Source organism: Streptomyces sp. 3-6 (assembly GCF_056323165.1).
On record NZ_JBWHZP010000017.1, the window covers coordinates 57,672 to 114,754 of the forward strand.

The 57,083-nt window shown below is 74.0% G+C and carries 47 protein-coding genes and 1 pseudogene (2 of these 48 cut by a window edge); 27 read left to right on the top strand and 21 right to left on the bottom strand.

Features of this window, described 5'->3' with window-relative positions:
* Positions 1-655, bottom strand: the start of a protein-coding gene (locus tag AC02VZ_RS21110) for a glycoside hydrolase family 16 protein (protein ID WP_432055340.1). The gene continues 758 nt to the left of window position 1, outside the view; only the first 655 of its 1,413 coding nucleotides appear in the window; the start codon lies at positions 653-655; its stop codon lies off the left edge, out of view.
* 453 nt (positions 656-1,108) lie between these two features.
* On the opposite strand from AC02VZ_RS21110, the gene AC02VZ_RS21115 reads away from it, so the two are divergent.
* From AC02VZ_RS21115 to AC02VZ_RS21125, 3 genes are all read left to right on the top strand, one after another.
* Positions 1,109-2,443 (top strand): 6-phospho-beta-glucosidase, encoded by a 1,335-nt coding sequence (locus AC02VZ_RS21115; protein WP_476476115.1) that lies wholly within the window; start codon positions 1,109-1,111, stop codon positions 2,441-2,443.
* A gap of 132 nt (positions 2,444-2,575) precedes the next feature.
* A complete protein-coding gene (locus AC02VZ_RS21120; protein ID WP_476476116.1) occupies positions 2,576-2,866 on the top strand; it encodes a hypothetical protein in 291 nt (96 codons plus the stop codon).
* Between the two features lie 207 nt (positions 2,867-3,073).
* Positions 3,074-3,637 carry a DinB family protein gene (locus AC02VZ_RS21125; protein WP_476476147.1) on the top strand — a complete coding sequence of 188 codons (564 nt, stop codon included), beginning with the start codon at positions 3,074-3,076 and terminating at the stop codon, positions 3,635-3,637.
* Positions 3,638-3,734: 97 nt separating this feature from the next.
* Here the strand turns inward: AC02VZ_RS21125 and AC02VZ_RS21130 are convergent, their stop codons facing one another.
* Complete coding sequence (locus AC02VZ_RS21130; RefSeq protein WP_432055344.1) at positions 3,735-4,901, bottom strand: ATP-grasp domain-containing protein; 1,167 nt, start codon at positions 4,899-4,901, stop codon at positions 3,735-3,737.
* 331 nt (positions 4,902-5,232) lie between these two features.
* Between AC02VZ_RS21130 and AC02VZ_RS21135 the strand changes: the two genes are divergently transcribed.
* Both AC02VZ_RS21135 and AC02VZ_RS21140 read left to right on the top strand, forming a co-directional pair.
* Positions 5,233-6,093 (top strand): metallophosphoesterase family protein, encoded by an 861-nt coding sequence (locus tag AC02VZ_RS21135; RefSeq protein WP_476476117.1) that lies wholly within the window; start codon positions 5,233-5,235, stop codon positions 6,091-6,093.
* Positions 6,094-6,098: 5 nt separating this feature from the next.
* The gene (locus AC02VZ_RS21140) at positions 6,099-6,776 is read left to right on the top strand and encodes a 4'-phosphopantetheinyl transferase family protein (RefSeq protein ID WP_476476148.1); all 678 of its coding nucleotides are present in this window, start codon (positions 6,099-6,101) and stop codon (positions 6,774-6,776) included.
* 306 nt (positions 6,777-7,082) lie between these two features.
* On the opposite strand, the gene AC02VZ_RS21145 is transcribed toward AC02VZ_RS21140, so the two are convergent.
* The 3 genes from AC02VZ_RS21145 to AC02VZ_RS21155 all read right to left on the bottom strand — a co-directional run bounded on the left by AC02VZ_RS21145 (position 7,083) and on the right by AC02VZ_RS21155 (position 9,063).
* Positions 7,083-7,319, bottom strand: a complete 237-nt coding sequence (locus AC02VZ_RS21145) for a hypothetical protein (RefSeq protein ID WP_476476118.1) — start codon at positions 7,317-7,319, stop codon at positions 7,083-7,085.
* Positions 7,320-7,835: 516 nt separating this feature from the next.
* Positions 7,836-8,375 carry a toxin-antitoxin system, toxin component gene (locus AC02VZ_RS21150; protein WP_432055347.1) on the bottom strand — a complete coding sequence of 180 codons (540 nt, stop codon included), beginning with the start codon at positions 8,373-8,375 and terminating at the stop codon, positions 7,836-7,838.
* Between the two features lie 31 nt (positions 8,376-8,406).
* Positions 8,407-9,063, bottom strand: a complete 657-nt coding sequence (locus AC02VZ_RS21155; RefSeq protein WP_476476119.1) for a helix-turn-helix domain-containing protein — start codon at positions 9,061-9,063, stop codon at positions 8,407-8,409.
* A 223-nt stretch (positions 9,064-9,286) separates the two neighbouring features.
* Here AC02VZ_RS21155 and AC02VZ_RS21160 point away from each other — a divergent pair, with 223 nt between their 5' ends.
* From AC02VZ_RS21160 to AC02VZ_RS21180, 5 genes are all read left to right on the top strand, one after another.
* Positions 9,287-9,955, top strand: coding sequence for an MmyB family transcriptional regulator (locus tag AC02VZ_RS21160; protein WP_476476120.1), 669 nt, complete (start codon positions 9,287-9,289; stop codon positions 9,953-9,955).
* Positions 9,956-10,181: 226 nt separating this feature from the next.
* Positions 10,182-10,508, top strand: a complete 327-nt coding sequence (gene fdxA, locus AC02VZ_RS21165; RefSeq protein WP_432055350.1) for a ferredoxin — start codon at positions 10,182-10,184, stop codon at positions 10,506-10,508.
* Positions 10,509-10,514: 6 nt separating this feature from the next.
* On the top strand, positions 10,515-11,231 hold the full coding sequence (locus tag AC02VZ_RS21170; RefSeq protein ID WP_432055351.1) for a helix-turn-helix transcriptional regulator: 717 nt from the start codon (positions 10,515-10,517) through the stop codon (positions 11,229-11,231).
* Between the two features lie 167 nt (positions 11,232-11,398).
* Positions 11,399-11,827: a hypothetical protein gene (locus tag AC02VZ_RS21175; protein ID WP_432055352.1), complete on the top strand. Its 429-nt coding sequence runs from the start codon at positions 11,399-11,401 to the stop codon at positions 11,825-11,827.
* Positions 11,828-12,331: 504 nt separating this feature from the next.
* A complete protein-coding gene (locus AC02VZ_RS21180; RefSeq protein ID WP_432055353.1) occupies positions 12,332-12,964 on the top strand; it encodes a TetR/AcrR family transcriptional regulator in 633 nt (210 codons plus the stop codon).
* A 192-nt stretch (positions 12,965-13,156) separates the two neighbouring features.
* Here AC02VZ_RS21180 and AC02VZ_RS21185 read toward each other — a convergent pair whose 3' ends face one another.
* A complete protein-coding gene (locus tag AC02VZ_RS21185) occupies positions 13,157-14,200 on the bottom strand; it encodes a DUF2510 domain-containing protein (RefSeq protein WP_432055354.1) in 1,044 nt (347 codons plus the stop codon).
* A gap of 667 nt (positions 14,201-14,867) precedes the next feature.
* Here AC02VZ_RS21185 and AC02VZ_RS21190 point away from each other — a divergent pair.
* Positions 14,868-16,310, top strand: a complete 1,443-nt coding sequence (locus AC02VZ_RS21190; protein WP_476476121.1) for an RNA polymerase subunit sigma-70 — start codon at positions 14,868-14,870, stop codon at positions 16,308-16,310.
* Between the two features lie 155 nt (positions 16,311-16,465).
* On the top strand, positions 16,466-19,159 hold the full coding sequence (locus AC02VZ_RS21195; RefSeq protein ID WP_476476122.1) for an ATP-binding protein: 2,694 nt from the start codon (positions 16,466-16,468) through the stop codon (positions 19,157-19,159).
* Between the two features lie 308 nt (positions 19,160-19,467).
* Here the strand turns inward: AC02VZ_RS21195 and pcaDC are convergent, their stop codons facing one another.
* The 4 genes from pcaDC to pcaH are packed head-to-tail and all read right to left on the bottom strand — an operon-like array spanning position 19,468 to position 23,340.
* A complete protein-coding gene (pcaDC, locus tag AC02VZ_RS21200) occupies positions 19,468-20,592 on the bottom strand; it encodes a bifunctional 3-oxoadipate enol-lactonase/4-carboxymuconolactone decarboxylase PcaDC (RefSeq protein ID WP_476476123.1) in 1,125 nt (374 codons plus the stop codon).
* A complete protein-coding gene (gene pcaB, locus AC02VZ_RS21205; RefSeq protein ID WP_476476124.1) occupies positions 20,589-21,935 on the bottom strand; it encodes a 3-carboxy-cis,cis-muconate cycloisomerase in 1,347 nt (448 codons plus the stop codon). The genes pcaDC and pcaB overlap by 4 nt, the downstream gene beginning before the upstream one ends.
* Positions 21,932-22,558: a protocatechuate 3,4-dioxygenase subunit alpha gene (gene pcaG, locus AC02VZ_RS21210; protein ID WP_476476125.1), complete on the bottom strand. Its 627-nt coding sequence runs from the start codon at positions 22,556-22,558 to the stop codon at positions 21,932-21,934. Before pcaG ends, pcaB begins: the two co-directional genes overlap by 4 nt.
* Positions 22,555-23,340 carry a protocatechuate 3,4-dioxygenase subunit beta gene (pcaH, locus tag AC02VZ_RS21215; RefSeq protein WP_432055360.1) on the bottom strand — a complete coding sequence of 262 codons (786 nt, stop codon included), beginning with the start codon at positions 23,338-23,340 and terminating at the stop codon, positions 22,555-22,557. The genes pcaG and pcaH overlap by 4 nt, the downstream gene beginning before the upstream one ends.
* 343 nt (positions 23,341-23,683) lie before the next feature.
* On the opposite strand from pcaH, the gene AC02VZ_RS21220 reads away from it, so the two are divergent.
* On the top strand, positions 23,684-24,181 hold the full coding sequence (locus tag AC02VZ_RS21220; protein WP_476476126.1) for a MarR family winged helix-turn-helix transcriptional regulator: 498 nt from the start codon (positions 23,684-23,686) through the stop codon (positions 24,179-24,181).
* A 121-nt stretch (positions 24,182-24,302) separates the two neighbouring features.
* On the opposite strand, the gene AC02VZ_RS21225 is transcribed toward AC02VZ_RS21220, so the two are convergent.
* The gene (locus AC02VZ_RS21225; RefSeq protein ID WP_476476127.1) at positions 24,303-25,244 is read right to left on the bottom strand and encodes a DUF3048 domain-containing protein; all 942 of its coding nucleotides are present in this window, start codon (positions 25,242-25,244) and stop codon (positions 24,303-24,305) included.
* Positions 25,245-25,580: 336 nt separating this feature from the next.
* Between AC02VZ_RS21225 and AC02VZ_RS21230 the strand changes: the two genes are divergently transcribed.
* Positions 25,581-26,771: a zinc-dependent alcohol dehydrogenase gene (locus tag AC02VZ_RS21230; protein WP_476476128.1), complete on the top strand. Its 1,191-nt coding sequence runs from the start codon at positions 25,581-25,583 to the stop codon at positions 26,769-26,771.
* A 180-nt stretch (positions 26,772-26,951) separates the two neighbouring features.
* On the opposite strand, the gene AC02VZ_RS21235 is transcribed toward AC02VZ_RS21230, so the two are convergent.
* Positions 26,952-28,019, bottom strand: coding sequence for an ATP-dependent DNA ligase (locus AC02VZ_RS21235; RefSeq protein WP_476476129.1), 1,068 nt, complete (start codon positions 28,017-28,019; stop codon positions 26,952-26,954).
* A gap of 74 nt (positions 28,020-28,093) precedes the next feature.
* On the opposite strand from AC02VZ_RS21235, the gene ligD reads away from it, so the two are divergent.
* Positions 28,094-29,116: a non-homologous end-joining DNA ligase gene (gene ligD / locus AC02VZ_RS21240; RefSeq protein ID WP_476476130.1), complete on the top strand. Its 1,023-nt coding sequence runs from the start codon at positions 28,094-28,096 to the stop codon at positions 29,114-29,116.
* A gap of 24 nt (positions 29,117-29,140) precedes the next feature.
* Here the strand turns inward: ligD and AC02VZ_RS21245 are convergent, their stop codons facing one another.
* Both AC02VZ_RS21245 and AC02VZ_RS21250 read right to left on the bottom strand, forming a co-directional pair.
* Positions 29,141-31,357: an OmpL47-type beta-barrel domain-containing protein gene (locus tag AC02VZ_RS21245; RefSeq protein WP_476476131.1), complete on the bottom strand. Its 2,217-nt coding sequence runs from the start codon at positions 31,355-31,357 to the stop codon at positions 29,141-29,143.
* The gene (locus AC02VZ_RS21250; protein WP_476476149.1) at positions 31,354-33,888 is read right to left on the bottom strand and encodes a ThuA domain-containing protein; all 2,535 of its coding nucleotides are present in this window, start codon (positions 33,886-33,888) and stop codon (positions 31,354-31,356) included. The genes AC02VZ_RS21245 and AC02VZ_RS21250 overlap by 4 nt, the downstream gene beginning before the upstream one ends.
* A gap of 196 nt (positions 33,889-34,084) precedes the next feature.
* Here AC02VZ_RS21250 and AC02VZ_RS21255 point away from each other — a divergent pair, with 196 nt between their 5' ends.
* The 4 genes from AC02VZ_RS21255 (at position 34,085) to AC02VZ_RS21270 (ending at position 37,929) form a co-directional block, all read left to right on the top strand.
* Positions 34,085-35,203 (top strand): multicopper oxidase domain-containing protein, encoded by a 1,119-nt coding sequence (locus AC02VZ_RS21255; protein WP_476476132.1) that lies wholly within the window; start codon positions 34,085-34,087, stop codon positions 35,201-35,203.
* A gap of 329 nt (positions 35,204-35,532) precedes the next feature.
* Complete coding sequence (locus AC02VZ_RS21260; RefSeq protein WP_432055368.1) at positions 35,533-36,582, top strand: LacI family DNA-binding transcriptional regulator; 1,050 nt, start codon at positions 35,533-35,535, stop codon at positions 36,580-36,582.
* A gap of 214 nt (positions 36,583-36,796) precedes the next feature.
* Positions 36,797-37,594 carry a VOC family protein gene (locus AC02VZ_RS21265; protein WP_432055369.1) on the top strand — a complete coding sequence of 266 codons (798 nt, stop codon included), beginning with the start codon at positions 36,797-36,799 and terminating at the stop codon, positions 37,592-37,594.
* Positions 37,595-37,683: 89 nt separating this feature from the next.
* Positions 37,684-37,929 carry a WhiB family transcriptional regulator gene (locus AC02VZ_RS21270; protein WP_432055370.1) on the top strand — a complete coding sequence of 82 codons (246 nt, stop codon included), beginning with the start codon at positions 37,684-37,686 and terminating at the stop codon, positions 37,927-37,929.
* Between the two features lie 127 nt (positions 37,930-38,056).
* Here AC02VZ_RS21270 and AC02VZ_RS21275 read toward each other — a convergent pair whose 3' ends face one another.
* The 4 genes from AC02VZ_RS21275 to AC02VZ_RS21290 all read right to left on the bottom strand — a co-directional run bounded on the left by AC02VZ_RS21275 (position 38,057) and on the right by AC02VZ_RS21290 (position 44,193).
* Positions 38,057-39,031, bottom strand: coding sequence for an acyl-ACP desaturase (locus tag AC02VZ_RS21275; protein WP_432055371.1), 975 nt, complete (start codon positions 39,029-39,031; stop codon positions 38,057-38,059).
* A gap of 249 nt (positions 39,032-39,280) precedes the next feature.
* Positions 39,281-40,057 (bottom strand): dimethylargininase, encoded by a 777-nt coding sequence (gene ddaH / locus AC02VZ_RS21280; protein ID WP_432055372.1) that lies wholly within the window; start codon positions 40,055-40,057, stop codon positions 39,281-39,283.
* A 193-nt stretch (positions 40,058-40,250) separates the two neighbouring features.
* Entirely contained in the window at positions 40,251-42,557 is a 2,307-nt protein-coding gene (locus AC02VZ_RS21285) for an ATP-binding cassette domain-containing protein (protein WP_476476133.1), read from the bottom strand.
* Between the two features lie 10 nt (positions 42,558-42,567).
* Positions 42,568-44,193 (bottom strand): ABC-F family ATP-binding cassette domain-containing protein, encoded by a 1,626-nt coding sequence (locus tag AC02VZ_RS21290; RefSeq protein WP_476476134.1) that lies wholly within the window; start codon positions 44,191-44,193, stop codon positions 42,568-42,570.
* Between the two features lie 382 nt (positions 44,194-44,575).
* Here AC02VZ_RS21290 and AC02VZ_RS21295 point away from each other — a divergent pair, with 382 nt between their 5' ends.
* On the top strand, positions 44,576-45,271 hold the full coding sequence (locus AC02VZ_RS21295) for a GOLPH3/VPS74 family protein (RefSeq protein ID WP_432055375.1): 696 nt from the start codon (positions 44,576-44,578) through the stop codon (positions 45,269-45,271).
* Between the two features lie 631 nt (positions 45,272-45,902).
* Here AC02VZ_RS21295 and ssgD read toward each other — a convergent pair.
* Positions 45,903-46,319 (bottom strand): spore wall synthesis regulator SsgD, encoded by a 417-nt coding sequence (gene ssgD / locus AC02VZ_RS21300; RefSeq protein ID WP_432055376.1) that lies wholly within the window; start codon positions 46,317-46,319, stop codon positions 45,903-45,905.
* Between the two features lie 481 nt (positions 46,320-46,800).
* On the opposite strand from ssgD, the gene AC02VZ_RS21305 reads away from it, so the two are divergent.
* Together AC02VZ_RS21305 and AC02VZ_RS21310 are read left to right on the top strand one after the other, a co-directional pair.
* Complete coding sequence (locus tag AC02VZ_RS21305) at positions 46,801-47,124, top strand: plasmid stabilization protein (RefSeq protein WP_432055377.1); 324 nt, start codon at positions 46,801-46,803, stop codon at positions 47,122-47,124.
* Between the two features lie 202 nt (positions 47,125-47,326).
* A complete protein-coding gene (locus AC02VZ_RS21310; protein WP_476476135.1) occupies positions 47,327-48,028 on the top strand; it encodes an endonuclease V in 702 nt (233 codons plus the stop codon).
* 174 nt (positions 48,029-48,202) lie between these two features.
* On the opposite strand, the gene AC02VZ_RS21315 is transcribed toward AC02VZ_RS21310, so the two are convergent.
* On the bottom strand, positions 48,203-49,381 hold the full coding sequence (locus tag AC02VZ_RS21315) for a saccharopine dehydrogenase family protein (protein ID WP_432055379.1): 1,179 nt from the start codon (positions 49,379-49,381) through the stop codon (positions 48,203-48,205).
* Between the two features lie 110 nt (positions 49,382-49,491).
* On the opposite strand from AC02VZ_RS21315, the pseudogene AC02VZ_RS21320 reads away from it, so the two are divergent.
* From AC02VZ_RS21320 to AC02VZ_RS21335, 4 genes and pseudogenes are all read left to right on the top strand, one after another.
* Positions 49,492-49,901: pseudogene (locus AC02VZ_RS21320) on the top strand (MmcQ/YjbR family DNA-binding protein).
* A gap of 99 nt (positions 49,902-50,000) precedes the next feature.
* A complete protein-coding gene (locus tag AC02VZ_RS21325; RefSeq protein WP_432055381.1) occupies positions 50,001-51,161 on the top strand; it encodes a CaiB/BaiF CoA transferase family protein in 1,161 nt (386 codons plus the stop codon).
* Positions 51,158-52,372 carry an acetyl-CoA C-acetyltransferase gene (locus tag AC02VZ_RS21330; protein WP_476476136.1) on the top strand — a complete coding sequence of 405 codons (1,215 nt, stop codon included), beginning with the start codon at positions 51,158-51,160 and terminating at the stop codon, positions 52,370-52,372. Before AC02VZ_RS21325 ends, AC02VZ_RS21330 begins: the two co-directional genes overlap by 4 nt.
* 57 nt (positions 52,373-52,429) lie before the next feature.
* Entirely contained in the window at positions 52,430-54,607 is a 2,178-nt protein-coding gene (locus AC02VZ_RS21335) for a 3-hydroxyacyl-CoA dehydrogenase NAD-binding domain-containing protein (protein ID WP_476476137.1), read from the top strand.
* A gap of 99 nt (positions 54,608-54,706) precedes the next feature.
* Here the strand turns inward: AC02VZ_RS21335 and AC02VZ_RS21340 are convergent, their stop codons facing one another.
* Entirely contained in the window at positions 54,707-55,447 is a 741-nt protein-coding gene (locus AC02VZ_RS21340; RefSeq protein WP_476476138.1) for a MerR family transcriptional regulator, read from the bottom strand.
* A 200-nt stretch (positions 55,448-55,647) separates the two neighbouring features.
* On the opposite strand from AC02VZ_RS21340, the gene AC02VZ_RS21345 reads away from it, so the two are divergent.
* Positions 55,648-57,083, top strand: the 5' portion of a protein-coding gene (locus AC02VZ_RS21345) for a BCCT family transporter (protein WP_362095801.1). It continues 289 nt past the right edge of the window; only the first 1,436 of its 1,725 coding nucleotides appear in the window; the start codon lies at positions 55,648-55,650; its stop codon lies off the right edge, out of view.

Below are 57,083 nucleotides of genomic sequence, written 5' to 3' on the forward strand. Positions count from 1 at the left end.
TGTGCTCGTTGCAGGGGCCGCCCGGGGCGGTGCCGCAGTGCATGGTGGCGAACACCGTGTTCTGGCCCTGCGTGTTCTCCATGATGTCCAGCTCACCGACCGAGGGCCAGTTCCACCAGTTGCCGCGGTAGGGGGCGCCCAGCATCCAGAACGCCGGCCAGTAGCCCTTCGCGGCGGCGCCGGTGACGTTCGGCACCTGGATGCGGGCCTCGACGCGGAGCTTGCCGCCCGCCGGGGGCTGGAAGTCGGAGCGGTTGGTCTCGATGCGGCCGGACGTCCAGTTGCCGGCGGCGTCGCGGCGGGGGGTGATGCGGAGGTTGCCGCTGCCGTCGAGCGAGACGTTCTGGGTGCTGGAGGTCATCGTCTCGATCTCACCGGTGCCCCAGTTGGCGGGACCACCGGGGTAGCCCGTGCCGGTCGCGTAGCGCCAGTGGGTGGTGTTGACGCCGCTGCCGGCGGGCCCGTCGAAGTCGTCGAGGAACACCTGGTTCCAGCCGGACGGAGGCGGTGGGGCGGACGCGCTCGCGGACGGGGTGGCGGCTGTCGCGGCAGCCGCCGCGAGACCGAGCGTGCTGACGACGGCGACCAGCGCCCGCCGCACGCGCCGGGTCCGGGGTCTGCGGGGGGTGGGGAGGATGCCGGAGGTGGCACTCATGTGGGGAGCCCTCTCGGGTACGGATGCGGGTGGGGATGGGGGGGACTGCGGAGGTGGGGAGGAGACGGGTGGGATGTGCGGGTCGGGGGAGGGTCGCCGACAGCGGTCCCGGGACCGGTCGGGGCGCGGAGTGTGGGTCTGTGGGGGTGTGGGGTGGTACCGGGGCACGGGCGGCCGACCCAGACTGAGAGCGCTCTCAGGCTGACGACAATGTGCTCTGCGGCCCCTCTGCCGTCAAGAGGTCGCACCGAGAAAGTCCGCGCGCCCGGGCCGAGTTGCCGAACTGCCGAGTTGCCGAGTTGCCGAGTTCGGTTCGTGGAGACGCGCGCCGCACCGGCCCGCCCGTCCGCGTCCAGGGTCGTCCGGGTCCGCAGCCGGTCCCGTCCCCGTGCGCGTGAGCCGGGACCCCGGGGCCCGTCCCGGTTAGGTTGGCCCGGTGGGAAGGGTGCGGACGTGAAGCTGACGATTCTGGGCGGCGGTGGATTCCGGGTGCCGCTGGTGTACGGGGCGCTCCTCGGGGACCGGGGGGAGGGCCGGGTGACGCGGGTGGTGCTGCACGACGTGGACGACCGTCGGCTGCACGCGATCGGCCGGGTGCTGGCCGCGCAGGCGTCCGGCGTCCCCGACGCGCCGGAGGTGACCGGCACCACCGACCTCGACGAGGCCCTGCGCGGCGCCGACTTCGTCTTCTCCGCGATCCGCGTCGGCGGACTGGAGGGCAGGGCGCACGACGAGCGGATCGCCTTCGCCGAGGGGGTCCTCGGACAGGAGACGGTTGGTGCCGGCGGCATCGCCTACGGCCTGCGCACGGTCCCGGTCGCCGTCGACATCGCCCGGCGCACGGCCCGTCTCGCCCCCGACGCGTGGGTCATCAACTTCACCAACCCGGCCGGCCTGGTCACCGAGGCCATGTCCCACCACCTCGGCGACCGCGTGATCGGCATCTGCGACTCGCCCGTGGGCCTGGGCCGCCGTATCGCCCGGGTGCTGGACGCCGCCCCGGAGGAGGCCCGGATCGACTACGCGGGCCTCAACCACCTCGGCTGGGTGCAGGGCCTGTGGGTCGACGGCCACGACCGGCTGCCGCGACTGCTCGCCGATCCCGCTCTGCTCGGATCCTTCGAGGAGGGCCGCCTCTTCGGCGCCGACTGGCTCCGCTCCCTGGGGGCCGTGCCCAACGAGTACCTGCACTACTACTACTTCCACCGCGAGGCGGTCCGCGCCCACGGCACCGGACCCAACCGGGGTGCCTTCCTGCACGACCAGCAGGCCGGCTTCTACACCCGCGTGTCCGACCCGCACGCCCCCGCGCTGGACCTGTGGAACCGCACCCGCGCCGAACGCGAGGCCACCTACATGGCCGAGAACCGGGAGACCGCCGGCGCGGGCGAGCGCGCGGAGGAGGACCTGTCGGGCGGCTACGAGAAGGTCGCGCTCGCCCTGATGCGGGCCATCGCCCGCGACGAACGCAGCCGGCTCATCCTCAACGTCCGCAACCGCGGCACCCTCGCCGGCCTGGACACCGAGGCCGTGGTGGAGGTGCCCTGCCTGGTGGACGCCCGCGGGGCGCACCCCGAGTCCGTCAGCCCGCTCCCGGACCACGCGGTCGGCCTGGTCCACGCCGTCAAGGCGGTCGACCGCGCGGTGCTCGCCGCCGCCGGAACGGGATCCCGCGCCCAGGCGGTCAAGGCCTTCGCGCTGCACCCGCTCGTCGACTCGGTGAACGTGGCCCGGCGGCTCGTCGACGCCTACCGGGGCGTGCATCCGGGGCTGGCGTACCTGGGGTAGGCGGGGGCGTCTCGTCCCGGGGCGCAGGGCGGGGCCGTCCTCCCGTCCGGGCGAGGCCGGGAGCGGTCGAAGGCGGTCGAAGGCGGTCGACGGCGGTCGACCGCGGTCGCCCCCGGGTGACAGGGTGGGGTGATGAGACCCTGGAGCACCTCCACCGAGAACGGCCTGCGGCTCCTGCTCGACGAGTGGGACCCGGTGGGCGTCGCCGACGAGGCGCCCGACGAGTACGACTGCCTGCTCGCTCCTCTCCTGCACCGGCTCGGGTCCGGTGCCGACGAGGAGCAGATCGGTCGCTCCCTGCGCCACGAGTTGGAGGACCACTTCGGTCTCGACCCGCAGGCCCTGCGTCCCGAAGCCATGGCCGGCCGCGTCATGGCCTGGTGGGCTGCGCACCGTCCGACGGACGCAGTGTCCCGGGCGTAGCCGTGGCCGCTCGTCCCGATCGTCCGGCCGATGTCTCCGTGGGCCGTCGGAGGAGGCGCAGGATGGGGGCGTGAGGCGGGGCGCAGGCATTGCCGTCGCAGTGACATCGAGCCTCCTGTACGGGCTCACGGGGCGCCGCGACGCGACAGCGTGGAGCGGCGCCCGAGGGGCTCGTGGCTGCGGGGTCTTGATCGGTAGGGTGCCGAGATAACCAGAAGCGAGCGCATCGCGGAACAGTTGGCCTGGCACTGGCGCCAGAACCTCCGGCCGAGGTTGGACGGTCTCACCGACGACGAGTACCTCTGGGAACCGGTGCGCGACTGCTGGAGCATCCGCCCACGCGGCACGGCGACCGCGCCCCTGTCGCTGGGCTCGGGTGCCTGGACCATGGACTCGGCGTCGACCGAGCCGGTGCCGGCGCCGGTGACCACGATCGCCTGGCGGCTCGCCCACGTCATCGTTGCGTGCCTGGGGTACCGGGTGGCATGGCACTTCGGCGGCAAGGACGTCGACGAGCGGACCCACCCCTACGCGGGGACCGCCGACGAGGCGCTGCGGCAGCTCGACGAGATGTACGGGAGGTGGGACGCGGGTGTCCGCGGGCTCTCGGACGCCGAGTTGGACCGTGAGCCCGCCGTGGGCTCCGAGCGACGTGCCATGGAGATCATCGTCCTGCACGTGAACCGCGAGTTGATCCATCACGGCGCCGAGATGGCCCTGCTGCGCGACCTCTACCGTCGACGGGACGGAGCCGGGCCGCGCCTCGGGTGACATGTCGCCCACGGCGTGGTGCGTCCGGGGTTCCGCGGTCGCGCGCGTCCCCGCGCCGATCAGGGCGCAGGACGGGAGCGCGCGGCCGGTACGCCGGTCAGTACCGGCGGTGCGGTCCTCCCGCGGGGGCTCCGGCTCCCACGCCGGGCGCGGGTACCGGCTCCGAGGCGGACGGCACGGGGTCCGGGGAGACGGCCGCGGTGGACGGCTGCGGAGGGAGGTCGGTGCGGACCGGCAGGCCGGCAGGCCGCAGGGGACGGGGCCCGGACACCACGCTGTAGTCCTGGCCCAGGAAGGGCGGGGTCAGCACGCCCGGGTCGTCGCCCAGAGCCAGCCGGACCGCGGCCCACGGGGCGTTGATCCCGCACAGCGACAGCTGGTGCAGCCCGCCCGCCGGGCGGGTGTTGACGTCCATCAGCACGGGCCGCTCGCCGAACATCCGGAACTGGATGTTGGACAGGTGGTGCAGGCCGAAGCCCTCAGCGATCCGCCGGGCCGGCTCCAGCCACTGCTCGTGCAGGGTGAAGCCCCGGCGGCGCCCGTTCTTCGTCCGGCCGACCGCCAGACGGACCCCGTTGTCGGTGCCGGTGAGGCAGTCCACCGACACCTCGGGCTGGCCCAGGTGCGGCATCACCAGCCAGTCCACCGGCTCCTCCGCCTGACGCACCGCGTCCATCACGAGGTCGTAGGGCACGTACGGGCTGGGGAAGCCGTTCAACTGGGCGAGCGAGTAGGGGGCGCGGGTGATCACGCGGAAGCCGACCCCGCCCGCACCGGACGCCGGCTTGAAGCACGCCCGATGCCCCTGCTCTTCCAACTCCGCGACCGCGAGAGCGAGTTCGTCGGCCGAGCGGACCCGCCACCACGGCGGCACCGGAACGCCGATCGCCTGGACGGCCTCGTAGGCGATCACCTTGTCCTGGAAGACGGCCACCGCCTCGGGCGGCGGTGCCAGCAGGGCCGTGCCGACGGCCTCGAACTCCGCGCGGTGCGCCACGACCGCGGCCTGGTGCAGCCGGGGCACGAACACGTCGATGCCGCGCCGCTCGCACTGCGCGAGGGCGTACTCCACGTAAGCGGCCGGGGACAGACCCTCGGGTTCCAGCTCGGCGGTGTCGGCCGCGGCCAGCACGGGCGAGTCGGGATCACCGTGGGTGGCGTGGATCTCGACGGCCCGGTCGGATGGATTCCGCCTCAGCTGATCGATGAAGAACACGTTCTCCGCGTACGTGCGGTTGAGCCAGACGCGTACGCAGGAGACCATGCATGCCGCCTTTCACGGTTCGCGGGCAGGGCCGAGCGGCCCGTGCCCGGGCAGGAGGTATGGAGGGTCACCGAACCGCTCAGCGCGAAGGACCGTTCGCGGCGGTGGTGTCGCGGCCGATCATACGTCTTCGGCGGCCGCAAACGTGCAATGTGTGGGTCACGGCCCCGGCGGGTGCCCGCGCCCGGCGCGCCCTCATGCGGAAAGCGCCGGTCAGCGCCCTCGCGCGGGGACATGCCGGTCTTGTCCCGCGCAAACGGATGTGATCTCGTGGAGGGCGACCGGGGGTTCGCGGGGAGGGCCGGAGGAACCGGCCGAGGGGGGAGCACGGGTGAGGTCGGCCGACAGCGGCGGGGGACGGGTGTGGGCCATCAGCGACCTGCACGTCGGGTACGCGGAGAACCGCGCGCTGGTGGAGGGGATGCGTCCGGAATCGGACGAGGACTGGCTGCTGGTGGCCGGGGACGTGGCGGAGACCGTCGACGACGTCGAATGGGCGCTCAGGACGCTCGCCGGCCGGTTCGCGAAGGTCGTGTGGGCACCCGGCAACCACGAGTTGTGGACCCACCCGAAGGACACGGTGAGCCTGCGCGGTGTCGCCCGGTACGAGCATCTCGTCGACCGTTGCCGCGCCATCGGCGTGGTGACGCCCGAGGACCCCTACCCGGTGTGGCGGGGCCCCGGCGGACCGGTCGCCGTCGCCCCGCTGTTCCTGCTCTACGACTACTCGTTCCTGCCCGCCGGCTGTGCCACCGCGGCCGAGGGCCTCGCCTACGCACACGGTACCGGTGTCGTGTGCACTGACGAGTACCTGCTGCACCCCGACCCGTACGACGGACGGGCCGAGTGGTGCCGGGCACGCGTCGCCACGACCGAACGGCGGCTCGCACGGCTGCCCGCCGATCTGCCCGTGGTCCTCGTCAACCACTACCCGCTGCACCGGCACCCCACGGACGTGCTGCGGCACCCCGAGTTCGCGATGTGGTGCGGCACCACGCTGACGGACGACTGGCACCGCCGTTTCCCGGTGCACACCATGGTCTACGGCCACCTCCACATCCCCCGGAGCACTCGGCGCGACGGCGTCCCCTTCGAGGAGGTGTCGGTGGGCTACCCCCGGGAGTGGCGCACCCGGGACCGCCCACCGGGCCGGCTCCGCGCGATCGTCCCGGCCGCGGAGGACGAGCGGTGACCGGGGTGATCGAGCAGCTGCTGCCGCCCGCCGTGGCCGTCGAGGAAGCCTACGGGGAGGAGGGCGCCGACGCCCCGCTGTACCCGCAGGAGGCCGCCTGCGTGGCGCGCGCGGTCGACAAGCGGCGCCGGGAGTTCACCGCCGTACGGCACTGTGCCCGCCGTGCCATGGAGCGGCTGGGGGTGCCCGCGCAGCCCGTGGTGCCGGGGGAGCGGGGTGCCCCCCGCTGGCCCTCCGGGCTGACCGGCAGCATGACCCACTGCGCCGGGTACTGTGCGGCGGCCCTGGTCCGGGCCGACGACCTGGCCTCCGTCGGCATCGACGCCGAGGTGCACGGGCCGCTGCCCGAGGGAGTGCTGCCCTCGGTGTCCCTGCCGCAGGAGGCGGAACGGATCGGGCGGCTCGGCCGGGACCGGCCCGAAGTGCACTGGGACCGGCTGCTGTTCAGCGCGAAGGAGTCCGTCTACAAGGCGTGGTTCCCGCTCACCGGCACGTGGCTCGACTTCATGGAGGCCGACATCGAGCTGTTCCCGGATCCCGGTGAGGTCACCCGCGGCGGGTTCCGGGCCGAACTGCTCGTCCCCGGGCCCCGGGTGGGGGGACGCACCGTGGGCTCCTTCGACGGGCGCTGGACGGCCGCCCGCGGCCTGGTCGCCACAGCGGTGGCGGTGCCGCACGGCTGACACCGGGGCACGGCCGCCCCGCAGGTCACTGAGTGGCGTGCCACCGAGTCGAGTGCCGCTGAGCGGCCGGGTCGTGCCGCCGCGTGCCGCTGAGCGGCTGCGCCGTGGAGCCGTCGGAGGGCGCGTCGTCGGTCGGAGTCTGTCGGAGTCGGGCGGCCGTGCGCGGCCCCGGCGACGGAACCGGGGCCGCGCACGCTGTCGCGCCCGCACCAGTGGCGTCGGCGCCACGGCGGCCGGGACGTGAGGGCCGGGTGCCGAGTACCGAGCCGAGGCCTCGTCACCGGTGGGGCCGCACCGGGACGGGGGTCACGCTGAGGGGCACCACGCGCGCAGCATGTGGAAGAACTCCTCCTCGTTGCCGCTCAGTCCGGCCCGCGCGAGCGCGGTCTCCGCCTCCGCCAGGACGGACGGCGGGACGACGGAAGGCGGCACCGGTCCGGTCGGTCCGCTCGGCGTGTCGAAGGTGGCGCGCACCGTGTGCAGCAGGCGCAGATAGGCCTGGACGGCGGTGCGCTCGCGGTCGGTCAGTACGGCGGACGGCATCGCTCGGCTCTCCCCGTGTCGTGATCGTCGGTCCGGTGCTCCGCACAGCGGGAGCACCCCTCCAGCTTGCCGCCCACCACTGACAACAGGGCGGCGCCGCACGCCGATTCGCCCACCCGGCGGAGACCCTCACGCCCAGCACAGCGGACGCCGGGGGCTCACGCGCCGGAGTGCACGACCGCTCACGCCCCGCCGGGCTGCCCCGTCGACCGGAAGTCACGGCCCCCACGAACCGCACGGCGTCCACGGCCCCCACGGCGTCCACGGCCCCCACGGCGGTGCGACGGCACCGAGGTGACATCGGCACCCGGATGAGGTCTGCGTACCGGCGGCACGGAGGGTCCCGGGGCCGTGGGCAGGAGGGAGCGCGTTCCACCCTCGTCAGCCTGGGCCTGGGCCTGGGCCGGAGCCGCTACGGCGGGCCGGAGCCGGAGCCGGAGCCGGAGCCGGAGTCGCAGCGCCGGCCGCGCCCTGGGCCGGTCCGGAGGGGGCGGACGGCCGGCCCGCGCACCGTGCTCAGCCCTGCGGACCCAGGTACCCCAGGGACGCCTCGATCCGCCCCGCCAGGTGGTCCCGCTGCACCGGGCCGCGCAGCGACGAACCCGCCAGCCAGGTACGGCACTTGCTGGCCAGGAGGAGGCCGAACGCCTCCGCCTCCTTCTCGTCGGCCAGATCGAAACGGGTGCGGGCCGCGACCTTCACCACCGTCGCGCGGAGGGCGTCCTCGTCGGGGTCCTCACCGAGCAGCCGGGTGGCGACCTCGGCGCCCGCCACGTGGTGCCCGCAGTGTCCGGCCTTCATGTGCCACAGCTCGTGGCCGAGGATCACCAACTGGTGGGCGGGGGCGGTGCGTTCCTCGATCACGACGAGGTCCCGGTCGGCCATGTCGAGCCACAGCCCGCTCGCGGTGCCGGGCGGGAACGCGACCATGCGGAACTGCACCGGACGTCCGCGCCGCCTGCTCATCGCCGCGCACAGCGCGCCGTAGAGGTCGGCGGGCCGAGCCGGGACAGGGAGCGTCAGCTCCGCGACCAACTCGCCGCACAGGCGGCGCATTTCCCTACCGATGCCCACAGTTCTCCCCAGATCACGACTCGGGTCGCTTGACGCTTTCCAGGAGCATGTCCAGCCACTCCGCGACCTTGTCCCGGTGCTGGTCGGTGGGCAGTTGCGCGGCCCGCCACGCGATCCCGCGCACCCCGTGGTCCTGCAACAGCCGCTCCAACGGGTCGTCGTCGGCGGCGGCCGACTCGCGCTCCCGGTCGGCCAGCTTCTGGAGCAGTTCCTGCTCGGTGTGCTGAAGGGTGCCCGCCAGCGCCTCCGGGTCCTCTGCCGTGAGAAAACCGGCGTGGACCCGGAAGAACCGCTGGATGGCGTCGCAGTGCTCCATGGTGGGGCGCCGGTCCCCGTTGATGAGGGCACCGGCCTGTTGACGGGACATGCCGGCGCCGTCGGCGATCTCCTGCTGGGTGTACTTCCGGCCGTTCGGCTTGAGCCGGGTGCGGCGCAACAGGTCCAGCCGCTGCAGGAAGCGCGCCTGCACGTCGCGTTCCCCGGCCGGACGGCCGCTCAGCAGGGCTTTGACCACGGACTCCGGTACCCCGGAGGCGGTGGACAGCCGGCAGGTGTCGAAGACTTCGGCGTGGGGAACACCGAGCCGGTCGGCGAGTGCGGCGACGCGGGCGACGACGGCCGGCAGCGCGGTCGTCGGCGCGGTGTCCGGACCCTCGAAGCCACCCGTCACCGGCAGATCTCCTACGTCTCTCACAGGCTTCTCACAACCCGTCGCCGTGAACTTCACGGAGACTAGCCGGTGCTTCGAACTCACATCCAGGTCTCGCCACAACTGTGGCCAATTTCAGCCGTCAACCGGCACGGAATGCCACGATAGTTGACATGCTCGGGCGGCGGGCAGCAGGATCGGGGCGCCGCGTCAGGGCCGCACAGGCAAGAGGGGTGACCTCCCGATGGCACATCAGGCAGCAGGAGGGCGGCGGCAGGCACCGCGGCTCGTCCCCGGCACGTCCGAGGCACGCGCGTACCTCGCGGACTACGCCGCGTACCTCGAAGCAGTCCCCTTCCCGTCCCTCGTGGTCGACCGGCGGTGGGACGTGCTCCTGACCAACGGCCCCTTCCGGTCACTGTTCCGGCAGGTCGAGGCGCACCCGACCGCTATGCCCGACGACAACTTCCTTCGCTTCGTCCTCTTCCACCCGGACGCCGCCACGGTGCTGGGGGAGCACGAGGCGAGCTGGTGCCTGCCGATGCTGGCCCACTTCGCGCGGACCGTCGAACACGGCGCCCCCGACCCCGGTCTCCAGGCCATCCGCCGCGACATCGCGGAGGACCCGATCATGGAGGTCGCCTACCGGCACGGCGTGCCGCACTGGCTGCGGGTGGTGGGTGAGGGCGCCGCCGAGCAGGACGGCGCGGTGCGTCCGCTGATCCATCCCGATCCGCGCTGGGGTGCCACCGACTGCCGGATCGTCGTCGAGACGACCCCGGCCCTGGAGGAGTTGGACTGCACCCGGCTCACCCTGGTCCTGCGGGACGCCCGCCGTCCGTCCGCCGCCACGACGGGGCGCGGCCCCCGGCGCGGTGCGGCCCACCTGAGGGTCGTGCCCGCCGCGGACTGACGGTGCTCCCGGGTCCGCCGCCTCTCGGAGGGCGCCACCGGTCGGACGGTCGGACGGTCGGGCGGGGGCCGGTTCGGTCGCATCACCTCCCGGGGTCCGCGGGGACGAGCCAGGGCGGGGCGGGCTGGAGCGGGCGAGTCGGCGTGAGGTGAGTCGGGTCGGGACGGGGCGTGCCGGGTCGTGATTTCTCCATGTAGAATTCGGAGAAATTCCGGAGGAGGTCGCCGTGACCTACGTGATCGCCCAGCCCTGCGTCGACGTGAAGGACAAGGCGTGCGTCGAGGAGTGCCCCGTCGACTGCATCTACGAGGGCCGGCGCTCCCTCTACATCCACCCGGACGAATGCGTCGACTGCGGGGCCTGTGAGCCCGTCTGCCCGGTCGAGGCGATCTTCTACGAGGACGACACCCCCGCCGAGTGGCGGGACTACCACCGGGCCAACATCGAGTTCTTCGACGAGCTCGGGTCGCCCGGCGGCGCCGGCAAGCTGGGGCTGATCGAACGCGACCACCCACTGATCGCCGCACTGCCCCCGCAGAACGGACAGGGGTGAGCCGTCGTGGCGCACGACCGCGCGGACGACCCGGCGACTCCCCGTCGTCGCGCCCTGCTGGCAGTGCTGCGTGAGGCCGAGGGGCCGCTCGGCGTCGGGGAGATCGCCCAGCGGATGGGGGTCCACACCAACACGGTCCGCTTCCACCTGGACGCCCTCGTGACCGCTGGGGCGGTGGAAGGCATCGTGGAACCCGCCTCCGGCCGGGGCCGCCCCCGCACCGTCTACGCGCCCCGACGCGGCATGGACCGGGGCGGGCACCGCGAGTACCTGTTGCTCGCCCGGATCCTGCTCAGCCGTCTGGCCGCGGACGAGGAGGGCGCCGCACCGGCCGCCGTCGAGGCGGGCCGGGCCTGGGGCAGTCACCTCGTGCCCTCCGCCCCGCCCTTCCGCGCCGTGGACGCCCATGAGGCCGTCGACCGCCTCACCGGCCTCCTCGCCGACCTCGGCTTCGCCCCGGAGCCCGGGAGTGCCGGACCGGACCACCGGCCCGCGGCCGCGTCCCCCGACGGGCCGGAACCCGACCGGGTGCTGCTGCGGCACTGCCCCTTCCTGGAACTCGCCGAGGAGTACGGGGACGTCGTCTGCCCGCTCCACCTCGGCCTCATGCAGGGCGCGTTGGAGCAGCTGCGGGCCCCGGTGGCGGCCGTCCGGCTGGAGCCGTTCGCCGAACCGGACGTCTGCGTCGCCCACCTCGCGGCCGCCCCCCTGGCCAGCCCCTAGCCAGCCCCTGTCGTCGTCACCTTCCGGTCCGCCGTGCGGCGTCGTGCCCGCACTCCCGGACCAGGACCTGTCGCAGTTCGCCGCGAACCGCCACACATCGCCATCAACCGTCATCAGCAGTCATGGGCCGTCATGGACCGGTGGAGAGTAGAAGGAGCGTTACGGACGTGAACACCACATCAGCGGCGGTGGCCGGGGCCGCCGTCTTCGTCTGGCTCGGCATGGTGCTGGCGATCTCCTTCCTGGAGGCCCCGCTCAAGTTCCGCGCCCCCGAAGTGACCGTCCCGCTCGGGCTCGGCATCGGCCGGATCGTCTTCCGGGCCCTCAACATGGCCGAGGCCCTCCTCGCGGCCGTCGTGCTGGTGGCGGTGGCGGCGGGGGGTCCGGGGACCGGGGTGGTCGTGGCGACGGCCGCGGTGGTGGCGGTGCTGGCCGTGCAGCTCGGTGTCGTGCGGCCGAGGCTCAACCGGCGCTCGGACCGGGTGCTCGCCGGCGAGCAGGTTCCCCGGTCCACCGCGCACTGGTACTACGTGGCGCTCGAAGTCATCAAGGTGGTGGGCCTCCTGATCCTCGGCGTCCTCCTGCTCAGCGCCTGAGTCCGCCTGCCGCGGTGAACGGCGCGGCACGGCCGCGGGTCCCGTCCCGCCGTACGGCCGGGGGCGGGACCCGTCGTCGTCGTACCGCTCCCACGGCCGGTGTCAGGGGTACCCGCCACCGGATACGGCGCCCTGGCCGGTGTCCCTTGGCCCGGGTCCCGTGGCGGGTGCCGTCGGACCGGGCGACGTCCTGCCCGCGTACCGGTATGTCCGCGTGTCGACATAGCCACGTACCGACGCGCCCGCGTGCCTGACGCGCCCGCGCACTGAGACGCCGCGCGCCGAGACGCCGGGCACCGATACGCCGGGGACCGATACGGCCGCGTTCCGGTACACTTGCGTTTCGATGGTGCGAACCGGGCTTCGGGCCCGGGAACCGCATCCGTGCACGGACCGGTGCACACGAGGGCGAACGCACTGACGCACGACCGCACGAACGCACGGAACGAGAGGCGCACGACCGGGGCGCAGGTCACCCCAGGTAGGGCCGGAGGAGTCGAACCCATGACGTCGCAGGCCCTGCCCCCGGCGGGATCGGCCGGTGCCGAGCGGCGTTCCAAGATCACGCCGGAGCGTGAGCAGGAGTTCTTCGACGCGGTGCTGGAGCAGATCCGGGAGTCCGGCTACGACGCGGTGACCATGGAAGGCGTCGCGGCGCGCACCCGGTCCAGCAAGTCCACGCTCTACCGGCAGTGGGGGACCAAACCCCGGTTCGTCGCGGCCGCCCTGCGCTCCAGCCCACGGGCGCGGCTGGCCGGCATCGACACCGGGACGCTCGCCGGGGACCTGCGCGAGGCCGCGCGGCTGGCCGGTGAGTGGTCGACGCGGGACACCCCGCTGCTCCAGGCGCTCGCCCACGCGGTCACCCGGGACCGGGAACTGGCCCGGGCGTTGCGCGAGGCCCTGGTCGACCCGGAGGTCGCCGCCCTGGAGGAGATCCTGCGCCGCGGCGTCGAGCGGGGCGAGGTCGAGGCCGGCAACCCGGCCCTGGCCCACGTGCCGGCGCAGATCTTCGGCGTGCTGAGGGGCCGGCCCCTGCTCGAGGGCCGCCATGCCGACCCGGAGTACCTGCTCGCTTTCGTGGAGGCGTCCGTGCTGCCGGTCCTGGGCCTCACTCCGGGCGGGCTCCGGAAGTAGCGTCGCCCGGCGGGCGGGACGTCCGACACAGCTCCAGACCCGGGGCGCCGTCATCGGGATGACCGGACGGCGGCCCGACCGCGCCGCACCGTGGGGACGGGGGCGGCGCGCACCCCCCGGCCGGGTGGGTGCCCTTTGAGCGGAGGGGCACCCACCCGGCCGTCGTGGGCCGGGGAGCCCACGGGCACGGGGTCAGACCTCCTGCCCCGTTCCGCCGCCGCCCTTCGCCGCCTCGATGCCCCGGGTGATCTCGTCGATGACGCTCGGCTTCTGGTCGGCGTCGACCCCGGCCCGCACCACGACGATCTGCCGGGGCCGCGTGGGGGAGGGGAAGGCCAGCGACTGGACGTACCCGTCGGACCCCTTGCTGGTGACCGCCTTCCAGCGCACCAGATAGCCCTTCTGCCCGGCCACGGTGACCGCCTTCGACTCGAGCACGTCGTGCGAGGTGATCTTCCCGTACGACGACCCGCCGTAGGACTCCTCGGCGTTCACGGCGATGTCGGCCTTGGCGACCTCCTCGGCCGTGGAACCCCGGGTCCCGAGAGCCACCGCGGGAGCCGAGTAGGCGCCGCCCTTGACGCAGGTCCTGGAGGTGTCGCCGGGGCAGTCGTAGGAGTCCTTCGAGGACACCTGGGCGCCGGCCCCCATCTCCTGGCCGTACCAGCCGTCCGGGATGGGCAGGCTGATGCCGCTCAGCGCGTCGGTCACCGACCCGCTCTCGATGCGGGGCGGCTCGCCCCCGTCCGGCCCGGGCCCCTCCCCGTCGGAGCCGCCCGATCCGCCGTCCTCCCGGTCGCCCGGCGCGCGCTCCCGGTCTCCGGGGCCCTGCGAGGTCGTCGGACCGCCGCGCCCGTTGTCGGTGAGGACCCACACGCCGACGCCGACGCTCGCGAGCAACGCCACCGCCGCGGCCATGGCTATGCCGATCCGCAGGCCGCGCCCGCGGCGGGGCGGCGGCGCGACCGGGTACGCCGGGTAGCCCGGGTGCATCGGGTAGGGCGCGGTGGCCGGGGCGTGAGGCCCCGCGACCGGTCCGCCCGCAGGGCCCGGCCCTCCGGCCGGCGGGGGCGCCGGGGCCGCAGCGAGCGGGGTCGGCGGGGTCCAGCCGCCGGCCTGCTCCGCCGGGCGGACCCGGTCCGTCCAGGCACTGCCGTCCCACCAGCGTTCGGTGGTTGGTCCGTTTTGCGTCTGCCCGGGGTCGGGATACCAGCCGGGGGGAGTCACCTGCGTCATGTCCCCACCGTATGAGGCGTCGGTGAAAGCGGGATGAGAGACGCCCCCGGGAACCTCCGGGCTCCGTCCTGTGCGGTCGCCCTCGGCGCACGGCCGGCCGCCCTCCGTCTCCACTCCGCCTGCCGTTCCCTTCCTCCCCACCTGGTCAGCCGCCCCCGATCCATCGCTCGCCCGCCGGTCCCGCCCTGGTGCGGAACACCTCACCGACCGCTGCACCATGGACCCCGCCACCATCCCGGACGGACGCCCCGCCGGCTCCGGTCGGGACGCCGCCCCGGCCGGCCCCGCGGCACCTCCGCCGGCTGCCCACCCCCCCGGCACCCGTGCCGGAACTCCCGATCGCCGTCGCGCTCGCCGCCCCCCGCCGCCGACTCGCAGAAGTGCCCGCACCCGCCGTCGCGAACGCTCCCGGTCAACAGGTCATGGCTCCCTTCGCCCGCACCGGGACCGGAGGAACCCGGACCCGGTACCGCCGCCGGAGACGCGGCAGGCCACCGGCGGGCCACCGGCGTGCCGGACGGCCCCGGTGGGCCCGCGCAGCCGATCAGGGGAGCCCACCACGACCGAGGCCGCACGCGGGCAGTGCGGCGATGGGCCCCGGTGATGAGTTTTCGCGCCCGCCCCCGTCATACCTGTGTCAGGACACGCGAGCCGGAAGGATGACGTCATGGGCGCGGACACGCGGCGGGAGGAAACGGGCGTGAGCGGTCCGGGCGGGGTCGACGAGCCGGCGTTCTCGGCACGCGCGGAGCGGCACCGGCGGGAACTGCACGTGCACTGCTACCGGATGCTCGGGTCGTTCGAGGACGCCGAGGACGCCGTGCAGGAGACGTTCCTGCGTGCCTGGCGGCGGCGGGAGACCTTCGAGGGCCGGTCGACGTTCCGGGCCTGGTTGTACCGGATCGCCACCCGCGTCTGCCTGGATCTGCTCGCCGCGCGCCGCCCGGAGCCCGCGACCGGCGGTGAGGTGCCGTGGCTCCAGCCCTACCCGGACCGACTGCTCGACGAGCTGCCCGATGACGACGCGGACGAGCCGGAGGCCGTCGCCGTCGCGCGGGAGACGATCGAGCTGGCTTTCCTGGTCGCGGTCCAGCACCTCGCGCCGCGCCCGCGGGGTGTGTTGATCCTGCGGGACGTGCTCGGCCGGCCGGCGAAGGAGGTCGCGGAGATCCTGGGGGACTCCGTCCACTCCGTGAACAGCGCCCTGCAGCGGGCCCGCGCCGGCATGCGGGAGCACCTGCCCGCCGAGCGGCAGGACTGGACCGGCGGCGACGAGGACGCCGCAACGCGTGAGCTGGTGCGCCGCTACACCGAGGCCGGCGTGGCCGCGGACGTCGAGGCGCTCGCCGTGCTGCTGCGTGACGACGTCCGCTGCTCGATGCCGCCCACGCCGGGGCTGTACGTCGGCCGCGACACCGTGGTGAACTACCTGGTCGAGAGCGGCTTCGAGGGCATGCGGGGCCTGCGTGCCGTCCGGACGGCGGTGAACCGGCAACCCGCCCTCGCGTTCTACCAGTGGAGGCAGCGGCAGGGCGCGTACCTGCCGCTGACGATCGACGTCCTGCACGTCACCGGCGGCGCGATCACCGAGATCATCACGTTCCACGACGACCGGTTCCCGCCGCTCGGGCTGCCGGAGCACCTGCCGGGCCGACGGCACGGAGTAGTCCCGGTGCGTACGCCCGCGCTGGGCGGCGGTACGCGCGGCCCCGTGCTCGTGGCGGGACGGCACGCGGTGTTCCGCCACGTCCCCTCGGCCGGGTACGGCAGGAGCGCACGACCCACGACTCCCGGACGCACCCCGTCCCACGCTCGTCGTGGAACGCCACGCCCTGGCCCGGGCCGGAGCCGACACCCGCCGATCCACGCGACGACACGCACCAACCAGCCCCGACACGCGCCGGAACGCGCCGCCACCCGCCGACACGCCCGGGCGGACGACCGCGACGGGGAGGGCGGCGCCCGGCGCACGGACGGAACCGCGCGAGCCCGTGACCGGGCGCCCGGCACGCCGGCCGGGGTGCCGGCCCCTGCACCGGGACGCCGTCGCCCACCGCTTCCCGCGCACATCTGTCGGATCGTCACCATCCGTCCCCTTGACAGAAGTTGATGTTGTGCACCACTGGTGGCGGGCCCGGGCGTCGACCCCTGTACCCCGGACTCACCCGTCCCGGCAACACGTGCCCGGTCCCGCCTCCGTGACGGCGACCGGCCCGCTACGCTCGAGTTGCGTACGTCGTTCGGGCGACTTGGGGAGGTAGCGGGATGACGGAGGTACGGCGGACGGCCGCCGCCTCGGCGTCCCTGTGGGAGCGCGACGAGGAAGTCGCCGCTCTCGCGGAGGCGGTCGACAGCCTGTGCGCGGACCGCTCCTCGTCCGGCAGCCTGCTCGTGCTCCGGGGCGAGGCCGGCCTGGGCAAGACGGCCCTGCTGGCGGAGACCCGGCGCATCGCCGAGCAGCGCGGCTGCACGGTGTGGTCCGCCCGTGGTGGCGAGACGCTGCGGTCGGTGCCCTTCAACGTGGTGCGCCAGCTCCTCCAGCCCGCCCTGGTGTCGATGCTGCCGGAGGAGGCGCGGGAGTACCTCGGCGACTGGTACGACATCGCGGGACCCGCGCTCGGCATAGCGGAGCCCGGTGAGGGCCACGCCGACCCGCAGAGCGTCTGCGACGGACTGGTCGCCGCGGTGACCCGCCTGGCCCGGCGCGACTGGCCGCTGGTGCTGCTGATCGACGACGCGCACTGGGCGGACCAGGAGACGCTGCACTGGCTCGCCGCGTTCGCCGAATGCCTCCAGGACCTGTCCGTGCTGGTCGTCGTCGCCCGCAGGCCCGGTGAGATCTCCGGCGTGGCGGCCCGTCACCTGGACGCCGTCGCCGCCGCGGCCGACCGCCCCACCACCGTCCTCAGCGCCCTCACCCCCGCCGCCGCGGCCGGGCTCACCCGCGCCACCCTGGGCGAGACCGCCGACGCCGCCTTCTGCCGCGAGGTGTGGGCCGTCACCGGCGGCAACCCCTACGAGACCGTCGAACTCCTCGCCAAGGTGCAGGACAGCGAACTGGAGCCGGTCGAGAGCCACGCCGGCGAGCTGCGCGACCTCAACCGGTCGGCCCGCGGCGGCGGCCTCGTCGCCCGCCTGGAGCAGCTCGGCATCGATGTCACCCGCTTCGCCTGGGCGGCCGCCATCCTCGGCACCGACATCACCGTCGACCTGGTGGCCCGCCTCGCCACCCTCGACCCCGACGACGCGACCCGCTGCGCCGAGCGGCTGCGCGCCGCCCGCATCCTCACCACGCCCGACCCGGCGACCGGCCGCTCCGGCCCCGCCGACCTCGAGTTCGTCCACCCGCTGATCGCCACCGCCGTTTACAACTCGATCCCCGACGCGCTGCGGCGCGCGATGCACGGCATCGCCGCCCGCCTCGTCACCGACTCCGCGCTCGGCGCGGCGGCTGCCGCCCGCCACCTGCTCGAAGTGCACCCGGACGACGACGAGGAACTGGTCGCGCAACTGCGGGAGGCCGCCCGCGAACACCTCGCCGTCGGTGCCCCCGACGCCGCCCGCCGCTGCCTGGAACGCGCCCTGGAGGAACCGCCGCGCCCCGAGGTCCACGCGAGCGTCCTCTACGAACTCGGGTGCGCCACCTTCCTCACCGCCCCCGCGCGCACCATCGGCCACCTGCGCACCGCGCTCGGCATGACCGGGCTGGACGACGACCAGCGCGTGGACGCCGTGGTCCGCCTCTCCCAGGCACTGCTCCACAACGACCAGATGGAGGAGGCCGTCCGCACCGTCGAGGCGGAGGCCGCCCGGATGGAGCCCGGCCCCGCCCGGGTGCGGCTGCAGGCCGTGCAGTACATGTGGGAGGGCCTCCACGCCGGGGAGACCACCTCCCCCGACCGCTCCGAACGGCTGGCCGAACTCGCCGCCACCTGCACCGGACGGGACAACTCCGAACGCGCGCTGCTCATCCTGCGCGGATTCGACGCCATGATGCGCGGCGAGAACGCCGAGGAGATCCTGGAACTCGTCGACCGCGCCCTCGTCAACGGCCGCCTCGCACCCGGCATGGGCTGGACCGACTCCGAGTGGGGCGTCGAACTGCTCCTGATGCTGGCCGGTGTCTACGCCTACACCGACCGCCTCGACCGCGCCGAGAGCATGTACAACGAGGCCATGCGCTCCTACGAGTCGGCCGGCTGGAGCGGCGGCCACCTCGCCCTCGCGCACGCGTACGTGGGGCTCGGGCACCGCAGGCGGGGCCGTCTGGTGGCGGCGGAGACGTCCCTGCGGGCGGCCCTGCGCATCGCCGAACGCGTGGGCCGCGGACTGCCCCTGTACTGGACGGCGACCTGCAACCTCGTCGACACGCTCCTCGCCCGCGGCCACGTCGAGGCGGCGCGGCAGGTCGCCGAACGGCACGCCTTCGCCCCGCCCTACCCGTCCACCATCGCGCTCCCCGACCCGCGCTCCGTGCGCGGACGCCTGCTCCTCGCGATGGGCCGCACGAAGGAGGGCATCAACGAACTGGACGCCGCCGGAAAGGCGGCCACCGCCCGCGGCCACCACAATCCCGTGCACGTGTTCTGGGCCGCCGACCTCGCCCGCGCCCTGGCCACCGAGGACCCGGCCCGCGCCGCCCGGCTCGCGGTGGACCTCCGCCGCCGGGCCGAACGCTTCGGCACCGACACCGCGATAGGGGAGGCGCTGCGGGTGGCCGCCGCCCTGGAGACCGGTCAGCGCGCGGTGCGTCTCGCCGGGCAGGCCGTCGCCTACCTGGAGTCCTCCCCCTGCCAGTACGAACACGCCGCGGCGCGCATCGAGTTCGGCGCTCTGGCCCGTTCGGAGGCCGACCTCACCCGGGGGCTGGCGCTGGCGCGCTCCTGCGGCGCGGACGGCCTGACCGCCCGCGCGGAGGCCGAACTGCGCACCGTGACCGCCCGGGTGCCCTCCGGCTGAGGCGGACGACCGACGCCCGCAGAGCAACGCCCGTACGGGCCACCGCGCGTGCCCTTCACCGCCCGCACGGCCCCCTGCACGCACGGCCCCCTCCGCGCACGGCCACCGCGCGCAGAGCCACCGCTCGTACGGCGACCGCTCGTACGGTGAGCGCTCGTAGGGCCACCGGGCCCACGGCCCGCGACGGACAGCGAACGGTCGACTGCCGGGCAGACGGGGGCCGGGGAGGGAACCAAAACCCGTCGGCCCGCCCGCCGCCCGCCCTCCCGCCACGCTCCCGTCCGCCGGCCGCCGGGCCCGGCGCGGGTTCAAGGGCCCTCCGACTGCTCCTCCAGAACCCGCTGCGCCGTCGCGAACGCCGCGTTGGCCGCCGGCACCCCACAGTAGACCGCGGTCTGCAACAGCACCGCGCCGATCTCGTCGGGTGTCAGCCCGTTGCGCAGGGCCGCCCGGACGTGGAGGGCCAGTTCGTCGTGGTGGCCGTGGGCGACCAGCGCCGTGAGGGTGATCATGCTGCGTTCGCGGCGGGTGAGCGTCGGGTCGGTCCAGATCTCGCCCCAGGCGTAGCGGGAGATGAAGTCCTGGAAGCGGGCCGTGAACGGCGTCTGACGCGCCTGCGCCCGGTCCACGTGCGCGTCGCCCAGCACCTCGCGCCGCACGGCCGTGCCCCGGCCGGCGTCGCCGGTGAGGTGGGTGCGCAGGGCGGTGAGCACCGCGTCCGGACGTTCGGCCGGGGCGAGGTGGGACGCGTCGGGCAGCTCGACCAGGGTCGCGCCGGGCACCGCGTCCGCGATCTGGCGCAGGTGCGCGGGCGGGGTCGCCGGGTCCTGCCGGCCCGCGACCAGCAGGGTGGGCGCGGTGATCGAGGCGAGGCGGTCCCGCAGGTCGAAGGCGGCCAGCGCGTCGCAGCAGGCGGCGTACGCGCCGGGGTCGGCCGCGCGGTGGTCCCGGACCAGGCCGGGCACCGTGAAGCCGGGGGTGAACCAGCGGGCGTCGGCGCCGTCGGCGAGTCCGTCCAGTCCCTCGCGCCGAACCAGGGCCGCCCGCTCCCGCCACGGCCGGGCGCCACCGAAGTGCGCCGAGGAGCAGATCACGGCGAGCGTGCTCAGCCGCTCGGGGTGGTGCACGGCCAGGTGCAGTCCCACCGCGCCGCCGAGCGAGACGCCCGCGTACCCGAACCGCTCGATGCCGAGCGCGTCGGCGAGCGCCAGGACCAGCCCGGCCAGGTCGCCGACGGTCGCGCCCGGACCGATCAACTCCGCGGCCGAACCGCCGTGTCCGGGCCAGTCCCAGCGCACCACCCGGCGGAAGGCCGCGAGTTCGGGCGCCACCCGGTCCCACAGCGCGTACGAGGTGCCGAGGGAGGGGCCGAGCAGCAGCGGGGGAGCCGAAGCCGGTCCCTCGGCACGGTGGTGGAGGAGGGGGCCGGTCACGCCCGCTCCAGGGCCTGGTCGGTGAGGACGCCGGCCGCACCGACGGCGTCCTCGGGGTCGGTGGCCCCGGACAGGTCGACGCCCGTCAACTCCGGCTCCTCGGAGAGTAGTTCGCCGAGATCACGGTGCTCCTCGTGGACGCGGCGGGCCAGGCGCGCCAGCAGGTCCCGCGCACGGGCCCGGCCGAGCACCGGGGTCAGTCGGGCGGCCGACCGCTCGGAGGTGATCAGTCCCCGGGTGAGCCCGAGGTTCCGGCGCATGGCCTCCGGGTGGACGCGCAGGCCCTCGGCGAGGTCGGCGGTGTCCCGGGCGGCGCCCCCGGTGAGGCGCAGCAGGTCCCGCAGCGGCTCCCACTCGGCGTGCCAGGCGCCCGCCGGGCGCTCGTCCTCGGCGGCCAGCGACCCGTACAGGGTGGCCGCGAGCTGCGGTGCGCGCCGGGCCGCCGCCGCGACCAGCGTGGCGCGCACCGGGTTCATCTTGTGCGGCATCGCGGACGAGCCGCCGCCGTTGCCCTCGGAGACCTCCGCGATCTCCGTGCGGGACAGCGTGAGCACGTCCGCCGCGGTCTTGCCCAGCGCCCCGGCCGTGAACGCCAGACAGCCCGCCAGGTCGGCGACCGGGGTGCGCAGCGTGTGCCACGGCAGGGCGGGGGCCCGCAGGCCCAGTTCACGGGCGTAGGCGGCGGGCAGGTCGGTCGCGTTCCGTGCCCCGAACGCCGCGAAGGCCGCCAGGGTTCCCGCCGCGCCGCCGAGTTGGGCGGGCAGGGAGTCGCGGGCCGCCGTCACCCGGTCCCGGGCGTCGAGCACCAGCGAGCGCCAGCCGGCGGCCTTGAGGCCGAACGTGGTCGGCACCGCGTGCTGGGTGAGGGTGCGGCCGGGCAGCACGGTGTTCCGGTGCTCGACCGCGAGCCGGGCCAGCGCCCGCTGGGTGCGGCCCAGGTCGTCCAGGACCGGGCCCAGGGCCCGGTGCGCGACCAGCATCATCGCGGTGTCCATGATGTCCTGACTGGTGGCGCCCCGGTGCACGTACGGACCGTGCTCCTCCCCGACGGCCCGGGTGAGGTCCGCGACCAGGGGAATCACCGGGTTGCCGCCGCCGCGGGCCCGTTCGGCGAGCGAGGCGGGGTCGAAGCCGCAGGTGCCGGCCGCCGCCCGGGTCACCGCCGCGGCGGCCTCGGCCGGGGCCAGGCCCAGCGCCGCCTGCGCCCGGGTCAGTGCCGCCTCCGCGTCGAGCAGCGCCCGCAGGAACGCGTCGTCACCGGTCGCGGCGGCGGCCGGCGAGCCGGCCCACCCAGGGCCGAGCAGCCCCGTACCGGACGTGGCACCGGATGCGCTTGATGTCACGAGAACTCCAGGAAGACCGTCTCGCCCTCGCCCTGAAGGCGGATGTCGAAACGGTACGTGCCGTGGCCCTCGTCCACCGCGATCAGCGTGTCGCGGCGGTCCGCGTCGAGCCGGGACAGCAGCGGGTCGGCGGCGAGCGCGGTCGGGTCGCCGGGCAGGTGGATCCGGGTGAACAGGTGGACCAGCAGGCCGCGCGCGAACACGCAGACGCTCAGGTACGGCGCGTTCCGGCCGCGGGCGCCGGGGCGCAGGGTCCGCACGTACCAGTGGCCGTCGGCGTCCGTCTGGGCGCGGCCGAAACCGGTGAACTCCACGCCGTTGCGCCCCAGATGGCCACCGCTCGCCGGGTCCCTGCGCATCGAGCCGTCGACCGAGGGCAGCACGCCCCGCGGGTCCGGCCCCCACACCTCCAGCAGGGCGTCCGGCACGGGCCGGCCCGCGCCGTCGTACACGTACCCGTGCACGGTGACGGTGTCGGGGTGCCCGAGCGGTGCGACGTCCTCGCCGCCGCGGAAGGGCAGCGCGTAGCCGTAGAACGGGCCGACGGTGTGCGACGGGGTGGGCGGCACGGTCTCCGCGCCGCCGTCGGGGGCGTTCCGCGTCGTGGCCGGTGTCCTTGTCATGACCGGTGTCCTTCCTCGGTCCAGGTGGCCCGCGGTCCGTCGAGCACGATGTCCCAGCGGTAGCCGAGGGAGAACTCCGGCACGGACAGGCTGTGGTCGTAGGCCGCGACCAGCCGCTGCCGGGCCGCGTCGTCCGTCACCGACTGCAGGATCGGGTCGTACGGGAAGAGCGGGTCGTGCGGGAAGTACATCTGTGTCACCAGCCGCTGGGTGAAGGCGGTGCCGAACACGGAGAAGTGGATGTGCGCCGGCCGCCAGGCGTTGAGGTGGTTGCGCCACGGATAGGGGCCCGGCCGTACGGTCGTGAACCGGTAGGTGCCGTCCGCGTCGGTGAGGGTGCGGCCCACACCGGTGAAGTGGGGGTCCAGCGGCGCGTCGTGCTGCTCACGCCGGTGGGCGTACCGGCCGGCCGCGTTGGCCTGCCAGATCTCCACCAGCTGGCCGGCGACCGGGCGCCCGGCACGGTCCAGCAGGCGCCCGGAGACGGTGATGCGCTCCCCGACGGGCTCCCCGGTGTGCTGCACGGTGAGGTCGTTGTCGTGCTCGGTGACGTCCCGCTCACCGAAGGCGGGGGAGGACAGCTCGACGAGTTCCGGATCCCTCGCCGCGTCGATGGTGACCGGGGGCCGCAGCGGGTGGCGCAGGGCCGAGGAACGGTAGGGGGCGTAGTCCCGGCGCGGATGGTGCTCCACGGGCGCGCCGTCGGCGATCCGCTGCCGGTAGGCGGCGCGCTCGGCCGCGATCTCCCGGTCGATGTCGGCCTGGGTGAGGGTGTCGGTCATGGGCGGCGTCTCCCTGCGTCGGTCGGGCCGGTCGGCCGCGGCCGGGCGTCGTGGGCGGGGTGGACACGTGACCGAAGTGCTCAGTGCCGCCCGTGCGGGGCCTGCGTGGGGCACGGATGCTCTCCGGCAGATGCTCAGTGCACTGAGGATGTCGGCCGCCGCTCACGCTGCCATCCGGACGAGCGGGGCGTCAAGGGCCTTGTCCGGGAGGCTGGGATCCTCAGGACCGTGGACCATGGCGGCAGCAGGGCGCCCTCACGGGTTAATGTTCCGTGCACAGATCACGCAACGCACGGATCATCCGACGCGGATGATCCCAGTGGATCCGACCGTGGGAGCGCGCATGGCGGCCGTGGACCTCGCCACTCACCCCGGGCACCTGGCCCGGCGGCTCCAGCAGGCGCACCACCTGCTGTGGGCCACGATGGTCTCGGAGGAGATCACCTCGCCGCAGTACGCGGTCCTCAACGCCCTCGTCGCCGAACCGGGCCTGGACCAGCGCACCGTGGGGGAGAGGGTGGGGCTCGACCGGTCGACCATCGCCGACGTGGTCGCCCGGCTCGTGCGCCGCGGCCTGCTCGGCAAGGACCGCGACCCCAGCGACGGCCGCCGCTTCCTGCTGCGCCCGACCGGCGACGGTGAGCGTGTCCACCGCCGGCTGACGGTGCGCACCGCCCGCATGAACCACGTCTTCCTGGCGCCGCTCGACGCCGCCGAGCAGGCGCTCTTCCTCGACCTGCTCCGCCGGGTCGCCGACGCCGCCGAGAGCCTGCGCCACCCGGACGGAAACCACGGCACCGACGGCGACGCGGGCGGCACGGGCGGCGCCGACGGCGGATGACACGTGGGCGACCGGCGATCAGTGGCCGGCGACCGGTGGCTGATTCCGACGTACCCGGATGGTGCGGCCGGCTGCCGGCGGAACGTGCGAGGCACCGCCCGGTGCCGCCGACCGCGCCCGGTCAGGGCGCCGCCGCGTACACCACCCAGACCTGCCCCGGTGCGAAGTTCACCGGCTCGCCCCCGTCGGTGGTGAACGTGGTGCCGTCCTCGGGGGCCGGGCGGCTCCAGTCGACGTCGTGGGCCCGTCCGTCGCGCAGCACCGTGGCCCGGCCGGAGCCGGTGGTCTCGGTGTACGGGGTGTTGTTGCCCAGGAAGTCGCGGTAGTCCGACGGCCGGACGGTCACGTACTGCACCACGACGGTCGCCGGCGCCAGCGGACCGCCCCGCGCGGTGGTCGCCGGGGTGCCGTCCATGGCGACCAGCCAGCCGTCGCGGTCGTCGGACCAGGTGAAGGTGAAGCGGGCCGACGGATAGTCCACCGTCCGGGTCGGCTCCGGTCGGCCGCCGGCGGGGGGCGGGCCCTGCCGGAAGCCGGTGGTCAGGGCGTCCCGCCCGGGCTCCTCGGGCAGCAGGCGTGCCGACCGCAGGTAGAGGTTGTGCGGGGCGGCCCGGTCGGCGCGGCGGACGTACATCCCGGCGGCCGACTCGGGCGTCAGCGGGGTGAGCGGCGCGCTCTCGATCTCCGGCAGCAGTTTGCTCTGCGCTCCCGAGAAGGCCAGGACGGGCTGTTCGAACTGGCGCAGCAGTTCCAGGTCGGACTCCCGGGCGCTGCGCACCGGGCCCACGGACTCCGGGACGCGGGTGGCGTACACCGCCATCAGTCGGCTCAGCCCGCCCTCCACCTGTTCGACGTACACCACGTCGGCGTCCTCCAGGCCCGTGTGGGGCCGGGCCGTACGGGCGTTGTCGAGCTTCACGGCGAGGACCGGGGGGCCGTCCTCGCCGGTCACCGGCGGCTCCTGCCGGACCGGACTGCTGGGCGAGCCCCGGCCGTCGTCGGCGGGGCTGCCGCCGGTGCCCGTGCAGCCCGCCGCCAGACCGGCCGCCGCCGCCACCGCCACGAGCGCCCTGGCGGTCGTCCTGCGCAGTCCGCGCCGCCCGGCCCCTCCGCGCGGCCCGGGGCGTGCGCCTCGGCGTACGCCTGCCCGCGCGCTCCCCGGTGAGCTGCTTCGTGTGCTCCCGCTCGTGCTCACTGTGGCCACCCTGCCTGCCCGGATCCGTCGATGTCTCAATTGTGCGCTTTTCTGATCGTCGGGTGTCCTACCCGATCAGGAGCGATCCGGCGCGCCGCTTCCGCCGATCGGCGCAGCGGCTCACGGTTCGGGACGGGTCCTCTCGGGTACCCGGCCGCCACCGCACGCGGGACACACCGGAGCCGACGGAAGGAGCGGGCGGCCATGAAGGCAGTCACCTGGCAGGGAAAGCGGGACGTACGGGTGGAGACCGTGCCCGACCCCCGGATCGAGGAGCCCACCGACGCGATCATCCGCGTCACCTCGTCCGGGCTCTGTGGCTCCGACCTGCACCTGTACGAGGTGCTGACCCCGTTCATGACGCCGGGCGACATCCTCGGCCACGAACCGATGGGCATCGTCGAGGAGGTCGGCGCCGCCGTGCCGGACCTCCAGGTCGGGGACCGGGTGGTGGTCCCGTTCCAGATCGCCTGCGGCAACTGCTGGATGTGCCTCACCGGCCTGCCCACCCAGTGCGAGACCACCCAGGTGGGCGCCGAGGGCATGGGCGCCGCCCTGTTCGGCTACACCCGGCTGTACGGCGCCGTGCCGGGCGCCCAGGCCGAGTACCTGCGCGTCCCGCAGGCCCAGTACGGCCCGATCAAGGTGCCGGAGGGTCCCGCCGACGACCGCTTCCTCTACCTCTCCGACGTCCTGCCCACCGCCTGGCAGGCCGTCGCGTACGCCGGTGTGCCCAAGGGCGGCAGCGTGGCGGTGCTGGGGCTCGGCCCGATCGGGGACATGGCCTGCCGCGTCGCCCTGCTGCAGGGCGCCGGCACGGTCTTCGGCGTGGACCTCGTGCCCGAACGGCTGCGCCGGGCGCGGGAGCGCGGTGTGGAGACCTTCGACCTGCGTTCCTTCGACGACGAGAAGGAACTCGTCGCCGCCGTCCGGGACCGGACCGACGGCCGCGGCCCCGACGCGGTGATCGACGCCGTCGGCACCGAGGCGCACGGCAGCGGCGCCGCCCGCCTGGTGCAGAACGCCTCGGCGCTGCTGCCCCGCAAGCTGAGCGGGCCGATGGCGGAACGCTTCAGCGTCGACCGGCTCGCCGCCCTGTACACCGCCATCGACATGGTCCGCCGCGGCGGCACCATCTCGCTGTCCGGCGTGTACGGCGGCATGGCCGACCCGCTCCCGATGCTCACCCTCTTCGACAAGCAGATCCAGCTGCGCATGGGGCAGGCCAACGTCCGCCGCTGGTCCGACGAGATCATCCCGCACCTCACCGACGAGGACCCCCTCGGTGTCGACGACTTCGCCACCCACCACGTGCCGCTGACCGACGCGCCGCACGCCTACGACATGTTCCAGCGCAAGCAGGACGGCGCCGTCAAGGTCGTCATGCAGCCCTGAGCCGCCGCCCCGGCCGCCCGCGCCCCACCCCGAGGCCCTGAGGGGCACCACCGGTCTGCCGCGCCTCACCCTGAGGTGCGCCGGCCGGTCGCGCGCCTCGCCCTGCCACCGCCCCCGGTCTTGCCGCATCCGCCGGAAGGCCGGGGCGACGGCCGGTGCGGCCGCCCGGCTCGCCCCCCGTCACCCCCCGCCCAGGATCTCCCTGAGGTCGTAGCGCACCGGCTCCTCCAGCTGGGCGTAGGTGCAGCTGAGGGGGTCGCGGTCCGGGCGCCAGCGGCGGAAGCGGGCCGTGTGCCGGAAGCGCTGACCGTTCTCCATGTGGTCGTAGGCCACCTCGGCCACCCGGTCCGGCCGCAACGGCACCCAGGACAGGTCCTTCTTGCCCGACCAGCGGCTCGGCGCGCCCGGCAGCCGCGCCGTCTCGTGCGCCGACTCCTCGGCCCACGCCGCCCACGGGTGCCCCGACACGTCGTCCATCCGCAACGGGGCCAGCTCCTCCACCAGTTCCGCCCGGCGCTTCATCGTGAACGCCGCCGACACCCCCACGTGCTGCAGCACGCCCCGGTCGTCGTACAGCCCCAGCAGCAGCGACCCCACCACCGGACCGCTCTTGTGCAGGCGGTAGCCCGCCACCACCACGTCCGCCGTGCGCTCGTGCTTGATCTTGTACATCGCCCGCTCGTCCTGGCGGTAGCGCAGGTCCAGCGGCTTGGCGATCACCCCGTCCAGACCCGCCCCCTCGTACTGCTCGAACCACCCGCGGGCCACCTCGATGTCCGTGGTCGCCGGGGCCACGTGCACCGGGGGCGTCACCCCGTCCAGCGCCCGGGCCAGCAGGGCCCGGCGGTCGGAGAGGGGGACGTCCAGCAGCGACTCGTCGGCCAGGGCCAGCACGTCGAAGGCGACGAACGAGGCGGGGGTGCGCTCGGCCAGGGTGCGCACCCGTGAGTCCGCCGGATGGATCCGCTCGGTCAGCGCGTCGAAGTCGAGCCGCTCGCCGCGCGCGACCACGATCTCCCCGTCCAGCACGCACCGCTCGGGCAACCGCTCCCGCACGGCCGCCACCACCTCGGGGAAGTACCTGGTCAGCGGCTTGCCGGTGCGGCTGCCGAGCTCCACCTCGTCCCCGTCGCGGAACACGATCGCCCGGAAGCCGTCCCACTTCGCCTCGTACTGCATGCCCGGCGGGATCTTCGCCACGGACTTGGCGAGCATCGGCTTCACGGGCGGCATCACGGGAAGATCCATGCCCCGATTCTGCGCGCTCCGTCCCGTTGTCGCCCGGTGTGCGAGGTGTGCGTGCAGCCCTTAGCGTGGCTCGCATGGCGGAAGCGGTGGAACTGGACGTGGCCGGCCGGACCGTACGGGTGTCCAGCCCGGACAAGATCTTCTTCCCGGAGCCCGGCTACACCAAGCTGGACGTGGCCCGCTACTACCAGGCGGTCGCCCCCGGCCTGCTGCGCGCCCTGCGCAACCGACCGACCACGCTCCAGCGCTACCCGGACGGCATCGACGGCGAGTGGTTCTACCAGAAGCGCGCCCCCAAGGGCATGCCCGACTGGATCCCCACCGCGCACATCACCTTCCCCAGCGGCCGCAGCGCCGACGAGATGTGCCCCACCGAGGAGGGCGCCGTGGTCTGGGCGGCGCAGTACGGCACGCTCACCTTCCACCCCTGGCCGGTGCGCCGCGACGACGTGGACCACCCCGACGAACTGCGCATCGACCTCGACCCGCAGCCCGGCACCGACTACGACGACGCGGTCCGCGCCGCCCACGAACTGCGGGCCGTGCTGGAGGAGTCCGGCCTGCGCGGCTGGCCCAAGACCTCCGGTGGCCGGGGCCTGCACGTCTTCGTGCCGATCGAGCCGCGCTGGACCTTCACCCAGGTCCGCCGCGCGGCCATCGCGGTCGGCCGGGAGATGGAGCGCCGGATGCCGGAGCAGGTCACCATCAAGTGGTGGAAGGAGGAGCGCGGCGAACGCATCTTCATCGACTACAACCAGACCGCCCGCGACCGCACCATCGCCTCGGCCTACTCCGTGCGGCCCCGCCCGCACGCGCCCGTCTCGGCGCCGCTGCGCTGGGAGGAGGTCGGCACCGCGCGCCCGGAGGACTTCGACCTCGTGACGATGCCCGCGCGCTTCGCCGAACTGGGCGACGTGCACGCGGACATGGACGATCACGCGTTCTCGCTGGAGCCCCTGCTGGAACTCGCCCGGCGCGACGAGCAGGACCACGGGCTGGCCGACCTGCCGTACCCGCCGGAGTACCCGAAGATGCCGGGGGAGCCGAGCCGGGTCCAGCCGAGCCGGGCCAAGAAGCCGAAACCCTCGGCCACCTGACGCCGGCCCGGCCGGACCGGTGGATCAGGACAGGTCCTTGATCCTGATGTCGCGGTACGAGACCACGTCACCGGTGCCGTGCACCTGGAGCCCGATGTAGCCGGAGGCGAACCGACGCCCGTCGGTGCCCGGGTCGTCCGCACGCGGCGGGGTGAAGTCCTGGCCGCCGGTGTTGTGGAACTCGTTGATCAGCACACCGTTGCGGTAGACCGAGTAGTGCTGGTCCACCACGCGGATCTCGTAGTCGTTCCAGGTGCCCTTCTGCGTGACGCCCGCACCGGCCAGGCCCACCCGGTCGAAACCGTAGACCGAGCCCGTCTTGTACATGTCGCCGGTCGGGGAGTCGAACACCTGGATCTCGTGCCCGTACTTGATGGCCGCCCACTCGGGGCGCGGCTCCTCCGGGTGATCGTGGATCTGCGGGAACCGCACGAACACACCGGAGTTGGCGTTCTGGCTGCCGGGCGCGTCGTCACGCCACTGGAGCTTCAGCGAGAAGTCGCCGTACTTCCGCTCGGGGAACCACAGCATGCCGAGCCCGCCCCGGGAAGTGCCCGAGGTGATCGACCCGTCCTCGTTCAGCGCGAACGAACCGCCGCCCACGTGCTGCCACTTGGCGAAGGACGCTTCGGTGCCGTCGAGGATCGGGCGGTAGCCGTCGGTCTGGCCGGGCGTGCCGATGCCCGACTGCCGGGCGGCCTGGTTCACGGCCCGGTACTCCCGCTGGTCGACGACGCCTTCCTTCCTCAGGGCGTCCAGGACGGTCCGCACGTGCTTGAGGAACAGCGCCTGGGAGGTCCACTCCTTCTCGTCCTCGATCAGCTCGCCGATCCGGCACCGGTTGTCGGTGACCCGGTTGGGCACCCCGGTGTCGACCGTGCCGACGAACACCGTCCGCCGCTCGTCGTACTCCGGGCAGTTGGGCGCGGGCACGCCGCCGCCCGCCACCACCGTGAAGCCCACGGTGAGCGCCTCGGAGGTGTTGCCCGCCCGGTCGGTCGCCCGGTAGGCCACGGTGTGCCGGCCCGGCCGGTCGACCAGGACCGGCCGGGAGTAGGCGAGGTACGGGCCGCCGTCGAGCGAGTACGCGATCCCGGCGACGCCGGACCCGCCCTCGTCGGTGGCGCTCACCGTGACCCGCGCGCTGCCCACGTAGGCGCCGTCGGAGTTCCTGGTGCCGTCGACGCCCACCCCGGTCACCGGGGGCGTGGTGTCCTGCGGGGCGGCGGCGACGACCGTGAACCGCACGCTCTTCACGGCGGCCACGTTGCCCGCCCGGTCGGTGGCCCGGTAGCGGACGGTGTGCGTGCCGACCCGGTGCACCATGACCGGGCCGGTGTACGGCTGCCAGGCGCCCTCGCCGATCGCGTACTCGATGGTGTTGACGCCGGAACCGGTGTCGGAGGCGGTGACGGTCACCGTCGCCATGTCGACATAGGTGCCGTCCTCGTTCCGTTCGCCGTCCACGGTCGCCGACGTCTCGGGCGCCGTGGTGTCGTCGGTCGGCGGGGCGACGACGGTGAAGCCGACGCTCCTGGTCTCCGAGACGTTGCCCGCCTTGTCCAGTGCCCGGTAGCGCACGGTGTGGTCGCCGACCTGGTCGATCACCACCGGAGCGGTGTACGGCTGCCAGGTCTCGTCGTCGCCGAGGGCGTACTCGATGCGCTCGACGCCGGAGCCCTCGTCGGTGGCCTCCAGGACGACGCTCGCCGAACCGACGTACTGGCCCTCGGCGTTGCGCGTGCCGGTCACCTCGGCGGTGGCCTCGGGCGCGGTGGTGTCGTCCTCGCCGCCGCCCTCGGTCACCACCAGGATGCCCTGCATCTCGCCGTGGCCGGGGATCGTGCAGTGGTAGAAGTAGCGGCCCGGGGTGAGGGTCACCTCCGCGGTGTGCCGGCCGCCCTGGGCGTCGCCCGGGTTGGCCAGGATGTTCAGCTGGACGTCGTTGTTGAACTCCGGATCGGAGGTCACGAACGTCAGGGTGTGCGGCATGCCGGTGGTGTTGCCGGTGGCCGCGCTGTTCTCGAAGACGATCGTCGCCCTGCCCGCCACCGCGGTCGTCGGCGCCGACAGGTACCGGTCGATGTCGTTGCCGGCGGTCCAGGTGAGGACCTGCTCCGCGGCCCGCGCCCCGCTCGTGCCGCGGCCGTCTGCCACGGAGGCGCTCTGCAGGCCGAGCGCCATCAGCAGGGCGGCCAACAGGGCCGCCCACAGGCGCCGTTGTCGTGTCACCGGGGTCATCCGGTCCTCCTCGCGAGATCGCCGGCGGCCGGGGTCGGCCCGCCACCGGTGTAGGTGACCCGCCACAGCGCCGATTTGGCGTCCGAGGTGAAGAAGCCGCGGCCGTAGTCGAGGACGTACAGCGCGCCGTCCGGACCGAACTTCCAGTCCATGAGGTTCTTGATGCCGTCGTTGCCGACCGGCACGATCTTCTTCAGCGACTCCGCGTGCACCGGAAGCCCGCCGCTCCCTACCGTCTTCGGGTCCAGGAGCACCGCGTGGCGCGGCTGGTCGGCGTCGTAGAAGTCGCCGACGAACCACTTGCCGTCCCAGTACGCGGGCCACTTGACGGCGCTGTCGCTGCGGGCGTCGAAGCGGTACACCGGCCCGTTCATCGCGGCCTGGCCGCCGCCCTTCAGCCAGGGCAGCCCGTAGGTGGCCTCGCCGGCCTTGTAGGAGGGCACGCCGTTCGCGTCGCGCGGGAAGTCCGGGGCGCCGCCCTGCGGCGAGTACCAGATGGTGTTGGAGGTCACCGGCGGGAGGTTGACCAGGCCGTCGTTGTTCGGCGACTCGTTCTTCGGGGCGTCGCAGTCGTACCAGCCCAGCGGCTCGGACGGGTCGGGCAGGTTGCGGTCCCGGTAGGGCTGCTTGTTGCCCATGCAGTACGGCCAGCCGTGGTTGCCCGCCTTCGTGATGGCGGCGAAGGTGTCGTACTTGGCCGGCCCCCACGTCGTCGACGGCTGCCCGGCGTCCGGACCGACCCAGCCGGCGTACAGGACGTCGGTCGCCGGGTCGACGGAGATGCGCGCCGGGTTGCGCACGCCCATCACGTAGATCTCGCCGCGCGTCTTCCCGCCGCCCTCGGCGGTCTCCTCACCGGTGAACAGGTTACCCTCCGGCAGGGTGTACGTGCCGTCCGGCTCCGGGTGGATGCGCAGGATCTTGCCGTTGAGGTTGTTGGTGTTGCCCGCGGTGCGGCGCGCGTCCGCGAACGAGACGCCCCGGTAGTTCGGCTGCGGGTTGTTGCCCGAGTAACCGTCGCTGAAACCGCTGGAGTTGTTGTCGCCGGTGGCGATGTAGAGGTTGCCCTTCGAGTCCCAGGCCATGCCGCCGCCCGCGTGGCAGCAGCTGTGGATCTGCACCGGCCACTTCAGCAGCACCTTCTCGCTGCCGGGCAGCAGCTCGTCCGTCTCCCGGTCCAGCGTGAAACGGGAGACGCGCCGCTCGGCCATGCGGGTCTCGCGGTCGATCTCCGAGTGCGGCGTGTAGTGCAGGTACACCCACCCGTTGCGCGCGAACCCCGGGTCCAGCTCGATGCCGAGCAGGCCCTCCTCGTTCTTGCGCAGCTCGTCCCCGCCGCCCTTGTTGCCGAAGACGTCGAGCGCCCCGGCGAGGGTGACCTTCCCGGTTGTCGGGTCGTAGATGTGGATCTCGCCGCGGCCCTTGCCGATGTCCGGGTCGTTCCAGTCGGTGACGACCGGGCGGGAGGAGTCGGCGCCGCCGCGGCCGATGTAGAACACGCGGCCGTCGGGGGCGGTGACCAGGCCGTGCGGCTCGCCGATCTGGTCGTTCTGCCCCGGCGGGTTGGGCTCGGTGAGCCGCTCGGCCGTGTAGTTGCCGTTGATCGTCGCCTTGCAGTCGGCCTGCACCAGCCGGGTGGTCCACAGCAGGGCCCCGCGCAGGTGGTCGCGGAAGTCGGTCTCGTCGTAGGACGACACCGTGCCGCCCATGCCGGTGTAGAAGGACCGGCCGCCGTCGTAGTCCCGGCACCAGCTGACCGGGTGGTCCGCGCCGTGGGCGCCGGCCCCGGGCTGGTACGTCGACTCCCGTACGCGGGCGACCGTGTGGACGTCGCCCGAGGGGTTCTTCGCCCAGTTCAGCCACTTGTCCGGCCGCTTCCACTGCAGCGGCAGGTCCTTCGTCGCCGGGTGCCGGCGGTCGCCCACCTCGACGGTCGCCCGCTGCACCCGGTCCGGGGAGGCCGCCGGCCGGGCGCCGATCAGGCCGGTGAACCAGTCCGAGTACGGTTCGGCGCGCGCCGCGTCGTGGATGCCGAGGAACCCGCCGCCGGCCTCCATGTACGCCTCCAGGCCGGCCTCCTGGTCCGGGTCGAGGACGTCCCCGCCGCCGGTCAGGAACACGACGGCGTTGAAGCGGCTCAGCCGCTTGTCGTTGGTGAAGACGGCGGCGTTGTCGGTCGCGGTCACCGAGAAGCGCTGCTCGGCGGGGCCGGTCAGCCCGATCCGCTCGATCGCCGCGATCCCGGCGTTCACCACCGGCGACTCCTCACCGCCCGCGGCGGAGCCGTGGAACAGCAGCACCCGTACGTCGGCGCTGCCCGGGGGTGCCTTGATGGACATCGTTGTCATGGACGGATCCGTGTCCGGGCGCGCACTCGCCGCGGGGCCGGACATCAGCCCGGCGGCCACGATCCCTGCGGTGACGGTGGCCGCCCAGGCCCGCCGTCTCCTCCCGGCGGCCCGTGTCGTTCCCTGGCCTGTGGTGCTCAACCCGCTTGTTTCATCGGGTTGTTGGTGCGAGGGGAACCGCATGTGGTCACCCACCCCTCCTCGGTCGCAGCAACGGCGTCAAGGAAGCTAGACCTCTTTGCGTCACTCGCCAATACCTATGGCCGCAACGGAACGAACTTTGTCCTGAGTGTGGATGAACGGCGGGACGGTCGGTACCGTTTCACAGGTTCATGACAGCCACGGGCCCAACGTACGCCCGCATCCAGGGGAGTTCGGCATGGACAGACGCGGCTTCAACCGACGGGTACTGCTGGGCGGAGCGGCCGTCGCGACATCGTTGTCGCTGGCCCCCGAGGCGGTCAGCGCGGCCGGCCCGGTGCGCACCGCGCCCGCCGGGGGAGAGGTCCGGCGCATCAAGATGTACGCCGAGCGCCTGCCCGGCGGGCAGATGGGCTACGGCCTGACGAAGGGCAAGGCGTCCGTCCCCGGCCCGCTCATCGAGCTCAACGAGGGCGACACGCTGCACGTCGAGTTCGAGAACACCATGGACGTCCCCGTCAGCCTGCACGTCCACGGCCTGGACTACGAGATCTCCAGCGACGGCACCAAGCAGAACAAGAGCGACGTCCCGCCGGGTGGCACCCGCACCTACACCTGGCGCACCCACCGCCCCGGCCGGCGCTCCGACGGCACCTGGCGGTCCGGAAGCGCCGGCTACTGGCACTACCACGACCACGTCGTCGGCACCGAACACGGCACGGGCGGCATCCGCAACGGCCTCTACGGCGCGGTGATCGTGCGCCGCAAGGGCGACGTCCTGCCCGACCGGACGCACACCATCGTCTTCAACGACATGACCATCAACAACCGGCCCGCGCACACCGGTCCGGACTTCGAGGCCACCGTGGGCGACCGGGTGGAGATCGTCATGATCACGCACGGCGAGTTCTACCACACGTTCCACATGCACGGGCACCGCTGGGCCGACAACCGCACCGGCATCCTGACCGGCCCCGACGACCCCAGCCGGGTCATCGACAACAAGATCTGCGGACCGGCGGACTCCTTCGGCTTCCAGATCATCGCCGGGGAGGGCGTCGGGGCCGGGGCCTGGATGTACCACTGCCACGTCCAGAGCCACTCGGACATGGGCATGGTCGGCCTGTTCCTGGTGAAGAAGCCGGACGGCACCATCCCCGGGTACGACCCGGACCATCCCCACCACCACGGCTCGGGCTCGACGCGGCAGGGCGCCGACGGCTCCGGGTCCGGCGGCCCGGGAGCGGAGAAGTCCTCCGCGCGGGACGCGGACGGCGGGCAGCCGGCCGCCGGCTCCCCGGCCGCGGAGCGGACCGGGTCCGGGGCGAGCGCGGCCGAGGCGCCTCACCACCACTGACGGTTCCGCCGCTCCCCTCGCCGCCCTGGGTGGGCCCGGCATCGTCCGGGACGGGTCCGGTACCGCGCCGGACGGGTGCGGCGCCGAACCTGGCGGGTCCCAGCACCGTCCCGGACGGGTCCGGCACCGCCCCGGACGGGTGCTGCACCGCCCCTGGCGGGTCCGGCATCGTCCCGGACGGGCCCGGCATCGTCGCCGGCGGGTCCCGGCACCGTCCCGGGCGGGTCCCGGCGGCCCTCACCGCCGGTGTCCCACCCCACGGAAGCGCTCTCGCCCGCCCGCGCACCGGGGCTATCCTGTCCCGGAGCCGCAGGTGAGGAGCCCCAGACGTGACGGAGACTGTGCCGCGCCCCACGCTGGAGGCCGTGGCCGCGCGGGCCGGGGTCTCCCGGGCCACCGTGTCCCGGGTGGTCAACGGTGGCGACGGGGTCCGCGAGCCGCTGGCCGAACGGGTGCGGCAGGCCGTGGAGGAACTCGGCTACGTGCCCAACCAGGCCGCCCGGAGCCTGGTCACCAAACGCCACGACGCGGTCGCCGTGATCGTCGCCGAGCCCGAGTCCCGGGTGTTCTCCGACCCGTTCTTCGCCCGGCAGCTGCGCGGCATCAGCAAGGAGCTGACCGCCCACGACAACCAGTTGGTCCTGCTGCTCACCGAGGGCCGCCACGACCACGCCCGGGTCGGCCGCTACCTGGCGGGCGGACACGTCGACGGAGCGCTGGTGTTCTCCCTGCACCTGGCCGACCCGCTGCCGGAGCTGATCCAGCGCGCGGGCGTCCCCACCGTGTTCGGCGGCCGGCCCGGCTGGACCGGCGGGCGCGGCGCCGACGACGTGCGGTACGTGGACAGCGACAACCGCGGCGGGGCCCGGGACGCCGTGCGTCACCTGCTCGGCCTCGGCCGCGAGCACGTCGCGCACATCACCGGCCCCCTGGACCAGACCTCGGCGGCGGACCGGCTCGCCGGCTACCGGGACGTCATGGCCGGCGCCGACCCGCTCCTCGTCGCGGAGGGCGACTTCACGGCCGGCGGCGGTGAACGCGCGATGCGTGAGCTGCTGGACCGACGGCCCTCGCTGGACGCGGTGTTCGCCGCCAACGACCTCACCGCCGCCGGCGCCCTGCGGGCCCTGCGCGAGCACGGGCGCCGGGTGCCGGACGACGTCGCCGTGGTCGGCTTCGACGACATGCTCCCCGTGGCCGAACAGACCGACCCGCCGCTCACCACGGTCCGCCAGGACATCGAGGAGATGGGCCGCCTCATGGCCCGCCTGCTCCTGCGCGACCTGGACCGCGGGACCCCGGACCCGGAGGAGGAGGCCGGCGGTTCCGCCGCCGGCGTGGTCCTCCCGACCACCCTGGTCCGGCGGGCCTCGGCCTGAGTCCCGCCGGGGAGCGGCCTCGGACGGGCCGGAGGCCCGGCCTCCGACCGGCCCCTCCGCCCGGCCTCCGACCGGCCCCTCCGCCCGGCCTCCGACCGGCCCCTCCGCCCGGCCTCCGACGCGGACGCCACGGCCGGTGCCGGTGGGCGGGCCGGTGTCAGTGGGCGGTGGAAGACTCGGCGGAGTCGGGAACGAGACCGCCGGAGGAGACACCATGCTCACCACCCGCTTCGTCGACGGCGCCCCGGACTGGATCGAGGTCGGCACCCCCGACGTCGAGGGCGCCACGTCCTTCTACGGGCCGCTGTTCGGCTGGACGTACCGGTCGGCGGGGCCGGAGGGCGGTGGTTACGGGTTCTTCGAGCGGGACGGGCAGATCGTCGCCGCGTCGACCCGCGTCACGCCCGAGCAGGGGCCGCCCGCCTGGACCGTCTACTTCCAGACCTCCGACGCGGATGCCACGGCCGAGGTGGCCCGGGCCGCGGGCGGCGGTGTCACCTCCCCGCCCGAGCAGGTGAGGAGCCAGGGGCGGTCCGCGATCCTCACCGACACCGCCGGGGTCCCCTTCGGCGTCTGGGAGCCCGAGGGACGCACCGGCCTCGACCGGGCCGGGGACGTGGGCTCGCTGTGCTGGGCCGAACTGCACACCCCGGACGTCGCCCGCACCGCTGCCTTCTTCCGCCGGGTCCTCGGCTGGGAGACGACCGGGGTGACGTTCCCGGGTGGGGTCTACACGTCCCTCAACCCGGCGGGCACCGGTGAGGACGGCGCGTTCGGCGGCCTGGTCCCACTGGCCGACGATCCCGACGACGCGCGGGCCGGTGCCCGGCCCCACTGGCTGCCCTACTTCGGCGTCGACGACCCGGACGCGGTGGTCGCCGAGGCCGCCGCCCTGGGCGGCGGCGTACGGATGCCGGCCACCTCGATCGCCGGCGTCGGCCGCCTCGCCCGCTTGGAGGACCCGTACGGCGCCGTGTTCGCCGTGCTCCGGGGAGACCCGGAAGAGCAATGACCCGGTGGTGGGGCCGCCCGGCCCCCGCCACCCCCGGCGTTGATCCGGCGTTGAGCGAACGTTTCGCGCCGGGGGAGACGCTTCTGGCCATGCACACCGAAACGTTCCCGGCGCCCGACCTCACCTGGCAGGAGGAGGCGCTGTGCGCCCAGACCGGGGGAGACTTCTTCTTCCCCGAGCCCGGCAGCTCGGTCCGCGACGCCAAGCGGATCTGCGGGATGTGCCCCATCCGGGCCGCCTGCCTGGAGTACGCCCTGACGCACGACCTGCGCTTCGGGGTCTGGGGCGGGCTGTCGGAGAAGGAGCGGCTGGCGCTGCGCCGCACCTCCCGTTAGGTTGCCGCAGCCCCTTCCGGCTGGCCGCGCAGTGCCTGCCGGTGGGGCCGCCGCGCAAGCCGGGAGGCCCGGCGCGCGCCTGGCGGGAGGCGCACGCCGGGCCTCCCGACGGAACGTGGTGCGGCGGTCAGCCGGCGGCGCGGGCCGCCATGCGGGCCTTGCGGGCGGCCAGCTTCTCGTCGAACTTCGCGGCCTCGGCGTCCAGGCCGTTCATGAACAGGCCCAGCTCCTCCTGGGCCTTCAGGCCCTCCGGGCCCAGGCCGTCGATCTCCATGACCTTCAGGAAGCGCAGCACAGGCTGCAGGACGTCGTCGTGGTGGATGCGGAGGTTGTAGACCTCGCCGATCGCCATCTGCGCGGCGGCGCGCTCGAAACCGGGGATGCCGTGGCCGGGCATGCGGAAGTTCACGACCACGTCGCGGACCGCCATCATGGTCAGGTCGGGGGCGATCTCGAAGGCCGCTGCGAGCAGGTTGCGGTAGAAGACCATGTGCAGGTTCTCGTCGGTCGCGATGCGCGCCAGCATGCGGTCGCAGACCGGGTCCCCCGACTGGTGGCCGGTGTTGCGGTGGGAGATGCGGGTGGCCAGCTCCTGGAAGGAGACGTAGGCGACCGAGTGCAGCATCGAGTGCCGGTTGTCCGACTCGAAGCCCTCGCTCATGTGGGCCATGCGGAACTGCTCCAGCTTGTCCGGGTCCACCGCGCGCGAGGCGAGCAGGTAGTCCCGCATCACGATGCCGTGCCGGCCCTCCTCCGCGGTCCAGCGGTGCACCCAGGTGCCCCAGGCGCCGTCGCGGCCGAACAGGGTGGCGATCTCGTGGTGGTAGCTGGGGAGGTTGTCCTCGGTCAGCAGGTTCACCACCAGGGCGATGCGGCCGACCTCGGTGACCTTGGACTGCTCCTTGTCCCAGGCCTCGCCGTCCTCGAAGAAGCCGGGGAAGTTGCGGGCGTCGCTGAAGGGGACGTACTCGTGCGGCATCCAGTCCTTGGCGACCTTCAGATGCCGGTTGAGTTCCTTCTCGACCACTTCCTCCAGGGCGTACAGCAGCCGTGCGTCCGTCCAACCGGTCGAACTGGCGAGGTGGGGAGAAGCGAGCGTCACGAGAACTCCAGGGGGACGGGGGTGGGACGGGATCCGGCGAGCGGTGCCGGAACCTACGGCATCGTAGGCTACGAAACCGTAGGTTACGAAACCGTAGGTTAAGGGCGCCGTAAACCCCGAGGCCGGGAGGCAGAGGCGAACGGCCGCGGGCGCCCCTGGTCCCCCGCCCGGGTCCGTCGCCCGAGTCCCCTCGGCCGGGCGGCCCATGCGCGCGTCCCGGCGGGCCGGCCTCCGCGAGGGAGCGGCCCGTCAGGCGTACAACTCCCGCAACCGGACCGACAGGCAGGTCACGCAGCCCTCCAGCTTCTCGAACTCGCCGATGTCCACCAGCACCGGCTCGTACCCGAGGTCCGCGTACAGTTCGGCGGTCTTCGGGGCGCTGGCCGCCATCAGCAGCCGGTCCCCGCCGAGGAGCACGACGTGCGCCCCCGACGGCTCGGGAACGGGCAGGAAGCGGGGGAAGAGGGACGGCACGTCCACGGTCGGCAGGTGGCCGACGACCGTGCCGTCCGGCAGCGCCGTGACCGCCGACTTCAGGTGCAGCACGCTGCTCACCGGCACGGACACCACCCGTGCGCCGAGCGGTTCGAAGGCCGCCCGCAACTGCTGCACCCCGGCCGCGTTGGTCCGCCCGCCCCGGCCGACGTACACCGTGTCGCCGATCTTCAGCACGTCACCGCCGTCCAGGGTGCCCGGCTCCCAGACCCAGTTCACCGAGCAGCCCAGCGCGGCCACGGCCTCCTCGATGCCGGCGGTCTCGGGGCGCCGCGACTCGGCGCCGGGACGGGCGATCAGCGCCACGTTCCGGAACATCACCACGGTGTCCTCCACGAACACCGCGTCCGGGCAGTCGTCGGCCGGGTCCACCTCCACCGTCTCCCAGCCGTGATCGAGCAGCGCCTCGGTGTACGCCTCCCACTGCTCCAGCGCGCGGCCGGCGTCGACCGGCTCCCGTTCGATGTGCGTGACCAGCCCTTCGGCGAGCCGGGGGCCGGGACGGCGGACGAGGGCCTTCTTGCTGGACACGGGCGGGACTCCGAATCGGACGGGGCTGTCGGACCACGGGCCGGGGGGAATCGCGCGGTACACACGGAATCCCCCGGCCGTCGGCGGACCATCATGCAGGGCGAATCGGGACAGGACCACCCCCGGCGGCGATGAGATGTACCACCGGTAACGCGGCGTCCGCGCGGCCTCCCGCCGGCCGGGGACAGGCGGGTCAGCGCCCCCGGACGGCCCGCCGCAGGTGCTCCCCGGTGAACGTGCCGTCGGCGCGCAGGAGTTGCGCGGGCGTGCCCTCGAAGACCACCCGGCCGCCCTCCCGGCCGCCGCCCGGACCGAGGTCCACGACCCAGTCGGCGCGGGCGACGACGTCCAGGTGGTGTTCCACCACCACGACGGTGTTCCCCCGGTCCACCAGCCGGTCCAGCAGGGTGACGAGACCGTCCACGTCCGCCATGTGCAGGCCGGTCGTCGGCTCGTCCAGGACGTAGACCACGCCCGTGCGGTGCAGCCGGGTGGCCAGCTTGATCCGCTGGCGTTCCCCGCCGGACAGCGTGGACAGCGGCTGCCCGAGCGTGAGGTACGTCAGCCCGACGTCCCGCAGGGCGCCGAGGCGCCGTCCCACGGCCGGGTCGTCGAAGAAGCCGAGGGCCTCGTCGGCCGTCATGTCCAGCACGTCGGCCACGGACCGCCCGGCGACGGTGAGCGCGAGGATGTCGTCGCCGAAACGCCGTCCCGCGCAGTCCGGGCAGGTCGTGGTCACCGGGTCCATGAACGCCAGGTCCGTCCGGATCGTCCCCCGGCCCTCGCAGGCCGCGCACGCCCCGGCGGAGTTGAAGCTGAACAGTCCCGGGTCACGGCCGGTCTCCCGGGCGAAGATGCCGCGCACCGTGTCCATGATCCCGAGGTAGGTGGCCGGGGTGGACCGGGCCGAGATGCCGATCGAGGACTGGTCCACCACGACGGCGTCCTCGTGCGCCGCGGTGAACTCGGCGACCAGCGTGCTCTTGCCGGACCCGGCGACCCCGGTCACCGCGGTGAGGACCCCGGCGGGGAACCGTACGCTCAGGGAGCGCAGGTTGTGCCGGCCGGCGTCCCTCACCCACAGCGCGCCCGACGGTTCCCGCACCACGTCCTTGACCGTCGGCCGCCGCCCCAGGTACCGCCCGGTGACGGTGTCCGCGGCGGCCAGGGCGTCCGGGGTCCCCTCGAAGACCACCCGGCCGCCGCCCGCCCCCGCGCCCGGCCCCATGTCGACGACGTGGTCGGCCAGCGCGATCACGTCCGGGTCGTGCTCGACGACCAGCACCGTGTTGCCCCGGTCGCGCAGCCGCAGCAGCAGGTCGCCCAGTCGGTGCACGTCGCGAGGGTGCAGCCCGACGGTGGGCTCGTCGAAGATGTACGTCATCCCGGACAGGCTCGACCCCAGGTGCCGCACCGTCTTCAGCCGCTGGCCCTCGCCCCCGGACAGGGTGGCCGTCTCCCGGTCCAGGCTCAGGTAGCCGAGACCGATCGCCTCGATGCGCTCCAGCGCCGTGACGGCGGCCCGGGCGACCGGTGCGGCGACCGGGTCGTCGATCCCCCGCAGCGCGCCGATCAGGTCGGTGACCTGCATCCGGGCGCAGTCGGCGATCGACAGCCCGCCCACCCGGGTCGCCAGCGCCGCCGCGTTCAGCCGGGCGCCGCCGCAGTCCGGGCAGGTGTCCTCCGTCAGGAACCGCCGCACCGTGTCGCGGGTCCGGGCACTCATCGCGGCCAGGTCCCGCCTCAGGTACAGGCGCTCGAACCGGTCGGCGAGCCCCTCGTACTCGGTGGTCCACGTGCCGCCGGTGCCGTGCACGGTGACCTTGCTGCCCGGCCGTCCGCGCATCAGGAACTCCCGCTCGGCCGCGGTGAAGTCCCGCACCGGCTTGTGCGGGTCCAGGTCGTCGCTGTTGGTGTACGCCTGCCCCTGCCAGGTCCCCGGCGCGAACGGCGGGAAGCGGACCGCGCCGTCCGCGAGCGAGAGGTCCCGGTCGAGGACGCGGTCCCAGTCGGGCGCCACCGTCCGGCCCAGCCCGTCGCAGCGCGGGCACATCCCGGCCGGATCGTTGAACGAGTACGCCGTCGCCGGACCGGCGCTCGGTGTGCCGTGCCGGGAGAACAGCACCCGGATCACGGCGTACACGTCCGTCATGGTCCCCACCGTCGACCGGGAGTGGCCGCCGACCGGCCGCTGGTCGACGACGATCGCGGGCGTCAGGTCCTCCAGGGCGTCCGCGTGCGGCCGCTCGTACTTCGGCAGCCGGTTGCGGACGAACGAGGTGTACGTCTCGTTCAGCTGCCGCTGCGACTCGACCGCGAGGGTGTCGAAGACGACCGACGACTTCCCCGACCCCGAGACGCCGGTGAACACGGTCAGCCGGCCCTTCGGGATCCGGAGGGAGACGTCCTGGAGATTGTTCTCCCTGGCCCCGACGACCGTGAGGAAACCCCCGCAGTGACAGGACCCGGTGGAACGCTCAGGTGTGCTGTTCTGCCTCATGCCGACGACGCTAGGCAGGAAACCCGACAGCTTCCGGCGTGATTTCCCGCAGCTCTCCCTCCTCCATCAGCAACCACCGGGTGATGCCGACCGAGCGCAGGAAGCGCAGGTCGTGACTGGCCACGATCAGTGCCCCCTCGTACGACTCCAGCGCGGTGGTGAGCTGCCGGACGCTCGCCATGTCGAGGTTGTTGGTGGGCTCGTCCAGCATCAGCAGCTGCGGCGCGGGCTCCGCGAGCATCAGGGCGGCGAGGGCGGCACGGAACCGCTCGCCGCCGGACAGCGTGGACGCCGGCTGGTCGGCCCGGCCGCCCCGGAACAAGAAGCGGGCGAGCCGCGCCCGGATCCGGTTGTTGGTCGCCTCCGGGGCGAACCGGGCCACGTTCTGCGCGACCGTCAGCTCCCCGTCGAGGACGTCCAGCCGCTGCGGCAGGAACCGCAGCGGGACGTGGACCGTCGTCTCGCCCGCCACCGGGTCCAGCTCCCCGGCGACCGTGCGCAGCAGCGTCGTCTTGCCCGCCCCGTTGCGCCCGATCAGCGCCACCCGTTCCGGCCCGCGCAGCTGCACCTCGCCCCTCACCCGAGAGCCGTACGCCAGCTCCAGGTCCCGCAGGGTCAGCACGGTGCGCCCCGGTGGGACCGCCGTGTACGGCAGCTCCACCCGGATCTCGTCGTCGTCCCGGACGGCCTCCGCCGCCTCGTCGAGGCGCTCCTTCGCCTCGGCCAGCCGCTCCTCGTGCAGGATCCGGTGCTTGCCCGCCGACTCCTGCGCCGCCCGCTTGCGCGCCCCCATCACGATCTTCGGCTCGCGCTTGGTGTCCCACATCTTCTGCCCGTACCGTTTGCGGCGGGCCAGTTTGACCTGGGCGTCGGCCAGTTCGCGCTTCTGCTTGCGCACGTCCGACTCGGCGACCCGCATCATCCGTTCGGCCGCCTCCTGTTCCACGGCCAGCGCCTCCTGGTAGGCGGTGTGGTTGCCGCCGTACCAGACGATCCGGCCGGACCGCAGATCGGCGATCTGGTCGACCAGTTCGAGCAGTTCGCGGTCGTGGCTGACCACCACCATCACCCCGGACCAGTCCCGCACCGCCCCGTACAGCCGTCTGCGCGCGTACAGGTCCAGGTTGTTCGTCGGCTCGTCCAGCAGCAGCACGTCCGGCCGGCGCAGCAGCAGCGCGGCCAGCCGCAGCAGCACCGACTCGCCGCCGGACACCTCGCCGACGGTCCGGTCCAGGCCGAGGTGCCCCAGGCCCAGCTCGCCGAGGGTCGCCAGGGCGCGTTCCTCCACGTCCCAGTCGTCGCCGACGGTCTCGAAGTGCTCCTCGGCCGTGTCACCGGCCTCGATCGCGTGCAGCGCGGCCCGGCGCGTGGCGACACCGAGGGCCTCGTCGACCCGGAGCGTCGTGTCGAGGGTGACGTTCTGCGGCAGATGGCCCACCTCGCCGACGGTCCGGACGGTGCCGCCCATGGGGGTCAGTTCTCCGGCCAGCAGCTTCAACAGGGTGGACTTGCCGGAGCCGTTGACGCCGACCAGCCCGGTGCGGCCGGCGCCGAAGGCGGCGTCCAGGCCGTCGAAGACCGGGGTGCCGTCGGGCCAGGAGTAGGACAGGGAGGTGACAGTGACAGAAGAAGACATACGGGTCTCCACGGTTGCTCGATGCGGTCGGGGGCACACGCGTATCGAGACACCGCGGGGCGACGACCGGAACCACCGGACACCCGGGAGGAAGGACGGGCCGAGAAGGACAACCCGGTTCCCTGGGGACGGCTCGAACGCCGAGGTCGCACGCAGCGCACACCCGCACGGGGTGTGACGCGGTGTCCCAGAACCTCAGACGAGCAACGTCCCTCTCCCTTCGACGGCAACAGATCCACGTCACACCGTAGGAACGCCCGTGACGGCCGTCAACGCATTTTCCTCCGTCCCGCTGCCCGCTCCCCGCCGTCCGCCGTCCGCCGTCCGCCGTCCGCCGTCCGCCGTCCCGCTCGTCCCCGCCCGTCCGTCCCGAGGAGGCCCCGTGACCAACGGTCCGCTCACGTTGCCGGCCCGGCTGTTCCTGCTGGCCTGGGACACCGACCGGCTCACCGTCGACGAACCGGCCCGCCTGCCGCCCCTGGTCCGGGCCGGCGCCCTCGCGGAGCTGGCCCGGCGCGGACTGCTGGTCGACGACGACGGCATCGTCACGCCCGTCGGCCTGGACGCCCGCACGGGGGACGCCGTGCTCGACGGGCTCCTGGAACTGGTCAGCGAGTCCTGCCCGCACCGCTGGAGGGCCTGGGTGACGCTCCGGGCCCGCCACACCTGCGACGGGGTGCGCGAGCAGCTGGTGGCGGACGGCGTGCTGCGGGCCCGGCGGCGACGGGTGCTGGGGATCTTCCCGTCGGTCGAGTACGCCCTCGCCGGCGTCGCCCGCGCCGCCGCCCTGCAGGAACGGGTCCGGGCCGTGCTCGACGGCCGGGAACCGGCGGGGGACGTCCCGCGCGCGGACGCGGTCGCCGCCCTCCTGGGCGCCGCGGCCGGGCTGCGCACGCTCCGGACCGCCGACGACCGGGCCGCCCGGGAGCGGCGGGTGGACGACCTGCTGGCCGGGCTCACCGGGCCGGCGGCCGCTCAGGAGGGCACCGGGGCGGGCCCGGCCCTCGGTGAGATCGTCCGCGGCCTGCGATCGGCGGCGTCCACGGCCGCCGCTCCTTCCCTCGCATCGGGAGGCTGACAACGGCGCGCACCGGGGAGGTCGGCGCCCGGTGTGCGGTGGGCGGTGGGCGGCCCCGGCGGACGGCGGCTCCCCTTGCCTCCGGGCCGCCGTGCACCGGGGGCGCTGTCCACCGCGACCGGTGTCGGCTGGGGCGGCCGTCCGCCCTTGGCCCCGGGGCCCGCCATCCACCGGGGCGGGCGTTCGCCGAGTCGCAGGGGCGGCCCTCCGCCGACGCTCGCCGGGGGAGTTCACCGCCGGGGCGCCCGCTCCCGCCCACCACCTGCCCACCCGGAACGCCTCCGCTGGGCACCCGGACCGCCACCCGGGCTCACGCTCCCGCCGGGTCCGCCGGGTCCGCCGAGTCCGCCGGGCCTACCCGAACCGCCGGGCCTACCCGAACCGCCGGGCCTACCCGAACCGCCGGGCGCGTCTGACCCGCCGCCGACACCGGCCCTCCGCACCCACCCGGGCGACCCGCGACCGCGTCACAGGTCCGCGCGGCCGGCCGTCCGTCGCCCTCGGCGAACCGCAGCCGGGCGCACCCCGTGCGCAGGGCGGTGCGCACCCGGCCGCGGGACGGCACCCCGCCGCGAGGCTCGCGCCCCGGCCGCCTCCCGCCCGCCCCGGGCCCGGTGCCGCGAGCCGCGCCTCAGCAGGCGTCGCGCATCAGTTCCGCGAGGCCGTGGTCCAGGTCGAGCTGGAGGTGCTCCCGGCCGGCCGGCACGAGTTCGCTCGTGGCCTCCAGGAACCGCCGCACGTCACCCGAGCGCACATGCACCACGGCGGTGCCCTCCGGGGCGTGGAACTCCAGCACCGTGCGGTCGTAGCCGTAGGGCCGCACCCGGACGTCCCCGTGACCCTCCGGGCCCTGGAGCCCCGCGGTGAGGAGCTCGCGGGAGAAGGTCCAGCACACGTCGACGCCCTCCAGCGTGGCGGGCGCCGGGAAGGTCATCCGGACGGCGAACGGGTCGCTGCGGTCGTAGTGCAGCGTGGCGGGGATGTTCGGCATCCGTGGCGCGGCGGCGACGAGTCGGGCCTCGACGGGTTGCTCGATGACGGTGGACAACGCCTTGCTCCCTCGTGACGGCTGGACGGGCTTCCGGGGCGGATCGGGCCGGCTACTGGAAGAGACGACGGAATCAGCCAATCCGTGCACACCCGAACCGAGTGACCTCTGTCACCGCCTTCATGCACCCGAGTGACACGGCTCTCGCCCGCCGGGGCGCGCGCACGCCCGCGCCGGGCGGCCCGTCGGAGGTTTCCCGGGACTGTCCGCCCATCTCGGGGCCCGCCGCCCCCAGCCGACGGACCGGCCGTGACACCGTCGCGGAGCCGGACAGCCGTGACCCGGGCGGAGCGGGGTACCCGAGGCGCGACAGCGAAAGGACCCGATGGATTCGACGGACCCGACGGGACCCGACGGGACCCGACGGGACCTAAAGGGATCCGGAAGGACTCGACGGGACTCGACGGGGCTCGACGGGATGCCAAGGGGCCCGAGGAGACCGGACGGGACTCGGAGCGGGCCCGGAAGGAAGGGAGCGGACATGCCACGCGGTTCCAGCCCCAAGCGGGAGCGCCAGTACGAGCACATCAAGGAGAGCGCGAAGGACCGGGGCGAGAGCACCGGCCGCGCCAAGGAGATCGCCGCGCGGACGGTGAACAAGGAACGCGCCCGCTCCGGCGAGTCGAAGACCGCCAGCCGCACCTCGACCCAGGACATGTCGTCCGGCAAGCGGGGCGGTCAGCGGTCCGGGAAGGGCTCCCAGGGCCCCACCTACGACCAGCTGTACGAGGAGGCCAAGCGGCGCAACGTGGAAGGCCGTTCGAGCATGAACAAGAGCCAGTTGCAGCGGGCCCTCGACAAGTGACCCCTCGGGCCGGCCCCCGACCACCGACCCCTCGGGCCGGCCCCCGACCACCGACCCCTCGGGCCGGCCCCCGACCACCGACCCCTCGGACCGGCCCCCGACCCCTCGGCCGACTCTCGGCAGGTGACCCCGCGGCGGGGGTGCCCGGAGCCCTCCGGGCACCCCCGCCGCGTGCGGGCGACGGTCTAGGCTGACGCCCATCATGACGACCGTTCACCTCCCGCCCGGCTGGCCCGCCACCGAGAACGAGGCGCGCGCGGTCCAGGAGGCGCTGCGCACGCGGGTGGTGCGCGACGAGCCGGGCCCGCCGCCCGGCAGCGGCCGGGTCACCGGGGTGGACGTGGCCTACGACGACGCCCGGGACGTGGTCGCGGCGGCGGCCGTGGTCCTGGACGCCGCGACCCTCGACGTGGTCGCCGAGGCCACGGCCGTCGGCCGGGTCGCCTTCCCCTACGTTCCCGGCCTGTTGGCCTTCCGTGAACTCCCCGCGGTCCTCGCCGCGTTGGACGCCCTGCCCGGTCCGCCCGGCCTGGTGGTGTGCGACGGCTACGGCCTCGCCCACCCCCGCCGCTTCGGTCTCGCCGCCCACCTCGGCGTGCTCACCGGGCTGCCGGCCATCGGCGTCGCGAAGAACCCGTTCACCTTCACCCACGCCGACCCGGCAGCCCCGCGCGGCAGCAGCAGCCCCCTGCTCGACGGTGCCGAGGAGGTGGGCCGAGCCCTGCGCACCCGGGACGGCGTCAAACCGGTCTACGTCTCGGTCGGCCACCGCGTGGACCTGGACAACGCCTGCGCCCACACCCTCGCGCTGACCCCCGCCCACCGCCTCCCGGAGACCACCCGGCGGGCGGACGCGCTGTGCCGCCGGGCGCTGGCACGGGCGCGGGACGCCTCGGGCGCGTAGCGTTCCGGCCGGCGGCGGACCCCGGTGCGCGACCTCGGGCGGGACGATCCGAGGCCACCCTGCTGCCGGGGAGGGGCCGACGCGGGGCGCGGGGGACAACGGCGGTCGCCGCACGGTGGCGTCCGCCGCCGCCCCGTCCGCCCCGTCCGCCACCGCCCCGTCCCGTCCGTCCCGTCAGCGTGTGTCGGCGACGCGGAAGCGGATGCCCGCCGCGGTCAGCCGGTCGATCAGCGCGTCGCCCATCGCCACGGCCGTCGTGACCTGTCCCGACGTGGGCGGCAGGTCGTCCAGGGCCAGGCTGAGCGCGCCCTCGGCGAGCATCTTCGCCGTCTCGTCGTAGCCCGGGTCGCCGCCCGACACCTCGGTGCAGACCCGCCGTCCGCCGCCCTCGCCGACGAAGCGGACGCGGAACCAGCTGCGGGCCCGCTTCTGCTCGCTCGGCCCGTCGCCCGGTGCGAGCCGGGCGGACAGCAGCCGCCGCACCGGCGCCACCTGGGCCGCCGCGGCCAGCGCGCCCACCGCCGCCACCCCGCCCAGCGCGACGGGCAGGTGCCGCACCGCCGCGTAGTGCCGGTAGCGGAAGTCGGGGCCGTAGACGTCGAGGGCCTTGGCCGAACGGCGGACGACCTGTGCGTCGATGGTGGGCAGCGGCAGCGCCCACGCGTCCACCTCCGGGGCGTAGCGGGCCCCGCCCGTGGGGGCGGACACCCGGCGGCCGACCAGCCGGGGCTCGTGGCGCCGCCGGTCCCGGGCCGCCGCCCGCAGCTGCCGGTGCCGGGACATCTGGTGGAGGGCGGAGGCGAAGGTGCCGCCGGAGAAGGCCGCGTCGGCGGTCACGAAGCCGTCCACGGTCAGCGGCACCCCCTGCGGCAGCCTGCGCACGGTGAAGTACGCCCCCAGGTCGTGCGGCACGGAGTCGAAGCCGCAGGCGTGCACCAGCCGGGCCCCGGTCTCCCGGGCCCGCGTGTCGTACCGCACGTACATCAGGTCCACGAACTCGGGCTCGCCGGTCAGGTCGACGTAGTCGGTGCCCAGGTCCGCGCAGGCGGCGACCAGTTCCTCGCCGTACCGGATGTAGGGGCCGACCGTGGTGGCGACCACGTGCGCCTGCTCGGCGAGCGCGCGCAGCGAGGCCGGGTCGGACACGTCGGCCCGCAGCAGTCCCGGACGGGCGGCACCGGGCAGGCCGTCCCGCAGGCGTTCCAGCTTCTCCTCGCTGCGGCCGGCGACGGCCCAGCGCAGCCCGTCCGGGGCGTGGGCGGCGAGGTACTCCGCGGTCAGTCTCCCGACGAAGCCGGTGGCCCCGAAGAGGACGATGTCGTACGGACGGTCGGTCCTGTTCAGCCTGCTCATGACACCCCTTGGTCGTGCAGCACACCCCTTGCTCGTGCAGCCGCGCCGCTGTCGGTGGCCGAGGCTAGCGTGTGGAGGGCGGAAGACGACGACGAGCCCGGAGGAAGCCGATGGCCGTGTCCAGGAACGCCCTGAAGAAGTGGGAAGGTGCGTGCGTACGCCCTGGGGCTGCCGGAAGGCGGCCGAGGAGCACCCATGGGGGCAGAGCGTCGCCAAGGTCGACAAGAAGGTGTTCGTCTTCCTCGGGATGAACGACGGCAGCCACCCCTTCGGCGTGACCGTGAAGCTGACCGACGAGACGGCCCACGCGCACGCCCTGGCCTGTCCCGGTGCCGAGCCGGCCCGCTACGGCCTGGGCCGGTCCGGCTGGGTCCGGGTGCCGCTGGAGCCGGTGGGCGCCCCGTCGGCGGAGGTGCTCTGCGACTGGGTGGAGGAGAGCTACCGCACCATCGCGCCGAAGCGCCTGGCCGCGCTCCTGGACGACGGCCGGGCCGGGCGCGGGGGCGCCGCCCCGGCGTAAAGTGTCTAAGCGCTTGCTCGTCCGGTCTTGTGCCGGGTGGAACGTGTTCTTAACATCACGGGTGTTACATCGGTCGTGTCACGGACTGCTGGGGGCTCGATGACGGAGGCGACGACGCCGGGGCACGGCCCGCTCGCCGGGGTGCGCGTGGTCGAACTGGCCGGCATCGGCCCCGGCCCCTTCGCCGCCATGCTCCTCGCCGACCTGGGGGCCGACGTGGTCCGGGTGGACCGGCCCGGCGGCCCCGGCCTGGGCATCGACCCGGCGTACGACGTCACCAACCGCAACAAGCGCTCCGTGATCGTCGACCTCAAGGCAGCCGACGGTCCCGGCCGGGTGCTCGACCTGGCGGCCCGCGCCGACATCCTCGTCGAGGGCTTCCGCCCCGGGGTCGCCGAACGCCTCGGCATCGGCCCCGCCGACTGCCACGCCCGCAACCCGCGCCTGGTCTACGGCCGGATGACCGGCTGGGGCCAGGACGGCCCCCTCGCCGACCGCGCGGGCCACGACATCGCCTACATCGCCCTCACCGGCACCCTCGGCCTCACCGGCGACCCCGACCGGCCACCGTCCGCCCCCGCCAACCTGCTCGGCGACTACGCGGGCGGCTCCCTCTACCTGGCCCTCGGCGTCCTCGCCGCCCTGCACCACGCGCGGGCCACCGGCACCGGCCAGGTCGTCGACGCCGCCATCGTCGACGGCACCGCGCACCTCTCCTCGATGATCCACGGCATGCTCGCCGCCGGAGCCTGGCAGGACCGGCGCGGCGCCAACCTCCTCGACGGCGGCTGCCCGTACTACGGCACCTACGAGACCGCCGACGGCCGGCACATGGCGGTCGGCGCGCTGGAACCGCGGTTCTACGCCGAGTTCCTGCGCCTCCTCGGCGTCGAGGACGAGCCCGGGACGCGTACCGACCCCACCCGCTGGCCCGCCCTGCGCGAGCGGGTCGCCGCCCGCTTCCTCACACGCACCCGCGAGGAGTGGACGGCCGTCTTCGAGGGCTCCGACGCCTGCGTCGCGCCCGTCCTCTCCCTCACCGAGGCCCCCCGCCACCCGCACCTGGCGGCCCGCGGCACCTTCACCGACAGCGGGGGCCTCACCCAGCCCGCACCCGCGCCGCGGTTCTCCGCCACCCCCACCACCGTCCGCACCGGGCCCGCCCGGCCGGGCGCCGACACCGAGGGCGTGGCCCACGACTGGGACGTCCCCCGACTGCTGCCCCCGCCCTCGAACCCTCAGCGAAAGGCCTCCCCGTGAGCACCGAAGCGTACGTCTACGACGCGATCCGCACCCCGCGCGGACGCGGCAAGGCAAGCGGCGCCCTGCACGGCACCAAGCCCATCGACCTGGTCGTGGGGCTCATCCACGAGATCCGCGACCGCTTCCCGGGCCTGGACCCGGCCGCCGTCGACGACATCGTCCTCGGTGTGGTCAGCCCGGTCGGCGACCAGGGCTCCGACATCGCCCGGACCGCGGCCATCGCCGCCGGACTGCCCGACACGGTCGCCGGCGTGCAGGAGAACCGCTTCTGTGCCTCCGGTCTCGAAGCGGTCAACCTGGCCGCCGCCAAGGTCCGTTCCGGCTGGGAGGACCTCGTCCTCGCGGGCGGCGTCGAGTCGATGTCCCGGGTGCCGATGGCCTCCGACGGCGGCGCCTGGTTCAACGACCCGATGACCAACCTCGCCGTCAACTTCGTCCCGCAGGGCATCGGCGCCGACCTGATCGCCACCATCGAGGGCTTCTCGCGGCGCGACGTCGACGAGTACGCGGCCCTCTCCCAGGAGCGCGCGGCGACCGCCTGGAAGGAGAACCGCTTCGCGCGGTCCGTCGTCCCCGTGAAGGACCGCAGCGGCCTGGTCGTCCTCGACCACGACGAGCACCTGCGCCCCGGCACCACCGCCGACTCCCTCGCGAAGCTCAAGCCGTCCTTCGCGGACATCGGCGCCCTGGGCGGCTTCGACGCGGTCGCGCTGCAGAAGTACCACTGGGTGGAGAAGATCGACCACGTCCACCACGCGGGCAACTCCTCCGGCATCGTCGACGGCGCCGCCCTCGTCGCCATCGGCTCCAAGGAGGCCGGAGAACGGGCCGGCCTCACGCCCCGCGCGCGCATCGTCTCCGCCGCCGTGTCCGGCTCCGAGCCCACCATCATGCTCACCGGGCCCGCGCCCGCCACCCGCAAGGCGCTCGCCAAGGCCGGGCTGACCATCGACGACATCGACCTCGTCGAGATCAACGAGGCGTTCGCCGCGGTCGTGCTGCGCTTCGTGAAGGACATGGGCCTGTCGCTGGACAAGGTCAACGTCAACGGCGGTGCCATCGCACTGGGTCACCCGCTGGGCGCGACCGGCGCGATGATCCTCGGCACCCTCGTCGACGAACTGGAGCGCCGGGACAAGCGCTACGGACTGGCCACCCTGTGCGTCGGCGGCGGCATGGGCATCGCCACTATCGTCGAACGCCTCTGATCCCAGCACGCTCCTGCGCCCGCCCGCGCCCTCCTACGCAGACCCGGAGACCCTCACATGACCCAGAGCACCACCATCCGCTGGGAACAGGACCGCAGCGGTGTCGTCACCCTCGTCCTCGACGACCCCGACCAGTCCGCGAACACCATGAACCAGGCGTTCCGCGACTCCCTCGCCGTGATCACCGACCGCCTGGAGGCCGAGAAGGACTCCATCCGCGGCGTCATCCTCACCTCCGCCAAGAAGACCTTCTTCGCCGGCGGCGACCTGCGCGACCTGATCCGGGTCACCCCCGAGACGGCGCAGGAGATGTTCGACAGCAGCATGGCCATCAAGCGGCAGCTGCGCCGCATCGAGACCCTCGGCAAGCCCGTCGTCGCCGCCCTCAACGGAGCGGCCCTCGGCGGCGGTTACGAAATCGCCCTGGCCTGCCACCACCGCATCGCGCTCGACGCACCCGGCTCCCGGATCGGCTGCCCCGAGGTCACCCTCGGCCTGCTCCCCGGGGGCGGCGGCATCGTCCGCACCGTGCGCATGCTCGGCATCGCCGACGCCCTGCTCAAGGTCCTCCTCCAGGGCACCCAGTACAGCCCCCGGCGCGCCCTGGAGAACGGCCTGGTCGACGATGTCGCCGAGACCGCGGACGAACTCCTCGCCAAGGCCCGCGCCTTCATCGACGCCCACCCCGAGTCCGCCCAGCCCTGGGACCGGCCCGGTCACCGCATCCCCGGCGGCACCCCGTCGAACCCGAAGTTCGCCGCCAACCTGCCCGCGTTCCCCGCCACCCTGCGCAAGCAGACCAACGGCGCCCCCTACCCGGCCCCGCGCAACATCCTCGCCGCGGCCGTCGAGAGCGCCCAGGTCGACTTCGAGACCGCCCAGGTCGTCGAGTCCCGCTACTTCGTCGACCTGGCCGTCGGACAGACCGCGAAGAACATGATCCAGGCGTTCTTCTTCGACCTCCAGGCCGTCAACTCCGGTGCCAACCGCCCGAGCGGCATCGAGGCCCGCCCGGTGCGCCGGGTCGCCGTCCTCGGCGCCGGGATGATGGGCGCCGGCATCGCCTACTCCTGCGCCCGCGCCGGCATCGACGTCGTCCTCAAGGACGTCTCCCCGGAGGCGGCCGTCAAGGGCAAGGGCTACTCCGAGAAGCTCTGCGCCAAGGCCGTCGCCAAGGGCCGCACCAGCCAGGAGAAGGCGGACGCCCTGCTCGCCCGCATCACGCCCACCGCCGAGGCGGCCGACCTGGCCGGCTGCGACGCCGTGATCGAGGCGGTCTTCGAGGACACCGCCCTCAAGCACAAGGTGTTCCAGGAGATCCAGGACGTCGTCGCCCCCGACGCCCTGCTCTGCTCCAACACCTCCACGCTGCCCATCACCGCCCTCGCCGAGGGCGTCGAGCGCCAGGACGACTTCATCGGCCTGCACTTCTTCTCGCCCGTCGACAAGATGCCGCTGGTCGAGATCATCAAGGGCGAGCGCACCGGCGACGAGGCGCTGGCCCGCGCCTTCGACCTGGTCCGGCAGATCCGCAAGACCCCGATCGTGGTCAACGACTCGCGGGGCTTCTTCACCTCCCGCGTCATCGGCCGCTTCATCGACGAGGGCGTCGCCATGGTCGGCGAGGGCATCGAACCCGCCTCCGTCGAGCAGGCCGCCGCCCAGGCCGGCTACCCCGCCAAGGTGCTCTCCCTGATGGACGAGCTGACCCTCACCCTGCCGCGCCGGATCCGCCAGCAAACCCGGCGGGCCGTCGAGGAGGCCGGCGGCACCTGGACCCCGCACCCCGCCGAGACGGTCGTCGACCGCATGGTCGACGAGTTCGGGCGCACCGGGCGCAGCGGCGGCGCCGGGTTCTACGAGTACGGCGAGGACGGCCGGCGCGGTGCGCTGTGGCCGGGCCTGCGCGAGCACTTCACCCGCCCCGGGCACGAGATCCCCTTCCGGGACATGCAGGAACGGATGCTGTTCTCCGAGGCGCTGGACACGGTGCGGCTGCTGGAGGAGGGCGTGCTGACCTCGGTCGCCGACGCCAACATCGGTTCGATCCTGGGCATCGGCTTCCCGGGCTGGACCGGCGGCGTGCTCCAGTACATCAACGGCTACGAGGGCGGCCTGCCCGGCTTCGTGGCCCGCGCCCGGGAGCTCGCCGACCGCTACGGCGAGCGCTTCACCCCGCCGGCGCTGCTGGTGGAGAAGGCCGAGCGCGGCGAGGTGTTCACGGACGCCCGCTGAGCCGGCCCGGACCGCGCCCCCGCCCCCGTACCGACGTGTGCGCCGGTACGGGGGCGGGGCCGTCGGGGCGAGCGGGGCCTAGGGCCCGCCCGGCGGCCGTCAGCCCTCGTCGATCCACTCCCGCAGCTCCTCCCGCAGGGACCGCTGGAACGAGGTCAGCAGGGCCTGCACCACGAGCGGGTGCATGTGGGCGGACAGCGACCGCGCGTCCCGCGTCCCCCGCTCGGCGACCGCGTCCCGCAGCAGCCCCGACAGGGCGCGGGCGGCGGCGCGGGAGTGCTCCACGAGCACGGCGCGGGCCTCCCGGACCGTCTCCTCGGCGAGCGGCACGTCCAGCAGCTCCACGCCGAGCCGCAGCAGGCCGGTGTCCACCCGGAAGGCGTCGCCGTCCGGTTCGGCCACCCCCACCGCCGCCAGGCGCCGCACGTCCTCGTCCGACAGCGCGCGCCCCGCCCGACGTTCCAGCTCCGCCCGGGACACCGTCTCCACCGCGTCCGGCGCCCAGGACGCCACCACCGCCCGCTGCAGCGACAGTTCCCGCGCGCTCAGGTCCGCCGGCAGCCGGCTCAGGTAGCGCTCGATGGCCGCCAGCGTCATGCCCTGGCGCTGCAGCTCCTCGATGAGCGCCAGCCGCGCCAGGTGCTCCCTGCCGTACCGGCCCACCCGGCGCGGCCCGATCGCGGGCGGCGGCAGCAGGCCCCGGGTGCCGTAGAAGCGGACCGTGCGCACGGTGACGCCCGCCCGCGCCGCCAGTTCGTCGACCGTCAGGGCCGGTTCCTCGCTGTCCGGGCCCGGGGCCGCTGCGGCACCCCCGCGGGGCCCCTCGGTGTCGGTCGTCATGGGCAGCAGTATCGCCGTCCCGCGCCCGCGGGGGCACCCGGGGCACCAGGGGCATCCGCGCCGAAGGGGGCCCGAGTGCCGCCCGTGCCCACAGTGAGACCGAAGCGTGCTGTGGAAGAGGTGAATATCGCGTCCGGAGTGGTAGGGGCATGGCGGGAGGGGCATACGCTGCCCCATCGGCTCGATGAAAGGTGCCGCCTGTGACACACGACCAACAGAAGGACAAGGAGACCCCGGCCGGTCCGCTGCTGCCGGGATCGGAAGCGGGACTGCCCGGCAGGGGGCGACCGCGCACCGACCGGGTCGTGTTCGGGGTCACCGCGGTGCTCACCCTGGCGTTCGTCGTCTGGGGCGCGGTGTGGACCGACTCCCTCCAGGACGTCTCCGGCAGCGCGCTGAGCGGGCTGATGCACAACGGCGGCTGGGCCTTCATGCTGGCCGCGTCCGGCTTCGTCGTCTTCGCCCTGTGGCTCGCGGCGAGCCGTTACGGCAGGATCCGCCTCGGTGCGGAGGGCGAGGAACCCGAGTTCCGCACCGTGTCCTGGGTCGCCATGATGTTCAGCGCCGGCATGGGCATCGGCCTGATGTTCTACGGCGTCAGCGAGCCGCTGGCGCACTACGTGGACCCCCCGCCGGGCACCGGCCCCGCCGACTCCGGCCAGCGCATGGAGGTCGCCATGGCGACCACCCTGTTCCACTGGACGCTCCACCCCTGGGCGATCTACGCCGTGGTCGGACTGGCCATCGCCTACAGCACCTTCCGCCGGCGCCGCCGGCAGACCATCAGCGCCGTGTTCACGCCGCTGATCGGGGAGAAGGCGTCGAACGGCGTCGGCGGCCGGGTCATCGACATGCTCGCCATCATCGCCACCATCTTCGGTTCGGCGGCCTCGCTCGGGCTGGGCGCGCTGCAGATCGGCTCCGGTGTGCAGGAACTCGGCTGGATGGAGAAGGTCAGTACGGGACTGCTCGTCAGCATCATCGCCGTGCTGACCGCCGCGTTCGTCGCGTCCGCGGTCTCCGGTGTCGAGAAGGGCATCCAGTGGCTGTCCAACACCAACATGGTGCTGGCCCTGGTGCTCGCCCTGTTCGTGTTCGCCGCCGGGCCCACGATCATCGTGCTCGACCTGATCCCCACCTCCGTCTTCTCCTACCTGGGCGAGCTGCCCCAGCTGGCCGGCCGCACCGAGGCCGCCGGCGGGGACGGCGTCGCGGACTGGCTGGGCAGCTGGACCGTCTTCTACTGGGCGTGGTGGATCTCCTGGACGCCCTTCGTGGGCATGTTCATCGCCCGCATCAGCCGGGGCCGGACGATCCGTCAGTTCGTCGGCGGCGTCATCCTGGTGCCCAGCACCGTCAGCCTGATCTGGTTCGCGGTCTTCGGCGGCTCGGCGATGAAGCTGCAGGAGCAGGGCCGGCTCGCGGACGAATCGACGCCCGAGGGCCAGCTGTTCGCGGTGCTCAACGAGTTCCCGATCGCCACCGCCGCCAGCCTGCTGGTGATGATCCTCGTCGGCATCTTCTTCGTGTCGGGCGCCGACGCCGCCTCGGTGGTCATGGGCACCCTCTCGCAGCGCGGCTCCCTCGAACCGAGCCGCCTGGTCGTGGTGTTCTGGGGCGTGGCCACCGGTGCGGT

What these genes read in the sequence shown, in the direction of transcription:
- AC02VZ_RS21195 (WP_476476122.1), top strand. Translation starts at nt 16,466, where the DNA reads ATGACGGAGGTACGGCGGACGGCCGCCGCCTCGGCGTCCCTGTGGGAG.
- AC02VZ_RS21310 (WP_476476135.1), top strand. Translation starts at nt 47,327, where the DNA reads ATGACGACCGTTCACCTCCCGCCCGGCTGGCCCGCCACCGAGAACGAG.
- AC02VZ_RS21270 (WP_432055370.1), top strand. Translation starts at nt 37,684, where the DNA reads ATGCACACCGAAACGTTCCCGGCGCCCGACCTCACCTGGCAGGAGGAG.
- AC02VZ_RS21230 (WP_476476128.1), top strand. Translation starts at nt 25,581, where the DNA reads ATGAAGGCAGTCACCTGGCAGGGAAAGCGGGACGTACGGGTGGAGACC.
- AC02VZ_RS21160 (WP_476476120.1), top strand. Translation starts at nt 9,287, where the DNA reads ATGGCACATCAGGCAGCAGGAGGGCGGCGGCAGGCACCGCGGCTCGTC.
- AC02VZ_RS21220 (WP_476476126.1), top strand. Translation starts at nt 23,684, where the DNA reads ATGGCGGCCGTGGACCTCGCCACTCACCCCGGGCACCTGGCCCGGCGG.
- AC02VZ_RS21325 (WP_432055381.1), top strand. Translation starts at nt 50,001, where the DNA reads ATGACGGAGGCGACGACGCCGGGGCACGGCCCGCTCGCCGGGGTGCGC.
- AC02VZ_RS21120 (WP_476476116.1), top strand. Translation starts at nt 2,576, where the DNA reads ATGAGACCCTGGAGCACCTCCACCGAGAACGGCCTGCGGCTCCTGCTC.
- AC02VZ_RS21315 (WP_432055379.1), bottom strand. Translation starts at nt 49,381, where the DNA reads ATGAGCAGGCTGAACAGGACCGACCGTCCGTACGACATCGTCCTCTTC.
- AC02VZ_RS21180 (WP_432055353.1), top strand. Translation starts at nt 12,332, where the DNA reads ATGACGTCGCAGGCCCTGCCCCCGGCGGGATCGGCCGGTGCCGAGCGG.
- AC02VZ_RS21255 (WP_476476132.1), top strand. Translation starts at nt 34,085, where the DNA reads ATGGACAGACGCGGCTTCAACCGACGGGTACTGCTGGGCGGAGCGGCC.
- AC02VZ_RS21245 (WP_476476131.1), bottom strand. Translation starts at nt 31,357, where the DNA reads ATGACCCCGGTGACACGACAACGGCGCCTGTGGGCGGCCCTGTTGGCC.
- AC02VZ_RS21305 (WP_432055377.1), top strand. Translation starts at nt 46,801, where the DNA reads ATGCCACGCGGTTCCAGCCCCAAGCGGGAGCGCCAGTACGAGCACATC.
- ligD (WP_476476130.1), top strand. Translation starts at nt 28,094, where the DNA reads ATGGCGGAAGCGGTGGAACTGGACGTGGCCGGCCGGACCGTACGGGTG.
- AC02VZ_RS21290 (WP_476476134.1), bottom strand. Translation starts at nt 44,193, where the DNA reads ATGTCTTCTTCTGTCACTGTCACCTCCCTGTCCTACTCCTGGCCCGAC.
- pcaH (WP_432055360.1), bottom strand. Translation starts at nt 23,340, where the DNA reads ATGACCGACACCCTCACCCAGGCCGACATCGACCGGGAGATCGCGGCC.
- AC02VZ_RS21235 (WP_476476129.1), bottom strand. Translation starts at nt 28,019, where the DNA reads ATGGATCTTCCCGTGATGCCGCCCGTGAAGCCGATGCTCGCCAAGTCC.
- AC02VZ_RS21335 (WP_476476137.1), top strand. Translation starts at nt 52,430, where the DNA reads ATGACCCAGAGCACCACCATCCGCTGGGAACAGGACCGCAGCGGTGTC.
- AC02VZ_RS21130 (WP_432055344.1), bottom strand. Translation starts at nt 4,901, where the DNA reads ATGGTCTCCTGCGTACGCGTCTGGCTCAACCGCACGTACGCGGAGAAC.
- AC02VZ_RS21250 (WP_476476149.1), bottom strand. Translation starts at nt 33,888, where the DNA reads ATGCGGTTCCCCTCGCACCAACAACCCGATGAAACAAGCGGGTTGAGC.
- AC02VZ_RS21285 (WP_476476133.1), bottom strand. Translation starts at nt 42,557, where the DNA reads ATGAGGCAGAACAGCACACCTGAGCGTTCCACCGGGTCCTGTCACTGC.
- AC02VZ_RS21145 (WP_476476118.1), bottom strand. Translation starts at nt 7,319, where the DNA reads ATGCCGTCCGCCGTACTGACCGACCGCGAGCGCACCGCCGTCCAGGCC.
- pcaG (WP_476476125.1), bottom strand. Translation starts at nt 22,558, where the DNA reads ATGACAAGGACACCGGCCACGACGCGGAACGCCCCCGACGGCGGCGCG.
- AC02VZ_RS21190 (WP_476476121.1), top strand. Translation starts at nt 14,868, where the DNA reads ATGGGCGCGGACACGCGGCGGGAGGAAACGGGCGTGAGCGGTCCGGGC.
- AC02VZ_RS21150 (WP_432055347.1), bottom strand. Translation starts at nt 8,375, where the DNA reads ATGCGCCGCCTGTGCGGCGAGTTGGTCGCGGAGCTGACGCTCCCTGTC.
- AC02VZ_RS21265 (WP_432055369.1), top strand. Translation starts at nt 36,797, where the DNA reads ATGCTCACCACCCGCTTCGTCGACGGCGCCCCGGACTGGATCGAGGTC.
- AC02VZ_RS21185 (WP_432055354.1), bottom strand. Translation starts at nt 14,200, where the DNA reads ATGACGCAGGTGACTCCCCCCGGCTGGTATCCCGACCCCGGGCAGACG.
- AC02VZ_RS21340 (WP_476476138.1), bottom strand. Translation starts at nt 55,447, where the DNA reads ATGACGACCGACACCGAGGGGCCCCGCGGGGGTGCCGCAGCGGCCCCG.